The following is a 56185-nucleotide window of genomic DNA, read 5'->3' as shown; positions in this document are numbered from 1 at the left end:
GGCGCGCCGATGCCGTTCGCCCACACCGACGCAAAATGCGCGACGGTCGGCGCGGCCGGCCAGATCCGCAACGGATGATCGAGGCGTTCGAGCGTCGGCATGAAGGCCGCGCCGGCCATCCACAGGCACGGCAGCAGCAACAGCGCGAGCGCGACGACGCGCAGCGCCCACGGCATCGCGTGACCGAATGCAGCGCTCGCTCGTGCGCGCGGGATACCCGCCGATCGCGTCGTCATGCGCGCCGCTTGCGAACCGTCTGCCATACGTACCCCGAGACCAGCAGCGCGGACGCCGCAAGCATCAGCACCGACGCGGCGCTCGCCGGCCCGACGTTAAAGAAGCGGAAGCCCGTGTCGTAGATGTAGGTCGACAGCGTCTGCGTCGCGTTGCCGGGGCCGCCGCCCGTCAGCGCATAGACCTTGTCGAACAGCTTGAACGTGTCGATCGAGCGCAGCAGCAACGCGAGGCCGATCTGCGGCGCCGCGAGCGGCAGCGTGATGTCGCGCAGGCACTGCCATTCGCTCGCGCCGTCGGTGCGCGCGGCTTCGTACAGCTCCTGCGGGATCGACTGCAGCCCGGCCAGCACGATCAGGAACGCCATCGGCGTCCACTGCCACACGTCGACGAGCGCGAGCGACCACAGCGCGAGATGCGGGTCGGACAGCCAGCGCACGCCTTCGACGCCGAACACGGCGAGCAGCGCGTTCAGGAAGCCGTCGAAGTTCAGCCAGTTGCGCCAGATCGCCGAGCACACGAGCGTGGACAGCATCATCGGCAGGATCGCGAGCGGCAGCGCGATGCGCCGGCCAGGGAACGCGCGCACGAACAGCAGCGCGAGGCCGAAGCCGAGCGCCACTTCGGCCAGCGACGCGACGATCGTGAAGCGCAGCGTGTTGCCGAAGCCGGCCGTAAATGCGTCGTCGCCGAGCACCGCGCGATAGTTCGCGAGCCCCACGAACGCGCGGCGGCCGGCCGAGTAATCGACCCGGCAGAACGAGTCGATCAGCACCTGCGCGACCGGATACAGCGCGAGCGCGGCGAGCACCAGCAGCGCGGGCCCGAGCAGCGCGACGAACGGCAGGCCGCGGCCGGACGCTTTCATGCGCGACCTCCGGCCGACGGATTGACGTTGACGCGCGCGGTCACTTGCCAGCCGCGGCCGCAGCCGTCGCCTGCGCGATCTTCTGCTGCGCCTGGCGCAGCGCGGCGTCGGGCGCGGCCTGCCCCGTCAGCGCGAGCTGCAACTGGTCGCCGAGAATGCTCTCCACCTGCTGCCAGTCCGTCACGCGCGGCCGCGCACGGCCGGCCTCGAGCGCCTTCAGTTGATCGGGATACCAGCGGTACTGGCGCACCAGCGCCGGATCGTTGAACACGCTGCGGCGGGTCGGCGGAATGCCGATGCCGGCGAGGCGCGTCTGCGTATCGCGCGCGCTCAGGTAGGCGAGGAAGTCCTGCGCGAGCTTCACGTGCGGCGCGTCCTTCGGAATGCCCATCTGCCAGATGCCGAGCATCGGCGCCGGGCCCGCGGTCTGCCCCGGCGGCGGCTGCAGCGCGATCTGCCCGACCACGCGCGACTGCTTCGGATCGTCGAGGGCCGGCACCCATGCCGGCCATACCTCGATCGACTGCGCGGCCGTGCCGCGCTGCAATGCGTCGCGCACTTCGGCCGCGCCGTACACGTCGACGTCCTTCGGCGCGAATGCCTTCAGCGCGAGGAAAGTCTTCAGCGCGGCCTGCGCTTCGCGGGAATCGATCGTCACGTTGCCGGCCCGGTCGAACACGTCGCCGCCGTACGCCCACAGGATCGGCAGAAAGCCCGTGACGACCGGGTTGCCCTTCGTGCCGCGGAACACGACGCCCGACACGCTCTTGTCCGCGCCGCCGACGGTCTGTGCGATCTTCAGCACGTCGTCCCAGTTGCGCGGCGGTTGCAGCTTGTACTTCGCGAGCAGATCCTTGCGGTACGCGAACATCTCGACGTTGCCGACGATCGGCAGCGCGTACAGCGCGCCCGCCGCGTTGCGGCCGAGCGCGACGGCGGACGGCACGAGATCGGCGTCCGCGAGCGACGCGGGCAGCGGCTTCAGCCAGCCGTTGCCGATGAATTCGGGCGCCCACGTGTCGTCCATCATCACGAGGTCGTACGCGCCGGTGCCTTCGCGCATCGACAGCTTGAGCTTCTGGTACAGGTTCGCGTTCGGTAGCTTGAGCAGCTCGACGTCGGTGCCCGGATGCAGCTTGGTGAAGCCGGCGACGGCATCGGCCAGCCCCTTGCCGTAGATGTCGTCGCGGCCTGCGATGACGAGATCGGCGGCCACGGCGTGCGTGGCGGCGAAGGACAGCGCAAGGGCGGCGGACAGCGCGCGCAGGCGGCTCAGCAAGGTCATGAGGTCTCTCTCGATCGGCGTATGGAGCGGAACGGTCATGCGTTGCACACGTGTGCAACGCCGGCGACACGTCGGGTCGCATGAAGCGTCGCCATTGTTCACGCAGACCGTGAAGGTATTGTGGCAATCCGCAAAGCCGGGCAACCTGACGCCCGCATTCCGTCCAGCCGGGCCCGTTCAGTTAAGCATACGGACGGCTTTTTTCAAGCATCGCTTTCCATCACTCGACCGGCGCAGGACCATACGCGTGGAGGCAGCACGGCGGCATGCGACCGACGTGCCGCCGCCAGCCGCATTCAGCGTCAAAAGTTCACACGAATCCCGGCCATCACCGCCAGTTGCCGGCTCGAATTGCTGTTCGCGAGCACCGGAATCTGCGCATAGTTCGCCGCGTTGCCATCCGCATCGGTGCCGAGCCCCGTGCCGCTCACGATCTGGCCGATCGCGACCGCATACAGCGCGGTGCGCTTCGACAGGCTGTAGTTCGTGCCGACGTTCACCTGGTGGAATCGCGTCGTGCCGCGCCCGTCCGTATGCGCGGCATTGAAAATGTACGCAACGCCGCCTTGCAGCGCCGGCGTGAACATGTACGTGACGTTCAGCTCGCCGATGTCGAACGTGAACGCCTGCGTGCGCGGCTGCGCGGCGGTCGAGAAATAGCGGCTCTCGCCGAGCCGCGTATGCGTATAGGTCAGCGCGAGCGTCGCCGCGCCGAGCGTGACCGACCCGCCCGCGCCGAACGCGCGCATCGAGCCCGCATCCTGCAGCAGGCAATACATCGCGCCCGGGTTGCCGCACGCGAAATCGCCGATATAGCCGCTCGCGCCGCCGAGCGCCGCGTCGAGCGGCTGGTGCAGGTCGAGGTAGCCGACCGAGAAGGCCACCGGCGAGCGCGTGTACGTCGCGGCCACCGCATAGCCACGCTTCGCGGAAAAATCGCCGGCCTGGCCGCCGAAGCTGAACGTGCCGCCGAACGTGAGGCCGTTGAAATCGGCGCTGGTGAACTTCACCGCGTTGTTGAAGTTGAACGCGGCATTCAGGTTGTCGACGTCGCCGAGGTGCGAGCCATACGGCGTCGCCCAGTTGTTGCTCGACACGTACGCGCCGAGCATGTCCGTGTACGAATCGTATTGGCGGCCGAGGCCGAGCGTGCCGATCGAATCGTGGCGCAGCCCGACCCACGCCTGCCGGCTGAACGCGGTGCCGCCCTGCAGCGCCTGCCCGCTCGCCGACAGGAACTGCTGCTCGAGCGTGAACACCGCATTCAGGCCGCCGCCGAGCGGCTCGGCGCCCTGGAAGCCGAAGCGGGACGGCACGAGGTTGCCGCCGCCCATCTGCCATGCATGGCCGCCGCCCGTGCTGCCGTCGGCGCGCGTGAACTGCTGGTTCGTCGAATAGATGATGCCGGTGTCCACGGTGCCGTACAGCGTCACGCTCCCCGAAGTCTGCGCGTGCGCCGCATGCGCGCAACCCAGCATGGCCGCGGCTGCGGCCAGTCGTCGTCCGTTCTTCATGTCCCGCCCCTCCGTGATCATCGATACGCAGTGCGAATCGATGGTGTTGTCGATATGTGTGGCAGGACTTTATCCAGCGAAAATTCCGGACCTCTATCCCAAATCAGCAAATGGTGATGGGGACGAGCGATACACGGCGGCACCGTCGCGGCGCGGGCAGATCATTCGGGGCGCAAGGTTTGCGACGGCAGCTCGCCGAACAGGTCGCGATACTCGCGCGCGAAATAGCCGAGATGCGTGAAGCCCCAGCTCGCGGCGGCTTCGCCGACGCCGAGTTGCCGCACCGACGTCGTGCGCAGCAGGCGACGCACCGCATTCAGCCGGATCGTGCGCAGGTAGCCGACCGGCGTGACGTCGGCCACGCGCTGGAAGCTCGTTTGCAGCGTACGACGGCTGCAACGCAGCGCGCGGCAGAGTTCGAGCACGGTGACGGGTTCCTCGGGCCGGTCGCGCAGATGCTTCTCGCAGCGGCTCACGATGTCGCTGTAGGTGGCGTGCGTGATGTCGCGGCGCTCGACGCCGATCCCCTGTTCGAGCGCGTCGAGGAACATGCCGAGCATCGCGTCGCGAAACATCTTGCGGGTGGCCGCGTATTCGAGGCAGCCCGGATTGCGCTGCGCGTCGTCGATCAGCGACGACAGCCGCACGCCGAGCGCGACGCCCTGCGCGTCGGACAGCCGCGTCACGTGCCGCAGCCGGCGCGCGCCGGCCGCGCCGAATTCGGCCTCGCACAGCTCGTCGACCATGTCGGACGCCGCGCTGATCCCGACGAGCCCCATCCCTTCCGGCGTGTGGAATTCGAAATCCTCGCCGGCGCGCAGCGCGAGCAGCGCATAGCCGTCGACCGGCTGGCCCTGGAACGTGCCCGCGAGCGGCACGGACAACGGCACCGCGAGCGACGTGCGCCCGGCCGGCGCGAGCCCGGTTTGCGCGACGCGCCGGTTGGTCGTTTCCCGGAAGAAGTGGAAATCGTCGTACAGCACCTGCGTGACGGTGCCCTTGAAACGGCCCGGCGTCATCTGACGGTACACCTGATGCCAGCCCGCGATCGCGAGCCCGTGATCGTGCACGTCTTCGTGTGAGCGTGACTGGAACAGCATCGGCACCTCCGGTAAAACCCTGATTTCTCGATGCGACCGCCGGGTTCACGCGGCACGCATCGCCACAGCTTACCCTCGCAAAATCCCGCGCAGTGCGGCTTCGAACGCAAGACAGGCCGCCGACAGCGCGGCGGCCTGCTCGTCGATCAGCCTGACATAGCGGCGAAACGACGGCATCCGGTTCACGACCTCGCTACCGCCGAACGGCACGATCGCGAGCGTCCAGCGGCCATCGCGCGCGGCGATCGCGCAGTCGGTCAGGTGCAGCCCGCGCAGCGCGTCGGCCAGCGACGGCCCGGCAAGCAGCGCGGCCAGCGTGTCGATGAAGACGGGGTCGCATCCGGGCGCGGGCACGGCTTCGATACCCGTACGGCGCAGCCAGCCGGTCTGCCGCACGCATGCGCTGCCCTGCGCGGCCGGGCCGTCGGCGGCGGCCGTCACCGTCACGCTGACCGTATGCATCAGGAACTGGCGCTCGACGCGCTCGTCGATGCCCACGCGCACGCCGTTCGGCAGCCGTGCCGAGACGCCGCCGACGCCACCGACCGCGTCGGCGTCGCGCACGGCCCGCAGGTCGGCGAGCACGCGCGCGGCGATCGCGCCGGGCCGATGGCCGGGCGGCGGCGCATCGAGCGCCGCACGCCGCGAGCCAAGCGCGGCCTTCACGACGCGACGTGCTCGTTGCGCAGCACGTCCTCGACCGGCACCGGCCTGAACGGATGCCGGCGCTGCACGACGAGCGTCCAGAACAGCGCATACAGCGCGGTGAGCCCGAGCATCGCGCCGAACGGCACGTAGATGTCGCGCGGGTTCATGCCGGGCGGCGTGATGTACCAGATCGCGAGCACGATGCCGACGCTCGACACGATCTGCGGCAGCGGGAACAGCGGCGAGCGGTACGGGCGCGGCAAGTCAGGCCGGCGGATGCGCAGCATCACGACCGACGCGGTGACGAGCAGGTACGCGGTGCCCCACGCGCAGGTGGCGGCGAGCACGAGGTGGAGGATGCTGTCGAGGTTGCCGTTGATCAGCCACGCATGAACGATCGGCACGATCGCCGACGCGACGATGCCGACCACCGGCGTCTTGAAGCGCGGATGCAGGTACGCGAAGCAGCGCGGCAGCGCGCCGTCGATCGCCATCCCGTACAGGATGCGCGGCAGCCCGGCCATCAGCGTGTTGATCGTCGCGGCGCCCGCGCACAGGAACGCGATGCCGAACCAGATCCGCCCGAACGGCCCGAGCACCTGCAGCGCGAACGCGGGGATCGCGCCCGGCGTGTCGAGCAGATGCGTGAGGCCGTCGGGGCTCACCGGCACGTTCGCGACCTGGCGGCGGATCGCCGCGCCGTACAGGAACATGCAGATCGCGACGCCGACGAGGCCGAGCGCCATCGCGCGCGGAATCGTGCGCCCCGGCGCCTTCATTTCCGGCGCGAGCGGCGTGACGAACTCGCAGCCGACGAACATGAACATCGCCATCCCGACGAGCGACAGCACGGACGAGATCGACGTACCGACTTCCGAGCCGCCGAACCAGCCGTCCAGATGCACGGCCGGCGCGGCCGCGAGCCCGAGAATCCCGAAGATCATCAGCGACAGCCACATGCCGGCCGTCAGCACGATCTCGAGCTTGCTGAACACCTTGATGCCGATGATGTTGGTGATCGCGAACGTGACCACGAGGCCGACGCCGACGAGCCACGAACTATTGTGCTTCTCGAACGCGGCGTTCAGCGATTCGAAGTTCACGAGCGCCATGATGCCGCTCAGGATCGTCTCCGCGGTGCCGGCGAACACGTGCACGAGGAAATACGCGGAAATCGTGCCGGTGATCGCCCAGAAGCGGCCGAGCCCGCACGACAGGTAATCGTAAACCGAGCCGGCCGTCGGCAGCATCGCGGCGGCTTCGGAGAAGGTCGTGGCCTGCGCCTGCATCATCACGAACGCGACGATCATCGCGACCGCGAACGCCCAGCCGCCCATCCCGAAGCCCGACGTCGCGGTGAGGATCACCGGGCTCGCCATGATGAGGCCGACCACGCTCGCCAGCGCGGTCGGGAAACCGACCGCGCCGGCCTTCAATGCGGCGCCGCCGCCTGCTTCAGCCGGCGAGCCGGCGGACGTATCGCCCGCGGCGCCGGTCATTCCCGACCATCCCGACATCGTTGTCTCCTTCGTGGGTTGGCCCGAACCGGCGCTTCGTCAGCGGCCGGGGCCAGATGCTTTGCGGTCGGCCCCGGGCGGTGCGTCAGCGCGTCGATGCCCCGGGCCCCTGTCGATCACGGCGTGATCCGATGTCGAAAAAATACGCAGGCAAAATAATCCGGTCATAGCGCAAATCGGCAAACCCGCGATGGCGTTTACCCTCCGCCGCGGGTTTGCCGGTCACGCCGTCATGCGAACGGCACGGCCTCGAAGCCGGCCGCGAGCGCGTCGACGATCCGGTCGAGCTGTTCGCGCTGGATCACGAGCGGCGGCGACAGGATGATCTTCGTGCCGACCGGACGCACCAGCACGCCGTTCTCGCGCGCGACTTCCGCGACCGCGTTCGCGTAGCCGGACAGCGGATCGATCGGCTCGCGCGTGTCTTTGTTCGCGACGAGGTCGAGCGCGAGCATCAGCCCCTTGCCGCGCACCTCGCCGACCGCCGCGAAGCGTTCCGCGAACGGCCGCAGCGCCTCGAGCAGATACGCGCCCTGCTTCGCCGCATTCGCCGGCAGATCCTCCTTCACGACGATGTCGAGGCTCGCGATCGCGGCCGCGCACGCGACCGGGTGGCCGGCGTACGTGTAGCCGTGCATGATCGCGCCGCCGAAATCGGCGTTCGCGGCGAACGCGTCCTCGATCCGCGCGTTCACGACCGTCGCGCCGAGCGGCACGTAGCCCGACGAAATCCCCTTCGCGAGACACATGATGTCCGGGCGCACGCCCCACCCGCGGCTGCCGAACATACTGCCGCTGCGGCCGAAGCCCGTCACGACTTCGTCGGCGATCAGCAGCACGCCGTAGCGGTCGCACACCTCGCGCACGAGCGGCCAGTAGTTGGCCGGCGGCACGATCACGCCGCCCGCGCCCTGGATCGGCTCCGCGATGAACGCGGCGATGGTGTCCGGGCTCTGGAACTCGATCTCGCGCGCCAGCATTTCCGCGCAGATCCTGCCGAGTTCCTCCGGGTCCTGCGTAAACGGATTGCGGTACAGCCACGGCGTCTCGACGTGGAAGCAGCCGGGCAAATTCGGCTCGTAGTTGCGGCGGAACACCGTGTTGCCGTTCACCGACGCGCCACCGAAATGCGTGCCGTGATAACCCTGCTTCAGCGAGATGAACTTCGTGCGATCGGCCTGGCCGCGCACCTTCCAGTACTGGCGCGCGATCTTCAGCGCGGTCTCGATCGAATCGGAGCCGCCCGAGCTGTACAGCACGCGGCGCATCCCTTCCGGTTCGAGCATGTCGATCACCTTCTTCGACAGCTCCTCGGCGCGCGGATGCGAGATGCCGTCGAACAGCTGGAAGTATTCGAGCTCGTCGAGCTGGCGCACGATCGCGTCCTTCACTTCCTGGCGGTTGTGGCCGACGTTCACGTTCCACAGACCCGCGACGCCGTCGACGAGCTTGCGCCCCTGTTCGTCGAACACGTAACAGCCGTCGCCGCGCACGATGCGGATCGGCTTGCGCTGTTTCATTTCGTTCGGGTGCAGCATCGGGTGCCAGAACTTCGCTTCGTTGTAGCTCATTGCAGTCTCCACTTTCGGATCGGTTGTTGCGGTTTTTGCGGTTTTTGCGGTGGTCGGATCGGCCCGCGCGTCAGTGCGCGATGCACACGGATTTGGTTTCGGTGAAGCCTTCGATCGCGTACTGCCCGAATTCGCGGCCGATGCCCGATTGCTTGTAGCCGCCGAACGGCATCGACGGATCGAGCGGGATATGGCAGTTCACCCACACGGTGCCGGCCTCGATTCGCGGCACGAGATTCATCACGCGCTTCAGGTCGTTGCTCCAGATGCTCGCGGCGAGGCCGTACGGCGACGCGTTCGCGAGGCGTATCGCGTCGGCCGCGTCGTCGAACGGCACGACGACGATCACCGGGCCGAACACCTCGTCGCGCACGATCGCGCTGTCCGGATGCGGATCGGCGATCACGGCCGGCTTCACGTAGTAGCCGGGCAGATCGTCGGCCGGCGTGCCGCCCGCGAGGAACGTGAGGCCCGCGCGGCGCGCGCCTTCGATGTGCTGGACGACCTTGTCGCGATGGTGAGCGGATACGAGCGGGTTGATCTGTGCGGTGGTGTCAAGGCCAGCGCCGAGCTTCATCGCCTGCGCGACGCCGGCGAGGCCGTCGGCCAGTTGCGCGAACTTGCTGCGATGCACATAGAGGCGCGACGCGGCCGCGCACACTTGCCCCTGGTTGAAGAACGCGCCGGCGGCGACGCCGTCGAGCGCCTGCGCGACGTCGACGTCGTCGAGCATCACGATGGGGTTCTTGCCGCCGAGCTCCAGCGAGAAGCGCGTCATGTTCTGCACGGCCGCCGCGCCGACCAGCTTGCCGGTCGCGGTCGAGCCGGTGAACGAGATCTTCGCGATCGACGGGTGGCTCGCGAGCGCCGCGCCGCAAACGCGCCCGCCCGTGACGACGTTGAACACGCCGGGCGGCACGCCGGCTTCGCGTGCGAGCTCGGCCAAGCGCAGCGCGGTGAGCGGCGTTTCCGGCGACGGCTTCAGCACGATCGTGCAGCCGGCCGCGAGCGCCGGAATCAGCTTCCACACCGCGATCATCAGCGGGAAATTCCACGGCACGATCGCGGCGACCACGCCGACCGGCTCCTTGCGCGTATAGGCCGTATAGCGCGCGCCGGGCGGGAACGGAATCGACACGTCGAGCGTCTGGCCGGTGATCTTGGTCGCCCAGCCGGCCATGTAGCGCACATATTCGACGCTCGCGCCGACCTCGATCGCGCGCGACACGTGAATCGACTTGCCCTGGTTCAGCGTTTCGAGCTGCGCGAGCGTTTCGGCGTCGGCTTCGATCAGGTCCGCGAGTTTCAGCAGGATGCGCTCGCGCTCGGCCGGCCGCAGCCCGCTCCACACGCGCGCGTCGAACGCGTGTTTCGCGCTGGCGACCGCGCGGTCGACGTCGTGTGCGTCGGCGTCCGCGACGGTGGCGAGCCGCTCGCCCGTGGCCGGGTTGTACACGTCGAGGCGTGCCGCCGCATGCGCGGGCTGCATGGCGCCGTCGACGAAGAGGCCGAAATCGCGCGCGACGAAGGTGCGCACGGTGTCGCTGACGGCGACGAAGTTCGTGTTGCTCATGGGCGTCTCGTTGATTGTCGTGGCTGGGCCGCGTGCCGGTAAGGCACGCGGGCGTCGGACCACTGTATCGACGAGGGATCGCGCCCGGTGAGCGCAAATTGGCAGCGCGTCATCGGCAAGACGATCGCGCATCGAATTGCACGATCTCGCGGGCCGGCCGGCAGCGCGATTACAGGAACAATGCGCCGACCAGCTCCGTGCGATTCGACACGCCGAGCTTGCGGTACATGCGCATCAGGTGGGTCTTGATCGTCGGTTGCGCGAGCGCGAGATCGCGCGCGATCTCCTTGTTCGAGCGGCCGTCGCGCACGAGCCGTGCGATCTGCTCCTCGCGGTAGGTCAGCCGTTCCTCGCAACCGATCCGGTGGATTCCGCGCCGCACGCGCAGCAGCGGGCTCAGCGCGGCTTCGGCGACAGGTTGCAGCCGCGCGAGCGCGTCGATCTCGCCGGGTGCGAACCGTCCTGCCGTGCCGTTGCCGTTCGCGTCGCCCATGCCGAAGCGCAGCAGCGAGAACGCGCCGACCGTGCGGCCCGCGTCGCGCAGCCAGATCTCGACGACGTCGGCCACGTCGTGCCGCCGCAGAAACCGGGTCCAGTACGCGGACGCGGCGCGTCTTTCGTCAGGCAGTTGGGATGCGAGCGTGACGACCGCGCATTCGCCCGACGCGCAGCGCGACGGATGCAGCGGATCGAGCATCCGGTAGCGGGCGACATAGGTGCGATGCATCGATTCCGGCATCCCGAACAGCTCGAAATCGGCCGGCTCGCCGCTGTGGTCGAGCCGATAGAACACGATCGCCGACGGGCTCGCGAATGCGTCGAACGCGTCCACGCACGCGCGCAGCGTGCGTCGCCAGTCGGCGGCGGCGTGGTCGGCGGAAACGAATGAGGTCGGCATCGGAAATCGGCTGGCGGATGGACGACAACGAATGTCGACGTCCGGGCCAGCCTACCGGCGCCGAAAAAGCGCCGGTGAGCACAAATCGGCAAATCGTCCCGGGCCGGCCAGCGGCCAGTGGCCGGTTCAGCCGAGACGATATCGGCGCGCGACGGTGCGCGCGCCTTGTTTCAGCGGGCGTTCGCGGCGAACGTGTCGCAGGCGCTCACCTCGCCCGACTCCATCCCGCGCCGCAGCCAGTACACGCGCTGTTCGCTGGTGCCGTGCGTGAAGCTTTCGGGTACGACGTAGCCCTGCCCTTGCTGCTGCAGACGGTCGTCGCCGATCGCGGCAGCGGCCTTCAGCCCCTGCTCGAAATCGCCGGGCTCCATCAGCCGCTGGTTCGCGCGCTGCGCGTTGTTCGCCCACACGCCGGCGAAGCAGTCGGCCTGCAGCTCCATCCGCACCGACAGCGCATTCGCGCGCGCCTGGCTCGAGCGCCGGCGCGCGGCATCGACCTTGTCGGCGATGCCGAGCAGGTTCTGCACGTGATGGCCGACTTCGTGCGCGATCACGTAGGCCTGCGCGAAATCGCCGCCCGCGCCGAAACGCTTGCGCAGCTCGTCGTAGAAGCCGAGATCGATGTACACGTTGCGGTCGCCCGGGCAGTAGAACGGCCCCATCGCGGTCTGGCCGGTGCCGCACGCGGTCGGCGTCGAGTTCGTGAACATCACGAGCTTCGGCGGTTCGTACTGCGCGTGCAGCTGCGTGTTGAACACGCCCGTCCACGTGCGTTCGATATTGCCGAGCACCTTGCGCGTGAACACCGCGCCGGGATCGTTCGCCGGCGCACCCTGGTGCTGAGTCGGCGCGGGTTGCGCCTGCTGCTGGCGGCCCTGCAGCGCCGACGCGCCCTCGAGCACGACGCGCGGGTCGATCCCGAAGAAATACGATGCGGCCAGCGCGACCACGATCGTGCCGATGCCGATCGTCGCGCCGCGCCCGCCGCCGAAACCGCCGGCGCCACGGCGATCCTCGACGTTCATGCTTTCTCTTTCGTCGTCCAGCCTCATTGCCGGCCCCTCCCTGTTCTTGTCGATGGTCCGCCCGCGCCAACGCGCGACCGGGCGATACGCCGTGGCGACACGATCCGTCGGCGGACGCGATGCTTGCGCATCGGATGTCCGCTCGCGCCGATCCCGCCTGCCGCGCATTTGCCGGCCGCGCCTTCGCCGGCCGCGCCCTTGCGGGTCGCACCATTCGTACGACGGAATCGGACGGCCGACGCGCCGCGCGCCGCTGCGCGCCCGCCCACGCTATTTTGCCGGGCTTTCGTGGCTTATCGCAAAAATGTGGAGGATAGAGCGATTCGGCGCCGGACATCGTCAGCCTTTGCAAAATGGGCCCCGGCCGCCGCGCTTGGCCATCCGGACGGCCCGCGTTCATCCTTTCGGCGGATACCGGCGCGCGCCGGCGCCGCCTAAAGTGGCCGGAACACCCCTTTCCGAAGAACGACATGACGCACCCGCCACCCCGCACGATCGCGATCACCGGCGCAGGCACGGGCATCGGCGCTGCGTGCGCGCGCCGCTTCGCCCGTCGCGGCGACCGCGTCGTGCTGATCGGGCGCCGCCCGGCGCCGCTCGCTGCACTCGCGGCCGAAACGGGCGGCCTCGCGCTTGCCGGCGACGCCGCCAGCGCAGCCGACTGGGCCGGCTTCCTGCCGCGCATCGCCGAACGCTTCGGCCGCGTCGACGCGCTCGTCGCCTGCGCGGGCGGCCACGGCGTCGGCCGCGCGGACGAAACCGACGACGCGCAATGGCGCGACGCGATGCACGCGAACCTCGACACCGCATTCGTCAGCGCGCGTGCGTGCCTGCCCGACCTGATCGCGCAGCGCGGCAATATCGTGCTGGTCGCGTCGATCGCCGCGCTCGCGGCCGGGCCCGGCGTATGCGGCTACACGGTCGGCAAGCACGCGCTGCTCGGGCTGGCGCGATCGCTCGCACGCGACTACGGCCCGCACGGCGTGCGGGCGAACGCCGTCTGCCCGGGCTGGGTCCGCACGCCGATGGCCGATGCGGAAATGGCACCGCTGATGGCCGCGCACGGCGATTCGCTCAACGATGCGTACACACGCGTGAGCGCCGACGTGCCGCTGCGGCGCGCGGCCGGTCCCGACGAGATCGCGGCCGTCTGCGCGTTCCTGGTGTCGCCGGACGCCTCGTTCGTGACCGGCGCGACGCTCGTCGCGGACGGCGGCGCGATGGCCGTCGACGTGCCGACGCTCGCGTTCGACCGGCTTTGACGCCCACAAGAAGGCGTCGCGCGTGCCCGCCCGCTGCCGAATCCGCTAACATCGTCCCGATCCGCCGCCCGGGCGCGGCACCGCCTCACCGTTCGGAACGCGATGAACATCCGGTTTCTGGAAACCTTCGTCTGGCTCGCGAAGCTGGAAAACTTCCGGCTCACGGCCGAGAAACTGCACACCACGCAGGCCGCCGTGTCGAGCCGCATCGCATCGCTCGAGGAAGCGTTCGACGTGCGCCTGTTCGACCGCAACACGCGCTCGGCCACGCTCACGCCCGCGGGCCGGCGCATGCTGGCCTACGCGGAGCGGATCGTGCGGCTCGACGGAGAAATGCGGCGCGACATCGACGCGGCGAGCGATGCGGGCCTGATCCGGATCGGCGTGATCGAATCGATCGTGCACAGCTGGTTTCCCGCGCTGATGGCGCAACTGCGCGAACGCTACCCGCGCCTCGACGTCGAGATCACCAGCGACACGACGCTGCATCTGACGCGCCTGCTCAGCACCGACGGCGTCGACCTGATCCTGCAGACCGATCCGGTGCCGGGGCCGGACTTCACGAACCTGCCGCTGTGCGAATTCCCGGTGCGCTGGGCCGCGAGCCCGCGCCTCGGGCTCGGCGGCCAGCCGCTGGACGTCGCGCGCCTGGCCGGGTTTCCGATCATCAGCTTCTCGCGCCATTCGGGGCCGCACGCGACGATCGAGCGGCTGTTCGCCGCCGTCGAACGGCCGGCCAGCATCAACTGCATCACGTCGGTCGCCGCGATGATCCGCCTCGTCGCCGACGGCTTCGGCGTGGCCGCGCTGCCGCCTGCCATCATCGGGCGCGAGCTGCACGAAGGCACGCTCGAACTGCTCGACGTCGAGCCCGAATTCCCGGCGCTGCCGCTCGTCGCGACGTACCGCAGCCAGGGGCTGCCGGTGGCCGCGCGCATCGCGGAACTCGCGAGCGAAGTGGCGCGTGCGACGGGGGCCGCCGATCGCGTCGACGCAACGGCCGCCGACTCAATGCCCACCCGCAACGCGACCGCGACAACGACGCGCCCCCCGGCGAAAGCGAAGCGCACGACGAAAGCCGCGTCGCCTGCCGCGCCCACCGCCAAACGCCGCCCGCGCCGCTCATAAGAAAACCTGTTCACCGCGAATTTGTTTTCTTGTTGGACTGGCGCGGCTGGTCTTCGGGACACTGAGGTTCCTGACATCCCCGTCACGAGGAACCCCGCGATGACCCGCTTTTCCCTTCCGCACGGCCAGCTTTGCGTCTGGACGGATATCGACCCCGCGCACGAGGCCGATTTCAACGCGTGGTACGACCGCGAGCACATGCAGGAGCGTGTCGCGATTCCCGGCTTCACGCATGCGCGGCGGTTTCGCGCGACCGACGGCGGCCCGCGCCGATACCTCGCGCTGTACGTGACGGATTCGCTCGACGTGTTCCGCGGCGACGCGTACCGGCGGGCGTTCACGCAGCAGACCGCATGGTCGCTCGCGAACTTCGCGCGCATGACGGGTACGCAGCGGCGTGTCGGCGAGCTGACGATCGAGGCCGGCGACGGCGAAGGCGCGCATCTCGCGCTGTTCGTGCTGCCGCCCGACCGCATCGATGTGCCCCGCCTGCGCGAGCGCTTCGACACGGCCCTGCAAGAACCGGGCATCCACGCCGCGCGACTCTTCCGCACGTCGCCGGACCTGTCCGCGCCGATCGGCGCCGCCGCGGCCGCCTGCCCGGCCGCCGATGCACTGGTGCTGATCGAAGGCAGCGACGCAGCGGCCACGCGCCGCGTGGCCGCCTCGCTCGCCGGACACGACGACGTGCGCACCTTCGGCCTGCTGTGGCGCGCCGCTTCGCCGCTGCCTGCCCGGCGCCGCGACGCCGAAACGGAACCGGCCGCCGCTGCCGCGCTGTCTGCCTGAAACGCCCGACGCCGACGCCAACACCGGCCCCACGCTTCATCCCGTCACCCGTCACGATCTGCCCAATACCATGAACACGCTCGCCCAGCCCGCCGCCCACGCGCCCCGCCGTGTCCGCAACAGCCGACTCGCGACCGCGAGCATGATCGGCACGTCGCTCGAGTGGTACGACTTCACGATCTACAACACGCTCGCCGCGCTCGTTTTCAACCATCTGTTCTTCCCGTCGGTCGATCCGCTGGCCGGCACGATCCTCGCGTTCTCGACCTATGCGGTCGGCTACGTGTCACGCCCGCTCGGCGGCTTCGTGTTCGGCAACCTCGGCGACCGCATCGGCCGCCGCGCGGTGCTGATGCTTACGCTCGTGCTGATGGGCGTGACGACCGCGTTGATGGGCGCGCTGCCGACCTACGCGCAGGCCGGCATCCTGAGCCCGATCCTGCTCGTCGCGCTGCGTTTCGTGCAAGGCGTCGCGCTCGGCGGCGAATGGGCCGGCGCGGTACTGCTGTCGGTCGAGCATGGCGACCAGAAGCGGCGCGGGCTGTCCGCGTCGTGGACGCAGATCGGCCCGTCGTTCGGCACGCTGCTCGGCACCGGCTGCATCGCGCTCGTCACGCTGTCGACCACCTCGGACAACTTCCTGTCGTGGGGCTGGCGCGTGCCGTTCGCGGCCAGCGCGCTGCTCGTCGTGTTCGGCTTCTGGGTACGGCGCGGCGTCGACGAAACGCCGCAGTTCGAGCAACTCGCCGAATCGCACGCGACCGCCGAAGTGCCCGTCGCCGACGTGCTGAAGTACCACTGGAAGCGCCTGCTGATCGCGGGCGGCTCGCGAATCGGCTCGGACGTGCTGTACGCGCTGATCGTCGTATTCACGCTGACCTACGTGACGACCGTGCTGCACCTGTCGCGCCCCGTCGCGCTGACGGCCGTGATGATCGGCACGGCCTGCAACGCGCTCGCGGTGCCGTTCTTCGGTGCGCTGTCGGACCGTTTCGGCCGTCGGCCCGTGTATCTCGCCGGCGCAATGGCCGGCATCGTATGGGCGTTCGTGTTCTTCGCGCTGCTCGATTCGGCGCGCCCCGCGGCGATCGTCGCGGCCGTCGCGATCGGCCTCGTGATCCATGCGGTGATGTATGGCCCGCAGGGCGCGTTCGTGACCGAGCAATTCCCGACGCGCGTGCGCTATGCGGGCTCGTCGCTTGCGTACACGCTCGCCGGCATCGTCGGCGGCGGCTTCGCGCCGCTCGTGATCGCCGCGTTGTTCCGGCAAACGGGCACGACGACGGCCGTGTCGCTGTACGTCACCGCCGCGCTCGTCGTCACGTCGATCGCGCTCGTCGCCGCGCGCGAGACCGCGCACCGGCCGCTCGAGGGCTAAGCATCGCCGCCGGCCGAATCATTCCTTCGCACTTCAAACGGATAGCCGCATGCCAACCCTGTCGTTCAACGTGATTTCCCTGCAACACGCGCCGGCCGCCGTCGACGTCGACATCGAGCGCGTCGTGATCGCCGGCTGGGCCGGACGCGACCCGGCCGCGATCCACGCGCATATCGACGAACTCGCGGCGCTCGGCGTCGCGCCGCCGTCGACCACGCCGTGCTTCTATCGCGTGTCGGCCGCGCTGCTTACGCAGGCACCGTCGATCGGCGTGCTCGGCGCGCGCTCGGGCGGCGAGATCGAATGCGTGCTGGTCGACAGTCCGGCCGGCACGCTTGTCACGGTCGGCTCCGATCACACCGATCGCGAAGTGGAGGCGTACGGCGTGGCCGTGTCGAAGCAGGTGTGCGCGAAGCCGCTCGGCCGCGACGCGTGGCGTCATGCGGATGTCGCCGATCACTGGGATGCGCTCGAGATGCGCTCGTGGCTGATCGCGCGCGACGGCGAGCGGACGGCGTACCAGCACGGCCCGGTCAGCGGCCTGCTCGCGCCCGACGTGCTGTGGCAGCGGTTCGACGGTCGCCGCACGATGCCCGCGTGCTGCGCGATGTATGGCGGGACGGTCGCCGTACATGGCGCGATCGCGGCAATGGGCGACGGCGATGCGTTCGAAATGGAACTGCACGATCCGGTGCTCGGGCGCAGTCTCACGCATCGCTATGCAGTCGAGGTGTTGCCGGTCGTCGCGTAACGGCAAGCCGTGACGGCAAGCGGAAAACCGCACGGGGCACGGGCACGACGGCATTCAGGCGTCGCGCCTGTTCCTACCTGTACGACTCAAAGCAGTGGTAGTCCGGAAAGTTGAACTGCGAGTTGCCGCAATACAGCACGCCGGCCAGGTTCGTACATCCACTCAATGTGAACATGATTGCTCCCGCAACCGACATTTTCCACCCGAAGTACCCCATCGCGCCCCCGTTTTCGCGTTATCGGCATTGCCCGACATGATGCGCATCGGACGCGCGCGGGTATGTGGAGAATTGTGGCCCCGCGGCTTCTTCGGTTCGGCATGGCGCGTTTCCGTGCGGGGGCGCAGCCTTTACTGCCTGCCGTTGCTCACCCGAGACAACCGAGCCCCGCCAGCGTCGCCTCCACCGCCGTATCGAGCGGCGTCACCGGCTCGCGGCCGAGCACCGCGGTCACGCGCGCGTTGTCCATCCTGATCGGTTCGCGCCACAGGTAGCGCATCTCGAGCAATTCGCGCAGCGTCGTCACGAACGGCGCGGCAACCCACACGAGCCACCACGGAAAATCGCGCAGCGCCGGCCGCATGCCGTGCCGCTGCGCGACGCGTTGCACGGCCCGCGCCATCTGCATGCCGTCCTCATCCCAATGCCCGTCCAGATGGAAACGCGCGAACGGCTCCAGCGTCTCGCGCCGCTCGATCAGCTCGACCATCGTGCGGGCCACGTCGGGCACATACGCCCATTGATGGCCAACGCCGCGGCTCGGCACGCTGATGGCCGCGACGGGCCGCCCCGGCTTGACCAGCCCCTGCGAGAACCAGCTGTTGCCGAGTTGCGGCCCGAAGAAATCGCCGGCGCGCACGACGATCGTCCGCACGCCGTGCGCGCTGGCGTCCTGCAGCCGCCGCTCCAGTTCGACCCGGATCGCGCCCTTGCGGGTCGCCGGATGCTGCGGCGCATCTTCCCGCAGCACCGGAAATGCATCGGCGCCGAAGTTGTAGACCGTGCCCGGCAGCACGACGGTCGCCTGCGCGGCCCGCGCCGCCGCGATCGTGTTGTCGATCATCGGCAGCACCTGCGTGGCCCAGTTCCGGTATCCGGGCGGGTTCACCGCATGCACGATCACGCTGCAGCCGCGGGCGGCGCGCACCACTGCATCGCGATCCAGCGCGTCTCCGCGCACCCAGGCGATGCCGTCGCGCTCCACGCCCTCGGCATCGAGCCCGCGCTTGAGCGCACGCACCTGCCAGCCCGCATCGCGCAACTGCCGCGCGACTTCCCCGCCGATCCCGCCGCTCGCGCCGAGCACGAGCGCCTGCCGTTGCATCCCGCTTGCGTTTGCCGTCATTGCCGCTCTCCTTGAATGAAACCATCACGACACGCATTCTGCGGCGCCGCCTGCTATCAAGGAATTGCCGAACCCAGTCGATCAGCTATACATTTATGCATGACCACCGATCTGAACTGGGAACGCTACCGCACCTTCCTCGCGGTGCTGACGGAAGGCTCGCTGTCCGGCGCGGCCCGCGCGCTCGGCATCACGCAGCCGACGGCCGGCCGCCATGTCGCGGCGCTCGAAGCCGCGTTCGGCCAGACGCTGTTCACGCGGTCGCCGTCGGGCCTGCTGCCGACCGAGGCGGCGCTCGCGCTGCGCGGCCATGCGGAGGCGCTGCGCAGCGCGGCGGCCGCGTTCGAGCGCGCGGCGGCCAGCCACGGCGCCGGCGTGCGCGGCATCGTGCGGATCTCGGCCAGCGACGTGATCGCCGTCGAGGTGCTGCCGCCGATGCTCGCGCAATTGCGGCGCGACCATCCGGGGCTCGTGATCGAACTGGTGCCGACCGACCGCATCCAGGACGTGCTCAAGCGCGAGGCCGACATCGCGGTCCGGATGGCGCGGCCCGCGCAGGACGCGCTCGTCGCGCGGCGTGTCGGCGAAATCGAGGTCGGACTGTATGCGCGCGACGATTACCTGGCGCACCATGGCGCGCCCGCGACGATCGACGCGCTCGCCCATCACGCGCTGATCGGCTTCGATACGGTCACGCCGTTCATCCGCTCGGCGGGGCGAGGCATGCCGCAGTGGCAGCGCGACGCGTTCGCGCTGCGCACCGACAGCAACCTCGCGCAGCTTGCGCTGATCCGCGCCGGCTACGGGATCGGCTTCTGCCAGACGGCGCTCGCGAAACGCGACGCGCGGCTCGTGCGCGTGCTGCCCGACGGGCCCGCGATGCGGCTGGAAACCTGGGTCGTGATGCACGAGGATCTGCGGACGAGCCCGCGCTGCCGGGCCGTGTTCGATGCACTGGCCAACGGGCTGCGTACGTATGCGGACGGTGAGCTCGCCGAGTAGAAAGCGGCGTGGGTGAATCGCGGGGGCCGCGCCATTCGTGGATTTTTCCCGGCGAACAGGATGTCCGCGATGCACGCGGCACGGTTTTACATCAGCAATTGACGCGACAGCACCTCGCGCGCCTGGGTGACGGTCTCGCGCTCGCCCGGCAGCGGCGGTGTCAGCGAAAACACCGCGTCGGGCAGCGGCGGCAGCCGGTATTTCGTGCCGAGCCGCATCAGGCCGTCGCCGATCGCCGACGCGCACAGGCAGCCGACCCCGAGCCCCGCCGCGAGCATAGACTGCAACCCCGCGACGCCCGACGCGCTGTGCACGAGCACGTACGGCGTGTGCCGCTCGTCGAGCGAGCGCACCGCGACCTGATGCATCATGCAGTCGTCCGGCAGCAACACGAGCGGCAGCGGTTCGGGCAACTGCTCGGCGAGCGCGGGCGACGCGACCCACGACAGCGGTTCGCGCCGCAGCACCCAGCGCGTATCGGCCGACACCGGCCGGAACGGCCCGCTCGACATGTTCATCACGACGCCCAGATCGATCTGCCCGCGCGCATGCGCCGCTTCGATATCCGCGCTCTTCATCGCGCTCACGTGCAGGCTCAGCTGCGGATAGCACTCGCGCAGCCGCGCCAGCATGCCCGCCACTTCGTTCGTGCGGTAGTAGTCGGTGATCGCGACGCGCAACTCGCCCTTGATCGCCTGCCCACGCAGTTCGTCGAACGCGGCCTCGTTCAGCGCGACGATGCGCCGCGCGTGCTGCAACAGCCGCGAGCCGGCCGGCGTCGGCTCGACACCGCGCTTGCTGCGCACGAACAACGGCACGCCGGCGCGCGATTCGAGCTTGCGCACCTGCTCGCTGACCGTCGATTGCGACAGGTGCAGCAGCGGCGCGGCGGCCGTCAGGCTGCCGGCGTCCGCGACCGCCGCGAACGTGCGCAACTGGTCCAGATCGAAACCGCGCATCGCCTTCCTCCATCCATCGAATAACCCGATGGATGCTACCACTCTTTCCCGCTTTTCCGAACCATGAGCGATGACCAGAATATGGGGTCAACGGCCTGCTCGCGTCCATCGCTTATCGGGCCCTCTTTTTTTCGGATCTGCTTTCATGACGAACAACACCCTTGCCCCCTGCGCGTCGGCCGGCGCGGCTGCCGCGGCGACGCCCCGCAGCCATCACGGCTGGGCGCTCGTGGTCCTGCTGGTCGGCGCCATTCTGCCGCCGCTCGACTACTTCATCGTGAATCTCGCGCTGCCGGCCATTCGCGACGGCATCGGCGCGCGCCAGGCCGAGTTGCAGCTCGTCGTGTCGGCCTATGCATGCGCGAACGCGGTCGCCCAGATCACCGGCGGGCGGCTCGGCGACCTGTACGGACGCAAACGCATGTTCATGGTCGGCATGGCCGGCTTCGTGCTCGCGTCGACGCTGTGCGGGCTCGCCGACAACGGCACCGTGCTCGTCGGCGGACGCGTGCTGCAAGGCCTGTTCGCCGCGATCCTCGCGCCGCAGGTGCTCGCGACGATCCGCAGCGTGTTCAGCCCGCACGAACAGGTGCGCGTGATGGGCTTCTACGGGTTCGCGTTCGGCCTGGCGGCCGTAATCGGCCAGCTCGGCGGCGGCGCGCTGATCAGCCTGCATCCGTTCGGGCTCGGCTGGCGCGCGATCTTCCTCGTCAATCTGCCGATCGGCATCCTGGCGCTGATCGGCAGCTGGCGCTTCATCCCGGAAAACCGCCCGCCGCGCGGCCAGCGCATCGACGTGTCGGGCACGGTGCTGCTGTCGCTGTTCCTGCTGATGCTCGTGTATCCGCTCACGCACGGCCGCGAAGCCGGCTGGCCGCTATGGATGATCGCGTGCGGCGTCGGCGCGCTGCCGATGCTCGGCGCGCTGCTGACGGTCGAATCGCGCCGGCTCGCGCGCGGCCGCGATCCGCTGCTCGACGTGCGCCTGTTCCGCAACCCGGTCGTCGCGCTCGGGCTCCTGCTCGCGTTCCTGTTCTACATGCTGAGCGCGTTCTTCCTGAGCTACGGGATTTATCTGCAGGGCTGCCTGAACTGGTCGCCGCTCGCGTCCGGGTTCGCGATCCTGCCGCTCGGGCTCGGTTTTCTCGCGAGCCCGCTGCTGATGCCGCGCCTCGTCGCCCGGTTCGGCGCGTATCGCGTGCTCACGCTCGGCTTCGCGATGCTCGCGGCCGGCGTCGCGACCGCCGCCACGCTCGCCCGCGACGGCGCGCCCGGGCCCGGCTTCTATGCGGGCATCGCGGCGATCGGCATCGGACAAGGGCTCGTGCTGCCGTCGGTCGTGCGGATCGTGCTGGCGGAAGTCGACGCGGCCCGCGCGGGCGTGGCGTCGGGAATGGTCAGCGCGATGCTGCAGATCGGCGCGGCGGTCGGCGCCGCGACGATCGGCGGCGTGTTCTTCGCGCGGCTCGGCACGCATCCGGCCGCGCTCGATTACGTGCAGGGGTTCAGGGTGTCGATGTTCACGCTGACGGCCGTGTTGCTCGGCTGCATCGCGCTGTCGATGGCGCTCGAGCCGCTGCATCGGCGGCTGCATGGGGATGCGTGACGCCGGATGCGCGACGGAAATGGCCTCGTCAGTCCAACGCCGGCAACCGATGCGGTGCATGCAACGCATGGCCGCTCGCAGGCATCCGGTTTATTTGCGATGCTCGCGCTGCGCTTGCCGCGCCTCCCATTCGGCCAGCTCGACGCGATAGCGCGCGAGCGCTTCGTCGTACAGGTCGAAGACGCACGGCGAGCAGCCGCGGTTGCAGCAGTCTTCCAGTTCGGGTTGGATAGGCGGGATCGGACGGGGATCGTCGATGGACGGATCTCCGGAAGCTTGGTTCGGCACGGCGTGGTCCGGTAATGTGGAGAAGCGAGTATCGGGCGATCCGGGCCGCCGCCGCTTTCGGCAGGGCGGGCCGGCCGACGATGAACGCGTCCACGTTTATCACGGCGCGATCGCCGAACGCGGCACGCCGCTGCGTTACCCCATTTCCGCCCCCACAGGAGCTGCGCGATGGCCGAAGCCGTGAATCCGCCGGAAGTCTGGGCGCCGTTCGGCGCATTCTCGATGGCCGTGATCCAGGGCGACGGCCGGATCGTGCATCTGAAGGGTCAGGTCGCGCTCGACCGCGCCGGGCAGGTCGTCGGCGCCGGCGACATGCGCGCCCAGGTCCGGCAAACGCTCGACAACATCCGTGACGTGCTGGCCGCACTGGGCGGGCAAATGCGCGACGTGATCTCGCTCGTCCATTACGCCATCGACATCGACGCATTCATGCACGCCGGCGACATCCGCAACGCTTATTTCGCCGAACCCTACCCGGTGACGACGACCGTCCAGGTCGAGCGTCTCTACCGTCCCGACCTGCTGATCGAGATCGCGGCCATCGCCGAGATTCCGCTGGCGCGGTTTCGTCGTCCCGGGACGGCCGCATGAAGGGCGTCCTGCCCGCCTGAAACCGCGCGCCGGTCGCGACATTCGCGACCGGCGCGCACTTGCTCGCACCCGCTCGCCTACTTCGCGGGCGTGCCCGGCTTCACCGCGTCCGGTTTGTCGGCCAGCGGCTGCCACGCGGCGCCGAGCGAATACCAGTCGACGCGGCGCGTGAGCGTCATGATGCCGGCGAGGATCGCGAACAGCAGCAGCGAGCCGAGCATCAGCGCATTGTCTTCCGACAGCAGCAGCCCGTAGAGCGCCGCGTACAGCATCGCGAGCAGCGCCGTGAACGTCGCGCCGCGCTTCACGCTGTGCAGCACGAACGACAGGTAGAAGCCGAGCAGCCCGATGCATGCGCCGCTCGCCACGAGATACGCATAGCCGAACGCAATGTGTTCGGACAGGCTCAGCAGCAGCAGGAAGAACAGCGCGAGCGACAGGCCGACCAGCGTGTACTGGATCGGATGAATGCGCAACCGCTTCACGAGTTCGTACATGAAGAAGCTCGCGAACGTGAGCATCACGAACAGCGCACCGTATTTCGTCGCGCGTTCGGCCTGCAGATAGACGTTCACGGGTTCGATCACCGACACCGACGCCCTCTCGATCCCACCGTCGCCGTTGCCGTTGCCGGACGCCACTTGCTCGCGCGCCTTCGTGTTGAACGACGTCACGCGCCAGTTGCTGACGAAGCCGCGCGCATCGACCGTGCGCTCGGCCGGCAGGAATTCGCCGCCGAAGCTCGGGTGCGGCCACGTCGATTTCAGCGAGAAGTCGTTCTGGTCGCCCACCGGCGCGAACGCGACCGACTCCGCACCGGCCAGCGGCAGCGCGATGCTGAACGGCACGACCGTCGCCCCCGCGTTTGCGTCCGCCAGCGCCGCGAGATCGACGTTCGCATGCACGCCCTGGCGCAGGCTGTCGAGCCGCGTGCCCTGCTCCACGTCGATCCGCTTGCCGCCGATGCGCAGGTCGGGCTGCGCCTTCAGCCCGCGAAGATCGCCGATGCCGAGCGCGACGTACGCGCCGTCGACCTTGAAGCTCACGTGGCCGTCGGCCTGCGGCAGCTTCTTCAGGTCCGGCAGCGGCAGCGTGCCGGTCATCCGGCTGTCGAGCGCGTACACGAGCGCCTTGTGAATGCCGCGATAGCGCGTGCTGACCGACAGCGTGCCGTCGACGTTCAACGTCTTCGGGAATACGAGCAGCCGTTTCGCCTCGCTCTTCAGGCTGGTTTTCGCCTTGCCGCCGGCCCGCACGTCGTCGCTCACGCGCGTGACTTCCGTGTAACGGACGACGAGCACCGGCCCCGTCACCGTCTGCGGCCCCGCATAGCTCGCCCAGATGCTTTCCAGCGCACTTTGCCGATAGTCGGCGCGTTCCCGCACGATGCTCTGGACCATCTGCAGCGGGATCAGGATCGCCAGCGCGAGAAACGCGGTAATCATGGACTTGAACAACAGGACTCGATTCATTGCTGGCAGGTACCGGAGTGGAAGGTACGGTCAGCATGAGCGGCCCCGGTGAAGGGCGATTGAAGCCGATGTGAAGCGAATGTGTGGCGGGCGTGAAGCGCGCGATCAGCCCGCCGACGGCAGCGTGAGCGTCGCGCATGCGCCGCCTTCCGCGCGGTTCGCGAGCGCGACCTGGCCGCGGTGCAGCATCGCGACTTCACGGACGAAACACAGCCCGAGGCCCGTGCTGCGATCCTGCCCGTCGGGCCTCGGCAGCGAATAGAAGCGTTCGAACACGCGCGACAATGCGTAGTCGGGCACGCCGGGGCCGTCGTCCGCGACGCGCACGACCGCGACGTGCGCCCTGCCCGCCGGCTGCCGCTCGAGCGCGATGCGTATCGTGCTGCCCGGCGGCGCGAAATCCAGCGCGTTGTCGAGCAGGTTGCCGAGCGCCTGCCGCAGCAGGAACGGATCGCCGTCGACGACCACCGCATCGGCTCCATCGGCCGCATCCGCCGCACCATTCGCGTCGATCCGCAAGCTCACGCCGCGCTGCCGCGCGCGCGGCTCGATATCGTCGACGAGCTGTTCGAGCACCGGCCGCAGCGCGACCGGTTCGTGCACCGACAGGCGCTGCTTCTGTTCGACCTCGGCCAGCGCGAGCAGCTTGCGGATCATCTGTTCGAGGCGGCCGGCCTGGCGGCGGATGTTCTCGGCGAAGCGCCGGCGGTTCGCGACCGGCATGTCCTCCTGCAACAGCTCGGCCGCGCCGCTGATCGCGGCCAGCGGGCTCTTCATCTCGTGCGTGAGCGTGTGGATGTAGGTTTCGACGTATTGCCGGTCTTCCAGCCGCCGATGCATGCTTTCCACCGCGCGCCCGAGCTCGGCCAGCTCGTTCGCGCCCTGCAGCGGCATCGACGCGCGCTCGCCGGCCGCGATCGCCCGCGCATAGCGCTGGAGGCGCCGCAGCCCGAGCACCAGCCACCCCGTGCACGCGACGCCGATCAGCATCGCGCCGCCCATCAGCAACGCACCGTACAGCATGATCTTGCGCTGGCTGCGGGCGATGAACGGCGCGACCGTCTGGTTCGGTTTCGCGATCGTCAGCACGCCGATGATCTCGTCGCCGCGCCGGATCGGCGCCGCCACGTGCATCACGGTGCTGCCGTCGTCGTTCGGATCGCTGCGCGTGCTGCGCGCGCCGTATTCGCCGCGCAGCGTCCGGTACACGTCGTTCCAGCGCGAGTAGTCCTGCCCGACCGCGCTGCCGGACGAGTCGTAGCGCACGATGCCGTGCGCGTCGGTGATGTAGAGGCGGTAGCCGATCGCGTTCTTCTGGATGCCCCACACGTTCGCGCTGACCGGGCGCTCGTGCAGTTTCCCGAGCTGCCGCGCGAACGCGCCGTCGGCGATATGCCCGTTCGCCATGTCGTCGGCGGCCAGCGTCGCCAGCACCTGCGCGGTGTCGACGAGCGTGTCCTCCATCGCTTCGCGCACGCCGGGCTTCACCTCCTGCACGAACACGCGCAGCGTGATCAGCGCGGCCAGGCCGACGATCAGGAAAAAGCCGAAGAAGATGCGCAGGCCGATATGCATGGGCGGAGCCGGTCGTTACGGTTGCAGCGAATAACCCATCCCGCGATGCGTGCGGATCGGGTCGCGCTCGGGATCGATCGCGCGCAGCTTGGCGCGCAGCGTCTTGACGTGCGTGTCGACCGTGCGGTCGGCCGAATCGAGCGCTTCGTGCCACACGAGATCCATCAGTTGCTCGCGCGAGTAGATGCGCCCCGGATGCCGGACCAGCAGCGCGAGCAGCCCGAATTCGTACCGCGTGAGGTCCAGCGCGTGGCCGAGCCACGACACGCGCGCGCCATCGATGTCGAGCGTGAAGCCGGAGGCAACCGGTGCGCACGCATCGGCCGGCGCGGGCGCGGGCACCGGTTCCGGCGCGGCCGCGCGGTGGAAGCGGCGCAGGATCACGCGCACCCGCGCCGCCAGCTCGCGCGGCGAAAACGGCTTGACGACGTAATCGTCGGCGCCGATCTCGAGCCCGACGATCCGGTCGATCTCGTCGTGCCGCGCGGTCAGGAAAATTACCGGAATATCGGTGAACGTGCGCAGCCGCCGGCATACCTCGAAGCCGCTGAGGTCCGGCAGGCCGACGTCGAGCACCACGAGATCGACACGCGTAGCGCGCAGCTGATCGAGCGCCGCCTGCCCGAGCGTGCAGTGCATGGTCTGCATGCCGTCGGTGCCGAGGGCATAGACGATCGTGTCCGCGATCGCCTGTTCGTCTTCGACGATCAGGATGGTGGGCTGTGTCATGGCCTCGGATTCGGGTCTCGGATTCGGTCTCGGGTTCGGGTCTCGGGTTCGGGTCTCGGGTTCGGGTCTCGGGTTCGGGTCGCGCGATCCGGTGCGACATTGTACGCACGGCCGGACCCGGCGAGCCCTCCCCGGCGCACTACGCGACGCGCCCGCTCACCGGAATCGACGCACCGGTGATCGCCTGCGCGTCGGGCGACAGCAGGAATCCGATCGTCGCCGCGAGCTGTTCCGGGCGGACCCAGCGCGAGAAGTCGGCGTCGGGCATGTCCTTGCGGTTCGGCGGCGTGTCGATGATGCTCGGCAACAGCGCGTTCACGGTCACGCCGCGATCGAGCAGCTCCGCCGCGAGCGCCTCGGTGAGCCGCGCGACACCCGCCTTCGCGGCCGCATACGCGCCCATCCCCGCGCCGGCCTTGAACGCCGCGCCCGCGCCGATGTTGACGATGCGGCCGGCCTGGCTCGCCACCAGGTATGGCAGCGCGGCCTTCGACGCATTCAGCGCCGTCTTCACGTTCAGTTCGTACATGCGGTCCCACGTGGCGGCATCGCCGTCGGCGATCGTCTGCCACACGAATGCGCCGGCGATGTTCAGCAGCGCGTCGACCCGGCCGAATTCGCGATTGACCGTTTCGAGCGCCTGCACGGCGGCCCGCGGATCGACGAGATCGATGCCGCCGATGCGCAACGCATCGGCCGGCACGCCGGGCAGCGCCTGCGCCGCCGGAGCCGTGCCGCGGCCGATCAGCGCGACGCGGGCGCCGCGCTCGCCGAGCCACGCGGCCGTCGCGACGCCCAGATGACCGAAGCCGCCGGTGATCGCGACTGCCTTGCCTTTCAGGTGGTGTTCCATCGATGTGTTCTCCTGGATCGAGGGTGATGGGTTGAAATGCCGACAGCGTAGCGCCGTTCACGCGTTCGTGCGCACGGCGATGAGGGTGCGGCAGCGCGGCGTCCCTGTCGTTTCGCCGCGGTCGCGGGCCCACGCGCGGCCGGCGGCATCGCGAGACGGATCGCGGCTCATGCGTCGCGAGACGGCGCGACGTGGCGGACGTGGCTCGACAAGCGCGCAGTCGAACGGCCGGGCATAATGCGCGATGCCCGCCAGGTGCGGCGCACGGCACGACAACCAAGCCCGCCTGGCCGACGGCACGTACCACCGCCGACTCGCCTCCCAATCTCAACCGTCAATCCCATGCAAGTACTCGTCATCGGAACCGGCAAGCTCGCCAACGAGTTGCTCGGCTCGCACACGCTCGACCCGGCCGCCTGCCGCGTGATGCCGTGGCCGGACAGCGCGCGAACCGACGCCCGACGTAGCGACGCCCGACGTAGCGACGCACGAACGATCGTCGTCCATGCCGGCTCGGGCCGCGAACTCCCCGACGCGATCGCATTCTGCCAGGCCACCGCGTCGCCGCTCGTCGAGTTGTCGACCGGCTCCGACCTCGAAACGGGGACGTACGGCTTTCCGGTCGTGCTGTGCCCGAACACGAACATCCTGATGCTGAAGTTCATGTGCATGCTGGAAGCCAGCGGCCACCTGTTTCGCGACTGCGAGATCGGCGTGACGGAATCGCATCAGGCCGGCAAGACGTCCGTCCCCGGCACGGCCGTCGGTATCGCCCAATCGCTCGGCGTACGGCCGGAAGACATCCGCTCCGTGCGCGACCCGGCCGTGCAGCGCAGCGAACTCGGCATCCCCGACGATCAACTCGGCCGCCATGCGGTTCACCGGATACGCATCGACGACGGCGCATGCAGCCTGCAGTTCGAATCGCGCGTATCCGGCGCGACACCCTATGCGGATGGCGTATCGCGCATCGTCGAAGCCGTCCGGCAGCACGATCTCGAGCATCGCCGCTATTCGATCGTCGAGTTCATCCGCAACGGCTGGCTGTAGTCGCGGCGCGGCGTGCGGCACGTGCCCTCATGGCGCGGGCCGTCCGCAGATGCCCGCACGGCCTCGCCGAAACCGATGCCCGCGCTGGCTCACCGCTACCCGTTGCCCAGCACCGCCCCGCTCTCCGGCAAGGTCGCGCCGCCGTCGACGACGATCGTCTGCCCGGTGATGTACGCCGCGTCGGCCGATGCAAGAAACAGCATCGCGTTCGCGATGTCCTCGGGCTCGCCCATCCGCGCGAGCGGAATGTCGCGCGCGATCTGCGCGGCGACGGACGCGTCGCCGAGATTGCCGGCCGCCGGCGTGCGGATCATCCCCGGTTCGACGCCGTTGACCGTCACGTTGCGGCGCGCCAACTCCAGCGCCGCCGCCCGAATGAAGCCGTTCACGCCGGCCTTCGACGCCGCGTAATGCGCGAGCCCCGGATAGACGACGCGCGGCCCCGTCACCGACGACGTGACGAGCAGCCGCCCGGCCCCCGCGCGCTCGAAGGCCGGCAACGCGGCCTGCGCAAGCCAGAACAGCGCCGACAGGTTGACCGACAGCGTGCGCTCGAGCGTCGGCTCGTCGATCCGCGTGAACGGCGTCAATGGAAAATACGCGGCATTGTGGACGACGACATCGAGCCGGCCGCCGTCGCGCTCGACCGCCGCGACGAGCGCATCCAGTTCGTCCCGGCTCGCGGCATCGACCCGATACGCGCGCGCTTCGCCGCCCGCGCTCGCCAGCGCGCCGGCCTGCACGGCCGCCGCGTCGCCGTTCAGGTCGGCCACGGCGACGAATGCGCCGGATTCCGCGAAACGGCGCGCGATCGCCGCGCCGATTCCTTGCGCGGCGCCCGTGACGAGCACGACGCGCCCGCTGAAATCCGCATGCAGGCGGCCGCTGCCCCGCACGGCAGTCATCGCTGCGCCTCGTCGCCGACCGGATGCACGGTTTCGTTCAGTACCTGCGCGTAAGCACCGACCGGGAAATTCGACAGCGTGCCGAAATCGCCGCCCTGATAGCCGAAGATCTTGCCGTCGGTCTTGCGTTGCGCGAGGTCGATCAGCACGACGCCGAGCGTCGGCACCACCTTTTCGCGCCACACGAACAGATACAGCGCGTCCGCAATCTTGAAGTAATGACAGCGGTCGACATCGGCCAGCCCGCCTTCGACGCCCTGCAGGCACTGCCATGCGTAGAAATTCTCGTTCAGGTAGATGTGCTCGTAGCATTCGGTCGGGCTGTAGCGATACATCGTCCGTTTGCCGATCAGTTCGCGCGTGGGCGCGTGAAGCGGGCCCGGCTCGGCGTGGCCGCCGAGCGTGCCGTGCCGGAATTGCGCGTCGACGGCCGTCAGCGGCAGCCCGCGCGCGACGCGCGTGAACGCATCGATGCGCGTGTCGGCTTCCGTCGGCAACGTACCGACGACCGACGTCCACACGCCGTTGTCGAGATCGATCACGAGGCTGACCGATGTCGCCCGAGCGGTGGCATCGATGTAGTCGACGAAGTACAGCCCGTCGCGCAGCCGCGTCACGCGGCATGGCGCGCGGCCGCCCGTATCGGCGACCGCGTCGCGCCACTGCAGCGCACCCGGCTCGAACGTATGGACGCGCCATGCGCACGATGCGTCGACGAGCGTCAGCGTCCGCCCGACGAGCGCGTCGACGGATGCAAGGATGTTCGCCTCGGGCGCGAAGCCGTCCGCGAGCGCACCCACCTGAATGAATACCGGATCCTGTCGTTCCACCTGCCGCCTCCCGTGCAGCCTCAGGCCCGGCGGGCCGTGTACGCTGCTCATGCGCACATGGTGCGGGCTGCGCGCGCCGCGCGGTATCGGCCAAAAGGATGAAGGGCGCGCGGCGCCGGAACACGCTAAAGTGCACGTGATCCGCGCCGCCCCCGGCACGAGGAGCGCACATGCACCGTGTCATCCATTACCGACGCACCGGCGAAGGCATCGAGGCAATCAGCCTCGAGTCCGACCGCGCGTTTCCGCGCCACGCGCACGACGAATTCGGGGTCGGCGTGATCGTCAGCGGTGCGCACCGGTCGTGGAGCGGCCGCGGTCAGGTCGACGCGCTCGCAGGCGACGCGATCATGGTCAACCCGGGCGAGGTGCACGACGGCTCGCCGCTCGAAGCCGGCACCGGGCGGCGCTGGCGGATGCTCTATCTCGCCCCCGCGCTGGTCGCGAGCGTCGCGGCGGAAGAAGGCCTCGGCGGCGTCGAGCTTGCGCATCCGGCCGTGCGTGACACGCGGCTTGCGGCCGCCGTCGGCAGGCTGCATGCGCGCATCGTGGCAGGCGAAACCCAGCCGCTGGCCCGCGACGAAGCGCTCGTCATGCTCGTCGCCGGGTTGCTCGCCCGGCACGCAAGCCGCACGCTGCCGGCGGCCGGCGTCGCGCCGGCGGTCCGCGTCGCGCGGGAGCGGCTCGACGCGGCGCCGGCCGCACCCGTGTCGCTCGCCGAGCTGGCCGACCTGAGCGGCGTCAGCCGCTTCCAGTTGCTGCGCGGCTTTGCGCGCGAGCTCGGCATCACGCCGCATGCATACCTGGTTCAGTCGCGCACGCGGCTGGCGCGCGCGCTGCTGGCCAGCGGCCTGCCGATCGCCGATGCCGCGGCCGAAGCCGGCTTCGCCGATCAGAGCCACCTGACCCGCGCATTCGCGCGCCAGTTCGGCATCACGCCGGGGCGGTTCACGCAGGCGGGTTGAGTAACGCCGTCGGCCGCGCAGCGCCGCAGGCGCCGGGCGCACTGCGTTCGAAAGCGACTACCCCCTCGAAGGCCGCCGCGACCTGTTGCGTCAGCGCAAGCCGACGGTTCACCACCTTCAGTCCCGTCCCTGGCTGCAATTTCGTTCAAGACGCACGCTGCCGCCATACACGACGATGCAGCGCATGAAGACACGACTGATCGGCTATCTCTATCTCGCCGCCGCGATGGCGGGCGTCGGCAGCACCGTCATCGCGAGCCGTCTCGCGGCCGGCGGCCTGCCGCCGTTCGCGGCCACCGCGCTGCGCTTCCTGATCGCGACCCCGTTGCTGTTCGCGATGATGCGCGCACAGCGCATGCGCTGGCCGCGCATCTCCGCACGCGATGCCGTGCTGCTCGTCATTCAGGCGGCGGCGGGCGGCGTCGGATATACGGTGCTGCTGATCAGCGGCACGAAGCTGTCGTCGCCGCTCGATGCCGGCGTGATGCTCGGCACGTTGCCGGCCATGTCGACGCTGATCGCGGCCGTCGTGCTGCGCGAGCGGCAGACGCCGCGCGACTGGCTGGCCGCCGCGCTGGCCACGGCCGGCGTGCTGTTCGTCACGTTCGCGCCGGGCCATGCGATGCCGTCGCTGCAAACACTTGCCGGCGATGCGCTGGTGCTGGCGGCCGTCGCATGCGAAGCGGTCTTCATCCTGCTCAACCGTCGGCTTGCCGCGCCGTTGCCGCCGCTTGCGCTATCCACCGCGATGTCGGGCCTCGGCTTCGTGCTCGCACTCGTGCCGGCCGCGTTCGAATGGCATGCGGTGGCGAGCAGCTGGACCGTCGGCGCCGTGTCGGCGATCGTCTACTACGCATTGATTCCGACCGTGCTGGGTTACCTGTGCTGGTATGCGGGCTCGGCACGCACGAGCGGCACCGAGGCGGCCCTGTTCACCGCGGTCGCGCCGGTTTCGGCCGTGCTGTTCGCGGTCGCGCTGTTCGGCGAAACGCTGACCGGCACACGTGTCGCCGGCATCGCGCTCGTCGTCGCCGGCATGCTCGTCGGCGCGACGCGACGGCGCGAGCCGCCCGTCGAGCCGCGCGCCGCGCTCGCCGCGCAGGCCGCCGCCGACTGACTCGCGTTCGTCGCGTCCCCGCGGAGACGGCGGCGCCTCCGTCGACGTCGCAGCGCTCGTCGATCCAGCCTTTCCGACACACGGTCGACCGACTGTAGGAATGTGTCCGCGCACCGCAAAACCGTTGCGCACGACTGCGCAAGATGCAATATTCGCGTGGCCGATCCCTTTGACCATCATCGAACAACACTCCGCCACGCAATGAACAGGAAGGAAGCCAAAACAAGAATCGCGGTGCTGCTGTCCGCGGGAACGAGGAAGGCCGACGCGCTGGCCGAGCTATCCGGGCAAGGGCTCAAGGATCGCGTGCTCGCGCACCTGATCGCGTCGCGCCCCGACCCTGAACGCTGCCGCAAGAACAAGATACACATCCGGATCCTGATCGCGCTCGGCATCGCGCAGTTGGTCATCAGCCTGATGCTTGCGTACTACTTCCTCGCGTCCGGCGCCGGCGGCGTCCTGGTCACCGCCTTCCTGGCGTTGACCGTGCCGCTGTCGCTGCTGTTCATCTGGGGCTTCGCGACCCATCGTGTCGGCGCATATCACGCGTTCATCCTGCTGTCGCTGCTGCAGATGCCGAAGACCGTCGCCGATCTCGGGCGGGATCCGTCCGCCGCGCTGCCGAGCCTCGCGATCACGGTCGCGCTGGTCGGTTATGTCTGGTTCGTCCGCAACCGGTTGTTCCCCGACTACGGCTGGTTCACGCCGCGCAAGGTCGAGGGCCGCTACGCGTTCGTGGAACGCGCCTGACGCCGCGGCATCGATTCGTACGCAAAAAAGGCGCCGGGCCGCCCCGCCATCGCGGGAAGGCCCGGCGCCTTCTGCATGCCGGAACCGGTCGGCTTACTTGGCCTTTTCAGCCGAATCGCTGATCGCCTGGCCGCCCTTCGAAATGTCCTGGCCCACGCCGGCGACGGTATTGCAACCGGCGAGCGCGGCGGTCACCACCAGCAGCATTGCAGCAATCGTACGCGTCATTCTCATTCTCCTTCGAATCAACAAGCCCGACCGGGCGAATCGTGTGCGGCGCGGCGCCCGGCACGCTGCCGGACACGGGGCCTGACCTGATTATACGGAGACGCGCGCCGCGCGCCAGTACGGCCCCGCGAGTGTCATACGCGCCACCCCTGCGCGCACAGATTTTTCTTGACTTCATCGCGGCAGAAATTAATATACGCACCGCGTATATTTTCCGCCCAGGAGCCGCCGATGACCGTTCCCCAGCAAGCCTTCCTCCGCGACGCGATGCGCCGCCTCAACATGACCCGCGAGGCATTCGCGAATCGCATCGGCGTCAGCCGCCGCGCGCTGGATACGTGGCTGCTTCCGGACGATTCGCAGGAATCGCGCGGGATGCCCGAAATCGTTGAGCGCTTCGTGTCGGAAATCGTCGAGCGTTCGGCGCCGGATGGCGAGAACTATACGCAAAGCGTAGACAAGCAAGGGCTCGCGAAGCAATTCCTGTTCGAAGGCAAGCCGCAGTTGATCTCGGTCGACCAGTTTTCGCGGGATTCGGTCGAGGCGCTGTTCCGCGTGGCCGACGTCATGCAGCCGATCGCGCGGCGTCACAAGATTTCACGCGTGCTCGAAGGCGCCGTGCTCGGCAACCTGTTCTTCGAGGCCAGCACGCGCACGCGCGTGTCGTTCGGCGCGGCCTTCTGCCGGCTCGGCGGCTCGGTGTGCGACACGACGGGCTTCACGTTCTCGTCGATGGCGAAGGGCGAATCGATCTACGACACGAGCCGCGTGATGGCCGGCTACGTCGACGCGCTCGTGATCCGCCATCCGGAAAAAGGCTCGGTGGCCGAATTCGCACGGGCGACCAACCTGCCGGTGATCAACGGCGGCGACGGCCCCGGCGAGCACCCGAGCCAGGCGCTGCTCGACCTCTACACGATCCAGCGCGAGTTTTCGCGGCTCGGCAAGATCGTCGACGGCGCGCACATCGCGCTGGTCGGCGACCTGAAGTACGGCCGCACCGTGCACTCGCTCGTCAAGCTGCTCGCGCTGTACCGCGGGCTGAAGTTCACGCTCGTGTCGCCGCCGACGCTCGAGATGCCGGCGTACATCGTCGACCAGATCTCGACGAACGGCCACGCGGTCGAGCAGACGAACGATCTCGCGGCGGGCTTGCGCGGCGCGGACGTGGTCTACGCGACGCGGATCCAGAAGGAGCGCTTCACCGACGAGTCGTTCGAAGGCTATACGCCGGATTTCCAGATCAACCAGGCGCTCGTCGACTCGGTGTGCAAGCCCGACACGCTGATCATGCACCCGCTGCCGCGCGACAGCCGGCCCGGCGCGAACGACCTGTCGGTCGACCTGAACCGCGACCCGCGTCTCGCGATCTTCCGGCAGACCGACAACGGCATTCCGGTGCGGATGGCGATCTTCGCGGTGCTGCTGGGCGTCGAGAATCTCGTCCAGCATTCGATGCGCGACGCGACGTGGCGCCCGCCGGCATACCTGGGGCCGGAGGATGCGGTGTTTCACGGAATCGACTGATCTGCGGCCGGTCGCGCGCGCCCGAACGGGAATTCGCTGCAGTTCAAGGGCCGCGCGCAGACGTAACGCATTCAACGCGCCGACTTGCACGGCGCGTTGTCATTTTCGGCGCCGGTGACGTGACGGCCGCCGACCCGGCGCCGGCGGAACCAAGAGTCGATCACACGCAGGCCTGCTGCTTCGAACGGCGCGACGTCGCGCGTGGCCGCGATCGAACCGTTCGAGGCGGCGATTGCAGCGACGAAGCCATCGGCAGACGCCATTGCGTTGCCTGTCGCTCCCCGGCCACGAGCCTTCGCCCCCTCCGCAACATTCGTCAACAATTCCCCGACAAATGAGAACAAGAACGCTTCTCATTCGTAAAGAAATTACATAGAATGCCGCCTGAAAACAAATCGTAATAATCCCCGCTGGCATGCACATTTCCGTAGCGCACTGCCCCGGGAGCCACACCGCGAGGTCGAAGCGCACCATGAAGTCCCGTCCCGACGAGCTGAAGCTCGGCAAGTTCACCACCCTCTGCAGCGTGCTGGCCGCGAGCCCCGCGTTCGCCGACGGCACGCCGCCCGCGGCGACCGCCGGCACCGAAGGCCATCTCGCGCCGATCGAGATCCAGGGCAAGACCGAGCACAGCTACAAGGCCGACTTTTCCGCTTCCGCGAAATTCACCGCGCCGCTCGTCGACACGCCGAAATCCGTCACCGTGATCCCGCAGGAACTGATCCAGAACAGCGGCGCGACCACGCTGACCGAAGCGCTGCGTACCGTGCCCGGCATCACGTTCGGCGCCGGCGAGGGCGGCAACCCGCTCGGCGACCGTCCGTTCATCCGCGGCTACGACACGCAGGGCAGCATGTTCGTCGACGGCATGCGCGACACGGGCGCCACCACGCGCGAGATCTTCAACACCGAGCGCGTCGAGATCACCAAGGGTTCCGACGGCGCGTACGGCGGCCGCGGCGGCGCGGGCGGCAGCATCAACCTGATCACGAAGGCCCCGCACCTCGGCACGACGGCCGCCGCGAGCGCGGGCCTCGGCACCGACCGCTATCGCCGCTTCACCGCCGACGGCAACTGGCAGTTCGCCGATCACGCCGCGTTCCGCCTGAACCTGATGAGCCACAACAACGACGTGGCCGGCCGCGACGCCGTCAACAACGAGCGCTGGGGCGTCGCGCCGTCGATCGCGTTCGGTCTCGGCACGCCGACGCGCGTGACCGCGAGCTACTACCACCTGCAGACGGACGACATGCCCGACGGCGGCATCCCGTACTTCTATACGACGTCGAACAAGCCCGCGAACGTCGGCACGATCTATCCGGCGCCCGTCGATCGCCACAACTTCTACGGCCTGATCGACCGCGACTTCCGCAAGACCACGTCGGACATCAGCACGATCAGGATCGAGCACGACATCACGCCGAACCTCACGGTGCGCAACACCGCGCGCTACACGGAATCGACGCAGGACTACATCTGGACGCAGCCGGACGACAGCCAGGGCAACGTGGTGAACGGCAAGGTCTGGCGCCGCAACAACAACCGCAACAGCGCGATCAACAGCCTCGCGAACCTGACCGAGCTGTTCGGCGAATTCCGCACGGGCCCGTTCAAGCACAGCTTCAACACCGGCATCGAGCTGTCGCGCGAATGGGGCAAGCGCGACTCGTACACGGTCGCGACCGACACCGGCAAGATCTGCCAGAAAGGCATCGGCGCCGCGTCCGGCTACAACTGCACGAGCCTGTGGTCGCCGAACCCGAGCGATCCGTGGGCCGGCTCGATCTCGCGCAACAACGACTACGCGCATGCGCGCACCACCACGAAATCGATCTACGGCTTCGACACGATCGAGATCACGCCGCGCTGGCAGGTCAACGCCGGCGTGCGCGTCGACGACTACTCGACCCGCTTCACCGATACCAAGGCGAATGGCGGCAAGACCTACACGCGCGACGACACGCTGTTCAACTGGCAGGCCGGCCTCGTGTTCAAGCCCGCGCGGAACGGCAGCATCTATGCGTCGTATGCGACGTCGTCGACGCCCGCCGGCATGCTGCTCGGCGAAGGCAGCGAAACGCAGTCGCTCACGCCGGGCCGCGGCGGCGTCGGCCCGAATGCCGATCAGCTTTCTCCGGAAAAGAACCGCAGCATCGAACTCGGCACGAAATGGAACGTGCTGAACGACAAGCTGTCGCTGACGGCCGCGCTGTTCCAGATCGACACGACGAACGCGCGCGTGACGCTGCCGAACAACCAGTACGCGATGGTCGGCAACAAGCGCGTGCAAGGCCTCGAGCTCGGCGTCGCGGGCCAGATCACGAAGCAGTGGCAGGTGTTCGGCGGCTACACGTACATGAAGAGTGAACTACGCGACAACGGCAAGGACACCGCGAACAACGGCAACCGCTTCCCGAACACGCCGAAGCACAGCCTCACGATGTGGTCGAACTACGACATCACGCCGAAGTTCACGGTCGGCGGCGGCGCGTTCTACATGTCGGAAGTGTTCGGCGATCCCGCGAACCTGCGCGCCGTGCCGTCGTACTGGCGCTTCGACGCGATGGCGCAGTACCGGATCAACAAGAAGCTCGATCTGCAACTGAACGTGAACAACCTGTTCAACCGCACCTACTTCGATCAGGCGTATCCGGCGCACTATGCGTCGATCGCGCCGGGCCGCTCGGCGTTCGTCACGCTGAACGCGCGCTACTGATCGATGGAGGCCGTGTCGCTGAAGGCGCTCGCGTCGGTCTCGCCGCGCGAGTTCGCCGACATCCTGGCCGGGCCGCCCGAGCGCGCCGCCGCGTGGGTCGCGGCGGCGGCCGAGCACGGCATCGTCGATGCGCAGGCCGTGTACGGGCAATACCTGCTCGACGGCCACGGCGTGCCGCGCGATCCCGCGGCCGCGCTCACGTGGTTCCGGCATGCCGCGCAGGCGAATCATCCGATGGCGATGAACATGCTCGGACGCTGCTACGAGTTCGGCTGGGGCACGGCCGCGTGCGCGCCGGTCGCCGTGTACTGGTACCGGCTCGCCGCGCAGGCGGGCCTCGACTGGGGCATGTACAACTACGCGACCGCACTCGCCCTCGGCAACGGCGTCGACGAGAACCGCGCCGACGCGCTCGAGTGGTTTCGTCGCGCGGCCGCGCTCGGCCATGCGAAATCGATCAACCTGATCGGCGGCTTCTACGAGGACGGCTGGGTCGTACCGGTCGATATCGATGCCGCGTTCGACCACTATCGCCGTGCCGCCGTTGCCGGCGATTTTCGCGGCCAGTTCAACTACGCGCGGCTGCTCGCCGAGCGCGGGCGCGTCGACGAAGCGCTCGTGTGGCTCGCGCGGGTGCCGGCCACCGCGACACCCGCGTTCATCGCGAAGATGCGCGCGTATCTCGTGTCGTCGCCGCTCGACGCGTTTCGGTCGGCGGCGATGCAACTGGCGCCGCACGCAATGGAATCCGTATCATGATGCTTCACATCCCCGGCGTACTGACGAAAGCGCAGGTCGCGCAATGCCGCGAACTTCTCGATCGCGCCGAATGGATCGACGGCAACGCGACGTCCGGCGCGCAGTCGGCGCTCGCGAAACGCAACCGGCAATTACCGGAAGGCTCGCAGGCCGCACGCGCGGTGGGCGACGCGATCCAGGATGCGCTCGCGCGCCATCCGCTGTTCTTTTCCGCGGCGCTGCCGCTCAAGGTGTTTCCGCCGCTGTTCAATCGCTATGCAGGCGGCGAGACGTTCGGCACGCACGTCGACAACGCGATCCGGCTGCTGCGCGGCACGGATTTCCGCGTGCGCAGCGACCTGTCGGCGACGTTGTTTCTCGAAGAACCCGATGCGTACGAGGGCGGCGAGCTGTGCGTCGAGGATACGTACGGCGTGCATCGCGCGAAGCTGCCGGCGGGCGACCTCGTGCTGTATCCGGCATCGAGCCTGCATCACGTGACGCCTGTGACGCGCGGCGAGCGCGTCGCGTCGTTCTTCTGGATCCAGAGCATGGTGCGCGACGACGGCGACCGCACGCTGCTGTTTCAGCTCGATACGCAGATTCAGGCGCTTTCCGCGGAAAAGAGCGCGAAGGATCCGATGGTCATTTCGCTGACGGGGATTTATCACAACCTGTTGAGGAAGTGGGCGGATGCGTAGCCCGAGCCGGTCACGCCGCACGGCGCTTGCGCCGCATCGAAATGCGAGGCTAAAATGACCATAGTCTGATGACCATGACCATATCATGATGCCGCACGCTCCCGTATCGAAATCCGAATTCAAGGCTCGCGCGCTCGAATACTTCCGGCTCGTCGAGGCGTCGGGCGAAAGCCTGATCGTCACCGACCACGGCAAACCGACGCTCGAGATCCGCCCGTATCGCTCGCGCGAAGCCCAGCCGTTGGACATATTGCGCGGGTCGGTCATGCGCTACGACAATCCTGTCGATCCGATTGCGGAAGATGATTGGGAGGCGTCGCGGTGATCGTGCTGGATACGCATGCATTGGTGTGGTGGGTAGCGGGCGACCCCGCGCTCAGCAAGAAGGCGCGGAGCGCGATCGATCGCGCGCGGAGCGAAGGTGCGCTCGCCGCATCCGCGATCTCCGCGTGGGAAATCGCGATGCTGGTGCGCAACGATCGCCTCGCATTGACGATGGATGTCGACGCGTGGCTCGCCACCGTCGCGCAGATCGACGGCATGCGTTTCGTGCCGGTCGATGCCGACATCGCCGCGAAATCCACCGACCTGCCCGGCACGTTCCACAAGGATCCGGCCGATCGCATGATCGTCGCGACCGCGCGGCGTCTCGGCGCGCCGCTCGTCACGCGCGACGAAAAAATCCGCGCGTACGCGCACGTCAAGACGCTCTGGTAAGCGTCGCCCGCGCTCGGGTCATATCGCGGCGCGTTCTGCACGAGACTCTGGCATATTGGCGATTCGTCTGACCAAAACGACCGCGGCCACCCTGCTCGACATCGGCCGACGGCCTGCAACCGGCCTCGCCATCATGAACGCCACCGACCAGGAATCGTCGGGCGCGTGCTACACGCACAACCCGTTCCTCAGTCGCGCGGCCGCGCGAAACCGCCAGATCCTGATCGACGCGCTGACGCACGCCGGCTTCACGAATTACCCGTCCGAATGGTGGCACTGGTCGTTCGGCGATCGCTATTGGGCCGTGATACAGAACGAATCGCACGCAATTTACGGTCCTGTCGACGAAAGCATGCTCGACGAAGCGGCGCGATGACAGTTTTCCCGATCCGGCAGGCGTGATTCGGTAACATCCTCACTTGCCGATCCCCGTGTGCTCCCGCACAATCGCAGCACCTGCCTCACTCCCCTCGCGCCGATGTCCTATGCGTCACTCGCCACCGGCGTCCTGCTCGCCGGCGGCCTTGGTCAACGCTTCGACCCGAGCGGCCTGCACAGCAAGCTGCTCGCCCGGCTCCCCGACGGCACGCCGGTTGCGGTGGCCGCCGCCCGCCGTCTCGCGGCAGCCACCGCCGACGTGATCGCCGTCGTGCGTCCCGGCGCCGAAACGCTTGCGATTCTGCTGAACGAAGCCGGCTGCCAGGTCGTCTATGCACCCGACGCGTTGCGGGGCATGGGCGCGAGCCTCGCGGCCGGCGTCCGCACGACGCCCGATGCGAGCGGCTGGCTCGTCGCGCTCGGCGACATGCCGTGGATCGCCGCTTCCACCTACGAAACGGTCGCACGCGCGCTCGAAGCCGACAACGCATCGATCGTCGCGCCCGCGCATCGCGGCGTGCGCGGGCATCCAGTCGGTTTCGCCGCGCACCACTTCGAAGCACTGGCCGCCCTCGACGGCGACACGGGCGCCCGCGCGCTGTTCGCCAGCGCACCGGTGCAACTGCTCGATATCGACGATCCCGGCATCCTGCGCGACGTCGATACACCGGCGGACTTGCGCTGACTTCGATTGCGCGACCTCGCGAGATTCCGCACGAACACCGTCAATAGGCGGATTTCGCCGACGATCGGGAGCCTGCCGCAAGAACCCGCTGCAAACGCGCGCCCGATTGGCTATAACCAAGACGAGGCGCGTCCACCGCGCCACCGCCGTCACGCACCGCACGAGTTCTCCATGAGCGACCACACGACCCCGACGCCCGAGCCACCGGCCGACCCGAACCGCGACCCGGAAGACGACCCGTTCTCGTCGCCGCCCGGCCATCACGACAACCCGCAGCAGCCGGACGGACCGCCGAGCAAGGACCCGGTCTAGCCGCGCGCCGGCCGCGCCGCGAACTCGACCGCGACTTACGTGACGGGCTCTAGCGCGCGGTATATCCCCCGTCGATCGGCAACGACACACCGCTGATCATCGACGCCGCATCGCTCAGCAAAAACAGGATCGGCTCGACGACTTCGTCCGGCTGCGCGAACCGGCCGAGCGGAATCGCGGCGAGCATCGGTTCGCGCTTGTCCGGTTCGCTCCACGCGAACTGCGCCATCGGCGTGAGCGTGACGGTGGGATTCACGCTGTTCACACGAATGCCGTGCGGGCCGAGCTCAATGCACAGCACGCGCGTGATCGCGTCCATCGCCGCCTTCGACGCGCAATAGCTCAGATGCGCGGGCAGCCCGACGAGCGACGCCTGGCTCGACACGTTGACGATGCTGCCCCGCGCGTGCGCGTCACCGCGTCCGTCGCGCTCGATCATCCTTCGCGCCACGGCCCGCGCGACGAGCGCCGCACCGCGCGCATTGACGGCCATCACGCGATCGAAATGCGCGGCTTCGACGTCGAGCGCAGGCTCGAGCGACGCGATCCCCGCGCAATTGACGAGGCCGTCGAACGCATCGTACGCGGCGAGTGCGGCATCGATCGCGTGTTCGTCGCCGCCGACATCCATGCGCAACGTATCGCACGCAATCTCCGCGGCGAGCGTGTCGAGCGCGGCCATGTCGCGCGCCGCCGCGACGACGCGCGCGCCTGCATGCGCCAGCGCGACCGCGCACGCACGGCCGATTCCGCTCGAGGCACCCGTGACGAGCACCGTCGACCCACTGAAATCGAATCGTGTGTTCATGATGATGTCCCGAGCCTGTGCATGATCGGCTTGAGTGCCGGATACAGCGCCGTATAGAGCGAAAAACGCGCGTCGTACGTTTTCGCGCGGTCGGCGTCGGGCCGTGCGCGCTCGACGAGCGTGACCCAGCCGCCCTGCGCGTCGTCGCGCGACACGAGCCCTGCGCCGACGCCCGCGAGCAGCGCGGCGCCCATTGCGGCTTCGACGTCCTGCTCGATCGTCCACACCGGAAAACCCGTCACGTCGGCGATGATCTGCATCCACAGCGCCGAATGCGCGGCGCCGCCGACGACGATCAATCGATCGTCCAGCGCCGCCGCGCCACGGCGGCCGGCCTCGATGTTGTGGCGCAACGCGAACGCGACGCCTTCGAGTACCGCACGATAAAGATGCGCACGCGTATGCGCGAGACTCAGCCCGACGAACGCGCCGCTCGCCTTCGCATCCCACACCGGGCTGCGCTCGCCCATCAGGTACGGCAGAAACAGCACGCCGTCGGCGCCGGCCGGCACGCGCTCGGCCGCCTCCTCGAGCAACATGTGCGGATCGCCGTGCGGCAGCAGGCGCGCCGCGTCGATTTCCGCGTGACAGAACTGGTCGCGAAACCATGCGACCGATGCGCCGGCCGTGATCGCTCCGCCGAACACGTACAGGTCGCGCTGCCCGTCGAACACGTGCGGCATGCTGACGAGGCCGTGGCGCGCATCGACGTGCCGGTTCACGTAGCCCCAGCACATGCTCGTGCCGATCATCGCGACGTGCTGCCCGGTGCGCGCGGCACCGGCCGCGAAGGTCGCCACCGCCGCATCGACGCCGCCTGCCACGACGGGCGTGCCGGCCGGCAGGCCGAGTTGGGCGGTCCATTGTGACAGCAGGCCGCCGACGACGTCCGTCGAATCAACCAGCCGCTCGGGCATCATCGTCGCCGGAATGCCGAGCATGTCGAGCGCGTCGTCCGACCACTCGCGGCGCGCGACGTCGTACACGCCGCCGATATTGCCGGCCGAACTGTGGTCGACCGCGACTTCGCCGGTCAGTAAATAGATCACGTACGCGTTCGGCGGCAGGAAATAGCGCACGTTCGCCCACACGTCCGGCCGCTGGTCGCGCAGCCACAGCATCTTGGTGAACCCGTAGTAGCTGTCGACGCCGTTGCCGGTGATCACGCGCAGCCGCTCGACGTTCACGTGCTCGTTGACCCAGTCGACTTGCGCGGTCGCACGCCGGTCCATCCAGATCAGGCATGGATGCAGCGGCCGCATGTCGATGTCGACCGGGATGCCCGAGCCGCCGTACAGGCTGCTCACGCATACCGCGCGAATCGCATCGGCCGGCACGCCCTGCGCGCGCGCGTCGCTCACGCAGCCCGCGATGCAGTCGAGCACCGCGTCGAACCACACCTTCGGCCACTGCTCGGCCCACAGCGGGCGCGGCGTATCGGGCTGGTAGCCGGCCGAGCGCCGCGCGACGATCGTGCCGTGCCGGTCGACGAGCAGCGCCTTGGTGCTCTGCGTGCCGATGTCGACGCCTATGACGTATTCCATGATGTCTCCGGTGAGGCGCGCGCCGGCCGTCAGCGGGCCGGCTTCAGCAGCACCTTGATCGATTCGGGCGATTTCGCGACGCGGATCGCGTCGTCCCATTCCTCGAGCGCGAAACCGTGCGTGACGATGCCCTTCGACGTGACGAGCCCGCGCGCGAGCAGGTCGATCGCGACCGGATAGCAGTATGGCCCGAGGTGCGCGCCGCGTACGTCGAGCTCCTTGCGGTCGCCGATGATCGACCAGTCGACGGTCGCGTCCTCGCCGAACACGCTGAATTCGACGAAGCGGCCGAGCTTGCGGATCAGGTCGAGCCCCTGGTTCACGCCGACCGGCGCACCGGTCGTCTCGATGTACACGTCACAGCCATAGCCGTCGGTGAGCGCACGGACGATTTCGCGCGCGTCGTCGCGCTTCGGGTTGATCGTCACGTCGGCGCCGTACTGCCGCGCGAGTTCGAGCCGTTCGTCGATCAGGTCGATCACGACGAGTTTCTTCGGCGTCTTCAGGTGCGCGACCTGCGTCATCATCAGCCCGAGCGGGCCCGCGCCCGCGATCACGACGACGTCGTCGAGCTGGACGTCGCCGCGGTTCACCGTGTGGATCGCGCACGACAGCGGCTCGATGATCGCGGCATCCTCGAGCGATATGCCGAGCGGGATCTTGTGGACGATCGCGGTCGGCGGAATGCGCATGTATTCGGCCATCCCGCCGTCGGCGACCTCGCGCTGGAAGCCGAAAATGTTGTGCACCTCGCACATCCAGTACTGGCCCGACCTGCAATAGCGGCACTTCCCGCACGGCACGATCTGCTCGGCGATCACGCGCTCGCCCAGCGCGACGCCGAAATGCTCGGCCGCGCCGTCGCCGAGCGCTTCGACATAGCCGAAGAATTCGTGGCCGGGAATCACCGGCGCCTTCACCCACGGGCTCGGGCCGCCCCAGAACATCTTGGCGCCGGTGTAGCACTTGCAGTCGCTCGCGCAGATGCCACACGCGGCGATGCGGATCACGAGCTCGTTCGTACCGGGGCGCGGCATCGCGACCTGTTCGACGCGATAGTCCTCGGGGCCGTGGCAGACGACCGCGGTCATGCGCGGTTTGGCTTCGGGTGTCGTCATGAGTTGTCTCTTTTCTGAATGATTCGGATAACCGATATCTCCGTCGTTACCGCGATCGCTCGCGGCTGATGTAGATCGCGAGCAGGATGATTCCGCCCTTGATCACGTTCTGCACATACGGGTTCACGCCGATCATGTTGAGCCCGTTGTTGAGCACGCCGAGCAACAGTGCGCCCACCAGCGTGCCGAGAATCGCGCCGCGCCCGCCGGAGATCGACGTGCCGCCCATCACGACGGCCGCGATCGCGTCGAGCTCGAAGCCCACGCCCGCGTTCGGCTGCCCGCTCATCAGGCGCCCGGTCAGCACGATCGCGGCGAGCGCGGACGTGAGCCCGGCCAGCGTGTACACGATCAGCTTCACGCGCGCGACGCGCACGCCGGTGAGCCGCGTCGCCTGCTCGTTGCCGCCGATCGCATACACGTAGCGGCCGAATGGCATCCGGTCGAGCAGCAGCCACGCGATCGCATAGACCACCAGCATGATCAGCACCGGCGCCTGGATGCCGAGCACCTTGCCGCTGCCGAAGAACGCGACCCAGTCGGGCAGCCCGTCGATCGGATAGCCGCCCGTGTAGATCAGCGCGAGACCGCGCGCGATGCCCATCGTCGCGAGCGTGACGATGATCGGCGGCATTCCCGCGAACGCGACGAACACACCGTTCAGGACACCGAAGCCGAGGCCGACCGCGATGCCGATCGCCAGCGCGGCGACCGCGTTGACGCCCGCGACCATCAGCCCGGCCGCGAGCGTGCCCGACAGCGCCATCACCGAGCCGACCGACAGGTCGATTCCGCCCGTCAGGATCACGCAGGTCATGCCGACCGCGATGATCGCGTTGATCGACACCTGGCGCAGCACGTTCTCGAGGTTCGCGGCGGACAGGAAGCTCGGGCTCGCGATCATCATCGCGATGCAGACCACGACGAGGCCGACGAGCGGATAGAACAGCGTCGAGCGGCGCAGTTGCGCCCACATCGCGCGCGGCGGCGGCGCGTCGCCGTTTCCGGCCGTGGCCGCGAGCGTCGTCGAACGCGTGGAAGAAGAATCAGGCAGGTTCATGGGTCGCTCCTCGCGTGCCGGCCGTGGCATAGGTCATGACCGTGTCGGGATCGATCTCGTCGCCGGCGAGCGTCGCCTCGATGCGGCCTTGCCGGAACACGGCGACGCGATCGCACATGCCGACGATTTCCGGCAATTCGGACGAGATCATGATGATGGCGTAGCCGCGCGCGGTGAGTTCGCGCATCAGCCCGTAGATTTCGGCTTTCGCGCCGACGTCGATGCCGCGCGTCGGCTCGTCGAAGATCAGCACCGACGTGTGATGGTTCAGCCAGCGCGCGATCACGACCTTCTGCTGGTTGCCGCCGGACAGCGTCGCGACCTCGGTGTGGATCGACGGCGCCTTGACACCGACGCGCCGCATCACGTCGTGCGTGGTGCGCGCCTCGCTTCGCCGGTCGATCAGCCAGCGCATCGACCGGTACTTGCCGAGGTTGTTCAGCGAGATGTTGTCGCGAATCGAGAACGACGTGACGAGCCCTTCCGTCTTGCGGCTTTCCGGCAGGATGCCGATGCCCGCGCGCAGCGCGTCGGCCGGATCGGCGAGCTTCGCCGCCGCGCCGCGCACGCGCAGCGCCTTGCGATGAGCACGCGTCGCGCCGATCACCGCGAGCGCGGTCTCGGTACGCCCCGAGCCGACCAGCCCCGCGAAACCGAGGATCTCGCCTTCATGCAGCGCAAAGCGGTTCACCGGGCCGTCGCGCTCGATCTGCAGCGCATCGACCTCGAGCACGGCCGGCGCGTCGGCCGGCCGCGCCGGCTTCGGCGGAAAGCTGCTTTCGATCCGGCGGCCGACCATCATGCGCACCAGTTGCTCGACGTCGGTGCGCGCGACCTCGGTCGTCGCGACGTACTGGCCGTCGCGCAGCACCGTGATGCGGTCGCACACCGCGAAGATCTCGTCGAGGTGATGCGAGATGAAGATCATCGCGACGCCCTGCCGCTTCAACTCGCGCATGATCGCGAACAGGTGCTCGGCCTCGGCCGGCGTGAGCGTGGCGGTCGGCTCGTCCAGGATCAGGATGCGCGCGTCGAGCGACAGCGCCTTGCCGATCTCGACGAACTGCTGCTGCGCGACCGACAGCGCGCGGATCGGCGCATCGAGATCGATCGCCACGCCCAGGCGCGCGAAGATGGCGGCCGCCGCGGCGCGCATCCGCTTGCGGTCGCGCGCGCCCCAGCGGTTGCGCAGCTCACGGCCGAGGAACAGGTTGTCGACGGCATCGAGGTGCGGAATCAGGCTGAATTCCTGGAACACGATGCCGACGCCGGCCGCGACCGCGTCGTGATAGTCGGCGAAATGGCGTGCGCTGCCGTCGATCTCGATCGTGCCCGCATCCGGCTGGTGGATGCCGCACAGGATCTTCATCAGCGTCGACTTGCCCGCGCCGTTCTCGCCGAGCAGCGCATGAATCTCGCCGCGCGCGATCTCCAGATGAATGTCGGACAGCGCCTTCACGCCGGGAAAGCTTTTCGTGATGTGGCTGAGCCTGAGTATCGTGTCCATCGGCTTCTCCGTGCGAAGGGCGTCGGCCGCGCCGCCGCCCTTCGCGTCGCGTCGCACGTCGTTCACCAGCTGAAACCCTTCGCGTTGCCGCGATCGACGACCTTCACGTCGACGGGAATCGCCTTGGGCACCGTCGCGCCCCACTTGCGCGCGATCGCGATGCCGAGCGCAATGCGCACCTGGTCGGCCGGGAACTGCGCGGTCGTCTCGATGAACTTCGAGTTCGGCTTCTGGATCGCGGCGATCGCCTCGGGCGCGCCGTCGACGCTCGTCAGCTTGATGTCCTTGCCGGAACCCTCGATCGCGGCGAGCGCGCCCATCGAGCCGCCGTCGTTCACGCTGAAGATGCCCTTCAGGTTCGGATGCGCGGAGATCATGTTCTCGGTGACCGACAGCGCGGCGGCGCGCTCCTGCTTGCCGTTCTGCGTATCGACGAGCTTCACGTTCGGGAATTTCGCGAGCCCGGCCTTGCAGCCGCGCACGCGTTCGAGAATCGGTACGACCGGAATGCCGTCGAGGATCGCGACCTCGCCGCTGCCGCCGATCGCCTTCGCGAGGTATTCGCACGACATCACGCCCGCGTCGTAATTCTTCGAGCCGACGAACGAATCGACCGGCCCGTTCGCGTTCGCATCGACGGCCACGACCACCGCGCCGGCCTTCTTCGCCTGCGTGATCGCCGACTGGATGCCGGTCGAATCGGTCGGGTTCACGAGCAGGATGTCGATCTTCTTCTGCAGCATGTCCTCGACGTCGCTCACCTGCTTGCTGACGTCGTGATGCGCGTCGGTGACGACGACCTGCGCGCCGATCGACGCGGCCGCTTCGTTCAGCGCCTTCTGCATCGTCACGAAGTACGGGTTGTTCAGTTCCTGGAACGTCATGCCGATCCGCAGCGGCGCGGCGTGCGCGGCGGCGGCGGGCAACAGGGCCGCGGCGGCGAGCGCGGCAACGGCCGCCAGGCGGGCGGCGCGACGGGAAGAAGAAGCGGGCGATGCGTGCGTCATGACGGTGTCTCCAGATTGTGTGCGGCTTTTTCGTGGGTGAATGCGCCCCTCGCGGCGCAAGCGACGCGATTCGGCTGGGTAAAACGGTTGGGAAAACTCGGGCGGGCAACGGCCCGGCGATCATCCGGGCTGCGGCATGAGTTCAGGCGCACCGGGCGTCAGCACGCGCGGCGGCAGCGGATTGCCGGTCGGCGCCGCATGCAGCGCCAGCTCGCGGCTGCGTGCGTTCAGGCGCTGCAGCGCGCGGAATTCGGACGGCGCCATCCCCTTCACCGCGCGGAACTGGCGGTTGAAGTTCGACACGTTGTTGAAGCCGGCCTGAAAGCAGATGTCGGTGATGCTCGCGTCGTCGGCGAGCAGCATCTGGCACGCGGATTCGATCCGCAGACGATTCACGTACTGGACGAACGGCATGCCCGTATGGCGATGGAACGCGCGCGAGAACGCGCTGACGCTCTGCCCGGTCAGTTGCGCGAGATCGGATTCGCGCAGCTCGGACGCGAGGTTCTTGCCGATATACGACAGCGCGTGGCTGAGCCGCGTCGGCGTGACGTCGGCCTGATCGTAGGCGGGGCTCGCGAGCAGCATGCGTTCGGCCGCGCCGCACAGCCGTTCGAGAATCGTCATGAACAGCGCGATGCGGCGCATCCCGCGCGCGGTCAGCAGCTCGTCGAACAACGGCGCGATCGCGGCGCTCGTCGCGGCGTCGAAGCCGACCCCGCGCCGCGCATCGTCGAGCAGCGCCTGCGCGTCGCGGCATTCGGGGAATGCGTCCATGCAGCGCCGCACGAACGACGGATCGAACTGGATCACGAGATTGCGGCGCTCGACGGTTTCGCCTGCGGCCATGTCGCTGACCCAGTTGTGCGGCAGGTTCGGCCCGAGCAGCACGAGATGGCCGGGGCCGAACGAGCCGATGTGATCGCCGACGAAATACTTGCCGTGCGTCGCGACGATCAGGTGCAGCTCGAATTCGGGATGGAAATGCCAGCGGATCGTGCGATACGGATAGCCGTGCGACCAGACCTTGAACGACTCGTCGCGTCGCACGTCGACCACTTCGAGATCGGGGTGCATCATGTTGGCGTCTCCATTCCCTTGGTTCGCTGGCCGGCCTGTTCGGCTGTGCGCGTGCGCCGCGTGTCTCGCGCGGCGCCGCGACCGGTCGCATGGGAAGCAATGTAGGTCGATCGCGCGCGCGGCTCCACCAACTTTACGCCTGATTTTCGATACTTTTTTGCCGCCTGCGGGCGGAAATGGCGCCAGAAGGCAAATTTGTTGCGGTGCGGAACGGTGCGGCGGCCGTCCGCGCCCGTCGCCCGCGCCGGCTTACGCCGCCGCTTGCTCGCGCGCCGTGCGCGCCTCGTACGCCTTCAGGTGGTTGTACGCGATCCGCAGCAGCGACAGCGTATCGGCCGCCTGCGGGTCGCGCCGCGCGAGCAGGTCGCCGATCACGTGATCGGCCTCGACGCGCGCATGGTTCTCGACGTCGCGCAGCATCGACGCGGTCAGCGGCGACGGCGTCAGCACCATCCGCTGCATCCGCTCGCTGGCCGCCGGGTCGGGCCGATGGCCGTTGTATTCGGCGATCGCGCTGCATTCGGCGAGCATCGTCTCGAGCAGGCGGCGGCCGTCCGGCGCGGCGAGAATGTCGCCGATCGACCCGCGAAACAGCGACGTGCTCGCGGCGAGCGTTGCCAGAAACACCCACTTGTCCCACATCCGCGCGGCGATGTCGTCGCTGAGCGTCGCGTCGAAGCCCGCGCCGCCGAGCACGTCGGCCACCGCGCGCACGCGCGGCGATTCGCCGCCGGCCAGCTCGCCGAACGACACGCCGTGCGTGTCGTTCAGATGCACGATGCGCTGCTCGCGATCGAGCGTCGCCGCGATCACGCACAGGCCGCCGAGCACCTGCGCGGCGCCGAAGCGCTCGCGCAGCACGTCGAGATGGCGCATCCCGTTGAGCATCGGCAGGATCAGCGTCCGCGGCCCGACGAACGGTGCGAACGACGCAATCGCGTCGTCGAGGCTGTACGCCTTGCAGCTCAGCAGCACGAGATCGAACGGCGCGACGCCGGCGCCCGCCTCGCCCGCGCGCACGGTCTGCACGTTCGCGAGCGTCAGGTCGCCGCGCGGGCTGCGGATCAGCAGCCCGTCGCGCGCGAGCGCGGCGGCGCGGCCCTCGCGCACCAGGAACGTCACGTCGCGCCCCGCCGCGGCCAGCCGGCCGCCGAAGTATCCGCCGACCGCGCCGGCCCCTACCACCAGAATCCGCATCGTTGCCTCCTTTCTGTTTCGTTCGGTGCCCGCGCGCTGCCCGTGCGTGCGCGACGCAGACCGTCGCCCGACAGTATAGCGGCCGCTGTTATGCATATGCATAGATGCCCGCGCCCGCGTCGCGGACATCGGGAAATGACCGCTTCTAAGGGATTTCCCGTCTACGGCGACACGCATGGCGCGCCGTCAAGAGACTTATCCCGTCACGCCGTTCCGGCAAGCGTTCTCGACTGACCAACCTCACACCATGCGCAATCTTTCCCTGAATCAAAAACTCGCGTCGATGATCGTCATCCTGTGGCTCGGCCTGCTCGTGATCGCCGGGCTCGGCGCATGGCAGACCCGCGCGTCGATGATCGCGGACCGCCGCGACCAGCTTGCATCGCTGGTCGCGCAGGCCGCGAGCGTGACCGATCACTACTACAAGCTGTCGCAGCAGAACGCGCTGCCGGAAGCCGATGCGAAGCAGAAGGCGCTCGAGGCGATCGCTGCGATGCGCCATGGCGTCGACGGCTATATCTCGGTCAACGATTCGAAGCCGGTGATCGTGATGCATCCGATCAAGGCCGAGCTCAACGGCAAGGACGTGTCGAATTTCACCGATCCGAACGGCCAGCACCTGTTCGTCGAGATCGTGAAGGCCGGCAACGCGGACGGCGGCAAGGGCTTCGTCGAATATCTGTGGCCGAAGCCGGGCGCGGACAAGCCGCAGGAGAAGACCAGCGCCGTGCAGCGCTTCGCGCCGTGGGACTGGTATCTGGTGACCGGCATGTACATGGACGACGTGCGCACGGCGGTGCTCGCAAGCGTCGGCCGCTGGTTCGCGATGACGGCCGTGCTCGGCGCGATCGCGACCGCCGTGATGGTGATGGTGCTGAAAAGCGTGCGCGCGAACCTGGGCGGCGAGCTCGAAGTGGCGCTCGACGCCGCGCAACGCATCGCGCAGGGCGACCTGACCGCGCGCGTGGCCGTGAAGCAGGACGATCGCGGCAGCCTGCTGCATGCGCTGCACACGATGCAGGGCGGGCTGATCGACATGGTGTCGCGCGTCCGCACCGGCACCGAGAACATCAACGTCGGCGCGAGCGAGATCGCCTCCGGCAACACGGACCTGTCGCAGCGCACCGAGGAACAGGCGGCCGCGCTCGTGCAGACCGCGTCGAGCATGGACCAGATGACCGCGAACGTGAAGCAGAACGCGGACAGCGCCGCGCAGGCCGCGTCGCTTGCCGGCCAGGCCGCGCAGGTCGCGACGCGCGGCAGCGCGGTGGTCGACGACGTCGTGCGCACGATGAACGAGATCACCGACCGTTCGCACAAGATCGGCGACATCATCGGCGTGATCGACGGGATCGCGTTCCAGACCAACATCCTCGCGCTGAACGCGGCCGTCGAAGCGGCGCGGGCGGGCGAACAGGGCCGCGGCTTCGCGGTGGTCGCGGCCGAAGTGCGCTCGCTCGCGCAACGCTCGGCGACGGCGGCCAAGGAAATCAAGTCGCTGATCGTGTCGTCGAACGAGACGGTCCAGCACGGCGCGACGCTCGTCACGCACGCGGGCGAGACGATGGCCGAGATCGTGCAATCGGTGCGGCGCGTGAACGAGATCCTCGACGAAATCAGCCACGCATCGCGCGAGCAGAGCGCCGGGATCGAGCAGGTCAACCGCGCGGTGGGCGAGATGGATCAGGTCACGCAGCAGAACGCGGCGCTCGTCGAGCAGGCCGCGGCGGCCGCGCATTCGCTGCGCGATCAGGCCGAGGCGCTGCGCGACGCGGTGACGCGGTTCGCGTTGCCAGCCTGACGGCGCCCCGCCCTGCGCTCACGCCGCGCTGCCCGCCCGCCGCGCGGCCTCGGCGCTGCCGAGCCCCAGCCCCGCCGCCCGCTGGATCAGCTCGACGTCGTTGTTCGCGCCGAGCTTCTTCATCGCGCTGATCTTCTGCGCACTGACCGTCTGCTTGCCCTTGCTCAGGCGCTGCGCGATCGTCTTGATCGGTACGCCCGCCAGATACAGGCGAATGACCTCGATCTCGCGCGCCGACAGCTTCACGGGCGCGTCGCCGCGCGTGCCGAGCGCATCGACCGCGCGCCGCACGGACGGCGACAGGTAGGCGCCGCCGCTGTAGCTCGAATGGATCGCCGTGACGATGTGGCCGACCTCGTCGAGCTTGCTGACGATGCTCACGCCGCCGTTCGCGAGGATCGACCGGAAGATCAGCGGGTTCTCGTTCGCGACCAGCGCGACGATGCCGACGTTCGGCCGCGTGCGGCGCAGCCAGTCGAACAGCGCGAGGCCGTCCATCTGCTCGTCGCCGCGAATCGCATAGTCGACCAGCACGATGTCGCAATCGACGCCGCCGAGCGACGCGACCAGTTCGGCCGCGCTCCGGTAGACCGCGACGAGCTCGATCGCGCAGCTGCTGTCTGCGATCTGCTCGATACCGGCCAGCGTCAGCGGCCAGTCGTATGCGACGACGATGCGAACGTTGAATTTCCTCATGCGCAGTTCCTGGTGGTTCACCGGCCCCGCCACGCGAAGCGCACGCGACCGGTTGGGCGTTGAAATGACGTTCAGGCTATTTTTAGCCTGAACGCCGATTCTATGAATGTCCGCCCGGGCGCGATATCGGACGGCGTACGAATTGGCCGCCGAAAACGTAATACAGGTTTGATATTTGCGGCGTTCGACGCGCGACGACCGGCAGATGGGCCGCCGCGGCATCGGCCGGATGGCCGGCCGCACGCACCGCGCGGCCGGCCAGCGGGTAAAATTGCGCGTTTGCATGCCACCCCGGCCCGCCGGCGGCGAGCGACGCGCCCTCACCGGCCGCGCGCGCCCGCGCCTTCGCCGGCTTGCCCGTACTGCCCGCTTTCCTCATGACCGATTCCGACCTGCAATCCGACGACACCTCCATCCACGAAGACGGCCTCTGGCGCGACAACGGCTGGACGGCCCGCATCATCAAGAACGAAGACGACGACGGCTGGGCCGTCGAAATGGTCAAGGACGGCGAGTCCGAGCCCGCGCTCGTCGGGCCGTGGACCATGGGCCGCGACAAGAAGAACCCGAAACCGATGGACGCGAACGCGTTCCGCACGCTCGTGAAGACCGCGACCGAAGTGCTGATGCGCCACGAACAGCAGCGGCGCGCGATGCTGCACAAGGAAGTGACGGTGCAGGACGAAGCCGGGCAGGATGTGTCGGTGACGCTCGACATCGTGCCGGACGAGTTCGAACCGTATGCGCAGCTCAAGGCATGCGATCCGTATGGCGAACTGCTGGCCGAAGCGAAGGTGTCGGCCGGGTTCAAGCTCAACAAGGCCAGCGCCGAACGCTGGGTCGCATCGGGTTTCGACCGGCCGGCCTGAGCGCGCACGGCGCGCCGAAGCGCGCGGTCAGGCGCCGGCGCCCCGCTGCGCGCGTGCGAGCCGGCGGGCGGCCAGCTTGCGCCGCACCAGTTCCTCGAATTGCGGCGTCGCGGCCTCCGGGTCGCGCGCGGCCAGGCCGAGCACGTTGCGTGCGAGCTGGATCGGCGTCAGCACGATGCCCCACGGCAGCCCCCACCAGCCGAGCACGGCCGACGCGAGCAGCGCGAGCGCCTGCTTCCTGCGGCCGCAGCGGCGGCAGCACACGTGGCGCCGCGTCGCCCAGCGCGTCACGAACACGAGCGACACGACGCGATGCGACGCGTGAATATCGACCGGCTGCCCTTCGCGCAGGCAGATCGGGCATGGCCCGTAGCGCCAGTCGTCCACATACTGCCGAACCTTCGCGTCGGGCACCCGTTCGGCCTCGACGACGACCGGATGCGCCTGCGCGCATGCCGGGCCGCAATAGCGGCGGCCGTCGATCGACTGCCCGCCGACCAGGAACGTCCTGCCGCACTGACTGCACTCTGCCACGATGACCTCGGATAAGCGTGATGCGCCGCGTGCCGGTTGCGCGCCCATCGATGCGCGTTCCGGCCGGGCCGTTTCATGTTTTAACGGCTGCCGCCGCGCGGTCTTGAGCGGCGCCGCCGCAGCGCGTCAGCCATGCAGCCCGTGCGCGGTCATCAGACGGTACAGCGTCGCCCGCGAGATCCCCAGCTCCGACGCGGCGTTCGCATGCTGCTGGCGGTGACGCAGCAGCGTTTCCTCGATCGCGTGCCGCTCGGCCTGCCGGCGCGCCTGCGCGAGCGTCGGCGGGCGCAGCGACGTGTACGCGTGCAGTTCGAGATCGGCGGCGGAGATCAGCGGGCCGTTCGTCATCACGACCGCGAAGCGGATCCGGTTGATCAGCTCGCGCACGTTGCCGGGCCACGGATAGTTGTGGATCGCCTCGATCGCGCACGGCGTGAAGCCGCGAATCCGGTACGAGCCGTCGCCGCGATAGCGCCGCAGCACGTCGTCGGCCAGCAGCATGATGTCGCGGCCGCGCATGCGCAGCGGCGGCTCGTCGATCCGCAGCACGCACAGGCGGTAGTACAGGTCGGCGCGGAACCGCCCGGCCCGCATCGCGGCTTCGAGATCGACGTGGGTCGCCGACACGATCCGCACGTCGACCGGAATCGACGCATGCCCGCCGAGCCGCTCGATCTTCCCTTCCTGCAGGAACCGCAGCAGGCTCGCCTGGCTCTCGAACGGCATGTCGCCGATTTCGTCGAGAAACAGCGTGCCGCCGTGCGCGGCCTCGATGCGGCCGATCTTGCGCTGGTGCGCGCCCGTGAACGCGCCGCGCTCATGCCCGAACAGTTCGGCCTGCAGCAGCGACGTCGGAATGGCCGCGCAGTTCACGGCGACGAACGGTGCGTCGGCGCGCGACGACTGCCGGTGGATCGCCGCGGCCGTCAGCTCCTTGCCGGTGCCGGATTCGCCGGCGATGAACACGGTCGCGTCGGTGTTCGCGACCTTGCGGATCGTCGCGAACAGCCGGCGCATCGCGCCGCACGCGCCGATCATCGCGCCGCCGGGCAGCGGCGCCTCCGCGGCCGGGTCGCCGTCCGCGAGCTTCAGCATCCCGTATGCATGGCCGACGAGATAGCCGATCGTCGTGTAGGCCGCCGGGTTGCGCACGTAGTCGAAGCAGCAGCGGCGGATCAGGCGCGCGATCGCGAGGTTGCGCAACCGCTCGCCGCCGGCGAACGCGAGCCAGCCGACACGCGGGTCGCGCAGCAGCGCCTCGAACGACGCGACGTCCGGCGACGCGAAACTGTCGAAATCGACGATGCCCGCATGCGGACGGTTCGCCCTGACGAGATTCAGCGCATCGGCCACGGTTTTGGCGCGCCGCACGTCCCAGCCGCGCGA

General features: G+C 68.7%; 55 protein-coding genes and 1 pseudogene (2 of these 56 running past the window's edge). 23 read left to right on the top strand and 33 right to left on the bottom strand.

All coding sequences use genetic code 11. The annotated features are described in order from the left end of the window. From C5F75_RS19970 to ypfJ, 11 genes are all read right to left on the bottom strand, one after another. Window positions 1-236 carry the 5' end (the start) of a carbohydrate ABC transporter permease gene (locus tag C5F75_RS19970; RefSeq protein WP_099317638.1) on the bottom strand. It extends 625 nt beyond the left edge of the window, so the window shows 236 of its 861 coding nt (coding positions 1-236); its start codon is at window positions 234-236; its stop codon lies beyond the left edge, outside the window. Next, on the bottom strand, window positions 233-1102 hold the full coding sequence (locus C5F75_RS19965) for a carbohydrate ABC transporter permease (protein WP_099317639.1): 870 nt from the start codon (window positions 1100-1102) through the stop codon (window positions 233-235). Before C5F75_RS19965 ends, C5F75_RS19970 begins: the two co-directional genes overlap by 4 nt. Before the next feature lie 40 nt (window positions 1103-1142). Further along, window positions 1143-2387: an ABC transporter substrate-binding protein gene (locus C5F75_RS19960; protein ID WP_099317640.1), complete on the bottom strand. Its 1245-nt coding sequence runs from the start codon at window positions 2385-2387 to the stop codon at window positions 1143-1145. A 302-nt stretch (window positions 2388-2689) separates the two neighbouring features. Then, complete coding sequence (locus C5F75_RS19955; RefSeq protein ID WP_099317924.1) at window positions 2690-3901, bottom strand: porin; 1212 nt, start codon at window positions 3899-3901, stop codon at window positions 2690-2692. Between the two features lie 161 nt (window positions 3902-4062). Next, a complete protein-coding gene (locus C5F75_RS19950; protein WP_059584816.1) occupies window positions 4063-5001 on the bottom strand; it encodes a helix-turn-helix domain-containing protein in 939 nt (312 codons plus the stop codon). A gap of 69 nt (window positions 5002-5070) precedes the next feature. Continuing rightward, a complete protein-coding gene (locus C5F75_RS19945; RefSeq protein WP_059584815.1) occupies window positions 5071-5667 on the bottom strand; it encodes a DUF3156 family protein in 597 nt (198 codons plus the stop codon). After that, window positions 5664-7166, bottom strand: coding sequence for an APC family permease (locus C5F75_RS19940; RefSeq protein ID WP_104012645.1), 1503 nt, complete (start codon window positions 7164-7166; stop codon window positions 5664-5666). The genes C5F75_RS19945 and C5F75_RS19940 overlap by 4 nt, the downstream gene beginning before the upstream one ends. A gap of 230 nt (window positions 7167-7396) precedes the next feature. Continuing rightward, entirely contained in the window at window positions 7397-8737 is a 1341-nt protein-coding gene (locus C5F75_RS19935; RefSeq protein WP_059584811.1) for an aspartate aminotransferase family protein, read from the bottom strand. Window positions 8738-8807: 70 nt separating this feature from the next. Continuing rightward, on the bottom strand, window positions 8808-10310 hold the full coding sequence (locus C5F75_RS19930) for an aldehyde dehydrogenase family protein (protein WP_104012644.1): 1503 nt from the start codon (window positions 10308-10310) through the stop codon (window positions 8808-8810). Window positions 10311-10479: 169 nt separating this feature from the next. Continuing rightward, entirely contained in the window at window positions 10480-11208 is a 729-nt protein-coding gene (locus tag C5F75_RS19925; RefSeq protein ID WP_104012643.1) for a helix-turn-helix transcriptional regulator, read from the bottom strand. 170 nt (window positions 11209-11378) lie between these two features. Next, window positions 11379-12260 (bottom strand): KPN_02809 family neutral zinc metallopeptidase, encoded by an 882-nt coding sequence (gene ypfJ, locus C5F75_RS19920; protein WP_104012642.1) that lies wholly within the window; start codon window positions 12258-12260, stop codon window positions 11379-11381. Window positions 12261-12703: 443 nt separating this feature from the next. Here ypfJ and C5F75_RS19915 point away from each other — a divergent pair, with 443 nt between their 5' ends. The 5 genes from C5F75_RS19915 (at window position 12704) to C5F75_RS19895 (ending at window position 17541) form a co-directional block, all read left to right on the top strand. Then, window positions 12704-13495, top strand: coding sequence for an SDR family NAD(P)-dependent oxidoreductase (locus C5F75_RS19915; protein ID WP_104012641.1), 792 nt, complete (start codon window positions 12704-12706; stop codon window positions 13493-13495). A 102-nt stretch (window positions 13496-13597) separates the two neighbouring features. Next, window positions 13598-14623, top strand: coding sequence for a LysR family transcriptional regulator (locus C5F75_RS19910; RefSeq protein WP_060310686.1), 1026 nt, complete (start codon window positions 13598-13600; stop codon window positions 14621-14623). Between the two features lie 99 nt (window positions 14624-14722). Next, window positions 14723-15412 (top strand): DUF4286 family protein, encoded by a 690-nt coding sequence (locus tag C5F75_RS19905; protein ID WP_099317643.1) that lies wholly within the window; start codon window positions 14723-14725, stop codon window positions 15410-15412. Between the two features lie 58 nt (window positions 15413-15470). Continuing rightward, complete coding sequence (locus tag C5F75_RS19900) at window positions 15471-16790, top strand: MFS transporter (RefSeq protein ID WP_104012640.1); 1320 nt, start codon at window positions 15471-15473, stop codon at window positions 16788-16790. Between the two features lie 49 nt (window positions 16791-16839). Next, the gene (locus C5F75_RS19895) at window positions 16840-17541 is read left to right on the top strand and encodes a DUF2848 domain-containing protein (protein WP_059584797.1); all 702 of its coding nucleotides are present in this window, start codon (window positions 16840-16842) and stop codon (window positions 17539-17541) included. A gap of 365 nt (window positions 17542-17906) precedes the next feature. Here the strand turns inward: C5F75_RS19895 and C5F75_RS19890 are convergent, their stop codons facing one another. Beyond that, window positions 17907-18884 carry an NAD-dependent epimerase/dehydratase family protein gene (locus C5F75_RS19890; RefSeq protein WP_059584795.1) on the bottom strand — a complete coding sequence of 326 codons (978 nt, stop codon included), beginning with the start codon at window positions 18882-18884 and terminating at the stop codon, window positions 17907-17909. A gap of 99 nt (window positions 18885-18983) precedes the next feature. On the opposite strand from C5F75_RS19890, the gene C5F75_RS19885 reads away from it, so the two are divergent. Next, window positions 18984-19886 carry a LysR family transcriptional regulator gene (locus C5F75_RS19885; RefSeq protein WP_059584793.1) on the top strand — a complete coding sequence of 301 codons (903 nt, stop codon included), beginning with the start codon at window positions 18984-18986 and terminating at the stop codon, window positions 19884-19886. 86 nt (window positions 19887-19972) lie between these two features. On the opposite strand, the gene C5F75_RS19880 is transcribed toward C5F75_RS19885, so the two are convergent. Then, on the bottom strand, window positions 19973-20845 hold the full coding sequence (locus C5F75_RS19880; protein ID WP_059584791.1) for a LysR family transcriptional regulator: 873 nt from the start codon (window positions 20843-20845) through the stop codon (window positions 19973-19975). Between the two features lie 145 nt (window positions 20846-20990). Here C5F75_RS19880 and C5F75_RS19875 point away from each other — a divergent pair, with 145 nt between their 5' ends. After that, complete coding sequence (locus C5F75_RS19875) at window positions 20991-22451, top strand: MFS transporter (protein ID WP_059584790.1); 1461 nt, start codon at window positions 20991-20993, stop codon at window positions 22449-22451. A gap of 90 nt (window positions 22452-22541) precedes the next feature. Here C5F75_RS19875 and C5F75_RS19870 read toward each other — a convergent pair whose 3' ends face one another. Continuing rightward, complete coding sequence (locus C5F75_RS19870) at window positions 22542-22739, bottom strand: oxidoreductase-like domain-containing protein (RefSeq protein ID WP_059584788.1); 198 nt, start codon at window positions 22737-22739, stop codon at window positions 22542-22544. Between the two features lie 168 nt (window positions 22740-22907). Between C5F75_RS19870 and C5F75_RS19865 the strand changes: the two genes are divergently transcribed. After that, window positions 22908-23330 carry a RidA family protein gene (locus C5F75_RS19865; protein WP_059584786.1) on the top strand — a complete coding sequence of 141 codons (423 nt, stop codon included), beginning with the start codon at window positions 22908-22910 and terminating at the stop codon, window positions 23328-23330. Window positions 23331-23407: 77 nt separating this feature from the next. Here the strand turns inward: C5F75_RS19865 and creD are convergent, their stop codons facing one another. The 4 genes from creD to C5F75_RS19845 form a co-directional block, all read right to left on the bottom strand. Continuing rightward, window positions 23408-24802, bottom strand: coding sequence for a cell envelope integrity protein CreD (creD, locus tag C5F75_RS19860; protein WP_059584784.1), 1395 nt, complete (start codon window positions 24800-24802; stop codon window positions 23408-23410). A gap of 105 nt (window positions 24803-24907) precedes the next feature. Further along, the gene (creC, locus tag C5F75_RS19855) at window positions 24908-26377 is read right to left on the bottom strand and encodes a two-component system sensor histidine kinase CreC (protein ID WP_060009283.1); all 1470 of its coding nucleotides are present in this window, start codon (window positions 26375-26377) and stop codon (window positions 24908-24910) included. Between the two features lie 15 nt (window positions 26378-26392). Then, window positions 26393-27106: a two-component system response regulator CreB gene (creB, locus tag C5F75_RS19850; protein WP_059584780.1), complete on the bottom strand. Its 714-nt coding sequence runs from the start codon at window positions 27104-27106 to the stop codon at window positions 26393-26395. A 139-nt stretch (window positions 27107-27245) separates the two neighbouring features. Continuing rightward, window positions 27246-27959, bottom strand: coding sequence for an SDR family NAD(P)-dependent oxidoreductase (locus C5F75_RS19845; protein WP_059584778.1), 714 nt, complete (start codon window positions 27957-27959; stop codon window positions 27246-27248). Between the two features lie 342 nt (window positions 27960-28301). On the opposite strand from C5F75_RS19845, the gene C5F75_RS19840 reads away from it, so the two are divergent. After that, window positions 28302-29009, top strand: a complete 708-nt coding sequence (locus tag C5F75_RS19840) for a hypothetical protein (RefSeq protein ID WP_059584776.1) — start codon at window positions 28302-28304, stop codon at window positions 29007-29009. Window positions 29010-29104: 95 nt separating this feature from the next. On the opposite strand, the gene C5F75_RS19835 is transcribed toward C5F75_RS19840, so the two are convergent. Both C5F75_RS19835 and C5F75_RS19830 read right to left on the bottom strand, forming a co-directional pair. Further along, window positions 29105-29914 (bottom strand): SDR family oxidoreductase, encoded by an 810-nt coding sequence (locus tag C5F75_RS19835; protein ID WP_059584775.1) that lies wholly within the window; start codon window positions 29912-29914, stop codon window positions 29105-29107. Beyond that, entirely contained in the window at window positions 29911-30744 is an 834-nt protein-coding gene (locus tag C5F75_RS19830; RefSeq protein WP_059584773.1) for a molybdenum cofactor biosynthesis F family protein, read from the bottom strand. Before C5F75_RS19830 ends, C5F75_RS19835 begins: the two co-directional genes overlap by 4 nt. Window positions 30745-30914: 170 nt before the next feature. Between C5F75_RS19830 and C5F75_RS19825 the strand changes: the two genes are divergently transcribed. From C5F75_RS19825 to C5F75_RS19815, 3 genes are all read left to right on the top strand, one after another. Next, window positions 30915-31709 carry an AraC family transcriptional regulator gene (locus C5F75_RS19825; RefSeq protein WP_059584772.1) on the top strand — a complete coding sequence of 265 codons (795 nt, stop codon included), beginning with the start codon at window positions 30915-30917 and terminating at the stop codon, window positions 31707-31709. Window positions 31710-31893: 184 nt separating this feature from the next. Next, window positions 31894-32826 (top strand): DMT family transporter, encoded by a 933-nt coding sequence (locus C5F75_RS19820; RefSeq protein WP_059585116.1) that lies wholly within the window; start codon window positions 31894-31896, stop codon window positions 32824-32826. A 201-nt stretch (window positions 32827-33027) separates the two neighbouring features. Then, complete coding sequence (locus C5F75_RS19815; RefSeq protein ID WP_059584770.1) at window positions 33028-33576, top strand: hypothetical protein; 549 nt, start codon at window positions 33028-33030, stop codon at window positions 33574-33576. Window positions 33577-33669: 93 nt separating this feature from the next. Here the strand turns inward: C5F75_RS19815 and C5F75_RS19810 are convergent, their stop codons facing one another. Continuing rightward, on the bottom strand, window positions 33670-33804 hold the full coding sequence (locus C5F75_RS19810) for an entericidin A/B family lipoprotein (RefSeq protein WP_006485835.1): 135 nt from the start codon (window positions 33802-33804) through the stop codon (window positions 33670-33672). Between the two features lie 231 nt (window positions 33805-34035). Here C5F75_RS19810 and C5F75_RS19805 point away from each other — a divergent pair, with 231 nt between their 5' ends. Continuing rightward, window positions 34036-35331 (top strand): aspartate carbamoyltransferase, encoded by a 1296-nt coding sequence (locus tag C5F75_RS19805; protein ID WP_059584768.1) that lies wholly within the window; start codon window positions 34036-34038, stop codon window positions 35329-35331. Between the two features lie 43 nt (window positions 35332-35374). On the opposite strand, the pseudogene C5F75_RS37270 reads toward C5F75_RS19805, so the two are convergent. Continuing rightward, a pseudogene (locus C5F75_RS37270) lies at window positions 35375-35609 on the bottom strand (hypothetical protein); the annotation flags it as partial. A gap of 194 nt (window positions 35610-35803) precedes the next feature. Between C5F75_RS37270 and C5F75_RS19795 the strand changes: the two are divergent. The 8 genes from C5F75_RS19795 (at window position 35804) to C5F75_RS36845 (ending at window position 41578) form a co-directional block, all read left to right on the top strand. Further along, on the top strand, window positions 35804-38047 hold the full coding sequence (locus tag C5F75_RS19795) for a TonB-dependent receptor (RefSeq protein ID WP_059584766.1): 2244 nt from the start codon (window positions 35804-35806) through the stop codon (window positions 38045-38047). A 3-nt stretch (window positions 38048-38050) separates the two neighbouring features. Next, a complete protein-coding gene (locus C5F75_RS19790; protein ID WP_089465665.1) occupies window positions 38051-38806 on the top strand; it encodes a tetratricopeptide repeat protein in 756 nt (251 codons plus the stop codon). Next, the gene (locus C5F75_RS19785; protein WP_104012639.1) at window positions 38803-39486 is read left to right on the top strand and encodes a Fe2+-dependent dioxygenase; all 684 of its coding nucleotides are present in this window, start codon (window positions 38803-38805) and stop codon (window positions 39484-39486) included. Before C5F75_RS19790 ends, C5F75_RS19785 begins: the two co-directional genes overlap by 4 nt. Window positions 39487-39571: 85 nt before the next feature. After that, the gene (locus tag C5F75_RS19780; protein ID WP_059584760.1) at window positions 39572-39811 is read left to right on the top strand and encodes a type II toxin-antitoxin system Phd/YefM family antitoxin; all 240 of its coding nucleotides are present in this window, start codon (window positions 39572-39574) and stop codon (window positions 39809-39811) included. Next, entirely contained in the window at window positions 39808-40203 is a 396-nt protein-coding gene (locus C5F75_RS19775) for a type II toxin-antitoxin system VapC family toxin (RefSeq protein ID WP_059585115.1), read from the top strand. The genes C5F75_RS19780 and C5F75_RS19775 overlap by 4 nt, the downstream gene beginning before the upstream one ends. Before the next feature lie 133 nt (window positions 40204-40336). Next, complete coding sequence (locus C5F75_RS19770; protein WP_059585114.1) at window positions 40337-40579, top strand: M15 family metallopeptidase; 243 nt, start codon at window positions 40337-40339, stop codon at window positions 40577-40579. 102 nt (window positions 40580-40681) lie between these two features. Continuing rightward, window positions 40682-41266, top strand: coding sequence for a nucleotidyltransferase family protein (locus tag C5F75_RS19765; protein WP_059584758.1), 585 nt, complete (start codon window positions 40682-40684; stop codon window positions 41264-41266). Between the two features lie 171 nt (window positions 41267-41437). Continuing rightward, the gene (locus tag C5F75_RS36845) at window positions 41438-41578 is read left to right on the top strand and encodes a hypothetical protein (protein WP_012339712.1); all 141 of its coding nucleotides are present in this window, start codon (window positions 41438-41440) and stop codon (window positions 41576-41578) included. Between the two features lie 49 nt (window positions 41579-41627). On the opposite strand, the gene C5F75_RS19760 is transcribed toward C5F75_RS36845, so the two are convergent. From C5F75_RS19760 to panE, 8 genes are all read right to left on the bottom strand, one after another. Then, window positions 41628-42386, bottom strand: a complete 759-nt coding sequence (locus C5F75_RS19760; RefSeq protein WP_059584755.1) for an SDR family oxidoreductase — start codon at window positions 42384-42386, stop codon at window positions 41628-41630. Then, window positions 42383-43930: an FGGY-family carbohydrate kinase gene (locus tag C5F75_RS19755; RefSeq protein ID WP_059585113.1), complete on the bottom strand. Its 1548-nt coding sequence runs from the start codon at window positions 43928-43930 to the stop codon at window positions 42383-42385. The genes C5F75_RS19760 and C5F75_RS19755 overlap by 4 nt, the downstream gene beginning before the upstream one ends. 29 nt (window positions 43931-43959) lie before the next feature. Next, entirely contained in the window at window positions 43960-45048 is a 1089-nt protein-coding gene (locus tag C5F75_RS19750; protein WP_059584753.1) for an alcohol dehydrogenase catalytic domain-containing protein, read from the bottom strand. Between the two features lie 46 nt (window positions 45049-45094). Further along, the gene (locus C5F75_RS19745) at window positions 45095-46108 is read right to left on the bottom strand and encodes an ABC transporter permease (RefSeq protein ID WP_059584751.1); all 1014 of its coding nucleotides are present in this window, start codon (window positions 46106-46108) and stop codon (window positions 45095-45097) included. Next, complete coding sequence (locus C5F75_RS19740; RefSeq protein ID WP_407641354.1) at window positions 46095-47759, bottom strand: sugar ABC transporter ATP-binding protein; 1665 nt, start codon at window positions 47757-47759, stop codon at window positions 46095-46097. The genes C5F75_RS19745 and C5F75_RS19740 overlap by 14 nt, the downstream gene beginning before the upstream one ends. Beyond that, on the bottom strand, window positions 47678-48622 hold the full coding sequence (locus C5F75_RS19735; RefSeq protein ID WP_059584750.1) for a substrate-binding domain-containing protein: 945 nt from the start codon (window positions 48620-48622) through the stop codon (window positions 47678-47680). Before C5F75_RS19735 ends, C5F75_RS19740 begins: the two co-directional genes overlap by 82 nt. A gap of 120 nt (window positions 48623-48742) precedes the next feature. Then, on the bottom strand, window positions 48743-49702 hold the full coding sequence (locus C5F75_RS19730) for an AraC family transcriptional regulator (protein WP_059584748.1): 960 nt from the start codon (window positions 49700-49702) through the stop codon (window positions 48743-48745). Window positions 49703-49951: 249 nt separating this feature from the next. Continuing rightward, a complete protein-coding gene (panE, locus tag C5F75_RS19725) occupies window positions 49952-50899 on the bottom strand; it encodes a 2-dehydropantoate 2-reductase (RefSeq protein ID WP_059584746.1) in 948 nt (315 codons plus the stop codon). Between the two features lie 247 nt (window positions 50900-51146). On the opposite strand from panE, the gene C5F75_RS19720 reads away from it, so the two are divergent. Next, window positions 51147-52700, top strand: a complete 1554-nt coding sequence (locus tag C5F75_RS19720) for a methyl-accepting chemotaxis protein (protein WP_059584745.1) — start codon at window positions 51147-51149, stop codon at window positions 52698-52700. Between the two features lie 18 nt (window positions 52701-52718). Here C5F75_RS19720 and C5F75_RS19715 read toward each other — a convergent pair whose 3' ends face one another. Beyond that, complete coding sequence (locus tag C5F75_RS19715; protein ID WP_059585111.1) at window positions 52719-53396, bottom strand: response regulator transcription factor; 678 nt, start codon at window positions 53394-53396, stop codon at window positions 52719-52721. A 377-nt stretch (window positions 53397-53773) separates the two neighbouring features. Between C5F75_RS19715 and C5F75_RS19705 the strand changes: the two genes are divergently transcribed. Further along, entirely contained in the window at window positions 53774-54265 is a 492-nt protein-coding gene (locus C5F75_RS19705; protein WP_059584743.1) for a hypothetical protein, read from the top strand. A gap of 27 nt (window positions 54266-54292) precedes the next feature. Here the strand turns inward: C5F75_RS19705 and C5F75_RS19700 are convergent, their stop codons facing one another. Both C5F75_RS19700 and C5F75_RS19695 read right to left on the bottom strand, forming a co-directional pair. Further along, window positions 54293-54799: a hypothetical protein gene (locus C5F75_RS19700; RefSeq protein WP_059584741.1), complete on the bottom strand. Its 507-nt coding sequence runs from the start codon at window positions 54797-54799 to the stop codon at window positions 54293-54295. A 126-nt stretch (window positions 54800-54925) separates the two neighbouring features. Beyond that, on the bottom strand, window positions 54926-56185 hold the 3' portion of the coding sequence (locus C5F75_RS19695; RefSeq protein ID WP_407641353.1) for a sigma-54 dependent transcriptional regulator. The gene runs 108 nt beyond the window's last position; the window shows 1260 of its 1368 coding nt (coding positions 109-1368); its start codon lies beyond the right edge, outside the window; the stop codon is at window positions 54926-54928.

The organism is Burkholderia anthinoferrum (assembly GCF_002925705.1).
GTDB classification, from domain to species: domain Bacteria; phylum Pseudomonadota; class Gammaproteobacteria; order Burkholderiales; family Burkholderiaceae; genus Burkholderia; species Burkholderia semiarida.
The sequence above is the reverse complement of the archived record's forward strand: the minus strand, read 5'-3'. Positions and strand labels throughout refer to the sequence as shown.

Coding starts and splice junctions, on each gene's coding strand:
- panE (WP_059584746.1), bottom strand. CDS start 50,899: ATGCGGATTCTGGTGGTAGGGGCCGGCGCGGTCGGCGGATACTTCGGC.
- C5F75_RS19965 (WP_099317639.1), bottom strand. CDS start 1,102: ATGAAAGCGTCCGGCCGCGGCCTGCCGTTCGTCGCGCTGCTCGGGCCC.
- C5F75_RS19840 (WP_059584776.1), top strand. CDS start 28,302: ATGCAAGTACTCGTCATCGGAACCGGCAAGCTCGCCAACGAGTTGCTC.
- C5F75_RS19875 (WP_059584790.1), top strand. CDS start 20,991: ATGACGAACAACACCCTTGCCCCCTGCGCGTCGGCCGGCGCGGCTGCC.
- C5F75_RS19825 (WP_059584772.1), top strand. CDS start 30,915: ATGCACCGTGTCATCCATTACCGACGCACCGGCGAAGGCATCGAGGCA.
- C5F75_RS19760 (WP_059584755.1), bottom strand. CDS start 42,386: ATGAACACACGATTCGATTTCAGTGGGTCGACGGTGCTCGTCACGGGT.
- C5F75_RS19890 (WP_059584795.1), bottom strand. CDS start 18,884: ATGACGGCAAACGCAAGCGGGATGCAACGGCAGGCGCTCGTGCTCGGC.
- C5F75_RS19790 (WP_089465665.1), top strand. CDS start 38,051: ATGGAGGCCGTGTCGCTGAAGGCGCTCGCGTCGGTCTCGCCGCGCGAG.
- C5F75_RS19715 (WP_059585111.1), bottom strand. CDS start 53,396: ATGAGGAAATTCAACGTTCGCATCGTCGTCGCATACGACTGGCCGCTG.
- C5F75_RS19755 (WP_059585113.1), bottom strand. CDS start 43,930: ATGGAATACGTCATAGGCGTCGACATCGGCACGCAGAGCACCAAGGCG.
- C5F75_RS19895 (WP_059584797.1), top strand. CDS start 16,840: ATGCCAACCCTGTCGTTCAACGTGATTTCCCTGCAACACGCGCCGGCC.
- C5F75_RS19915 (WP_104012641.1), top strand. CDS start 12,704: ATGACGCACCCGCCACCCCGCACGATCGCGATCACCGGCGCAGGCACG.
- C5F75_RS19930 (WP_104012644.1), bottom strand. CDS start 10,310: ATGAGCAACACGAACTTCGTCGCCGTCAGCGACACCGTGCGCACCTTC.
- C5F75_RS19745 (WP_059584751.1), bottom strand. CDS start 46,108: ATGAACCTGCCTGATTCTTCTTCCACGCGTTCGACGACGCTCGCGGCC.
- C5F75_RS19925 (WP_104012643.1), bottom strand. CDS start 11,208: ATGCCGACCTCATTCGTTTCCGCCGACCACGCCGCCGCCGACTGGCGA.
- C5F75_RS19835 (WP_059584775.1), bottom strand. CDS start 29,914: ATGACTGCCGTGCGGGGCAGCGGCCGCCTGCATGCGGATTTCAGCGGG.
- C5F75_RS19940 (WP_104012645.1), bottom strand. CDS start 7,166: ATGTCGGGATGGTCGGGAATGACCGGCGCCGCGGGCGATACGTCCGCC.
- C5F75_RS19815 (WP_059584770.1), top strand. CDS start 33,028: ATGAACAGGAAGGAAGCCAAAACAAGAATCGCGGTGCTGCTGTCCGCG.
- C5F75_RS19905 (WP_099317643.1), top strand. CDS start 14,723: ATGACCCGCTTTTCCCTTCCGCACGGCCAGCTTTGCGTCTGGACGGAT.
- C5F75_RS19770 (WP_059585114.1), top strand. CDS start 40,337: ATGAACGCCACCGACCAGGAATCGTCGGGCGCGTGCTACACGCACAAC.
- C5F75_RS19765 (WP_059584758.1), top strand. CDS start 40,682: ATGTCCTATGCGTCACTCGCCACCGGCGTCCTGCTCGCCGGCGGCCTT.
- C5F75_RS19805 (WP_059584768.1), top strand. CDS start 34,036: ATGACCGTTCCCCAGCAAGCCTTCCTCCGCGACGCGATGCGCCGCCTC.
- C5F75_RS19795 (WP_059584766.1), top strand. CDS start 35,804: ATGAAGTCCCGTCCCGACGAGCTGAAGCTCGGCAAGTTCACCACCCTC.
- creD (WP_059584784.1), bottom strand. CDS start 24,802: ATGAATCGAGTCCTGTTGTTCAAGTCCATGATTACCGCGTTTCTCGCG.
- C5F75_RS19865 (WP_059584786.1), top strand. CDS start 22,908: ATGGCCGAAGCCGTGAATCCGCCGGAAGTCTGGGCGCCGTTCGGCGCA.
- C5F75_RS19780 (WP_059584760.1), top strand. CDS start 39,572: ATGATGCCGCACGCTCCCGTATCGAAATCCGAATTCAAGGCTCGCGCG.
- C5F75_RS19750 (WP_059584753.1), bottom strand. CDS start 45,048: ATGACGACACCCGAAGCCAAACCGCGCATGACCGCGGTCGTCTGCCAC.
- C5F75_RS19845 (WP_059584778.1), bottom strand. CDS start 27,959: ATGGAACACCACCTGAAAGGCAAGGCAGTCGCGATCACCGGCGGCTTC.
- C5F75_RS19950 (WP_059584816.1), bottom strand. CDS start 5,001: ATGCTGTTCCAGTCACGCTCACACGAAGACGTGCACGATCACGGGCTC.
- ypfJ (WP_104012642.1), bottom strand. CDS start 12,260: ATGAGGCTGGACGACGAAAGAGAAAGCATGAACGTCGAGGATCGCCGT.
- C5F75_RS19910 (WP_060310686.1), top strand. CDS start 13,598: ATGAACATCCGGTTTCTGGAAACCTTCGTCTGGCTCGCGAAGCTGGAA.
- C5F75_RS19735 (WP_059584750.1), bottom strand. CDS start 48,622: ATGACGCACGCATCGCCCGCTTCTTCTTCCCGTCGCGCCGCCCGCCTG.
- C5F75_RS19960 (WP_099317640.1), bottom strand. CDS start 2,387: ATGACCTTGCTGAGCCGCCTGCGCGCGCTGTCCGCCGCCCTTGCGCTG.
- creC (WP_060009283.1), bottom strand. CDS start 26,377: ATGCATATCGGCCTGCGCATCTTCTTCGGCTTTTTCCTGATCGTCGGC.
- C5F75_RS19730 (WP_059584748.1), bottom strand. CDS start 49,702: ATGATGCACCCCGATCTCGAAGTGGTCGACGTGCGACGCGACGAGTCG.
- C5F75_RS36845 (WP_012339712.1), top strand. CDS start 41,438: ATGAGCGACCACACGACCCCGACGCCCGAGCCACCGGCCGACCCGAAC.
- C5F75_RS19955 (WP_099317924.1), bottom strand. CDS start 3,901: ATGAAGAACGGACGACGACTGGCCGCAGCCGCGGCCATGCTGGGTTGC.
- C5F75_RS19720 (WP_059584745.1), top strand. CDS start 51,147: ATGCGCAATCTTTCCCTGAATCAAAAACTCGCGTCGATGATCGTCATC.
- C5F75_RS19820 (WP_059585116.1), top strand. CDS start 31,894: ATGAAGACACGACTGATCGGCTATCTCTATCTCGCCGCCGCGATGGCG.
- C5F75_RS19880 (WP_059584791.1), bottom strand. CDS start 20,845: ATGCGCGGTTTCGATCTGGACCAGTTGCGCACGTTCGCGGCGGTCGCG.
- C5F75_RS19705 (WP_059584743.1), top strand. CDS start 53,774: ATGACCGATTCCGACCTGCAATCCGACGACACCTCCATCCACGAAGAC.
- C5F75_RS19810 (WP_006485835.1), bottom strand. CDS start 33,804: ATGACGCGTACGATTGCTGCAATGCTGCTGGTGGTGACCGCCGCGCTC.
- C5F75_RS19785 (WP_104012639.1), top strand. CDS start 38,803: ATGATGCTTCACATCCCCGGCGTACTGACGAAAGCGCAGGTCGCGCAA.
- C5F75_RS19935 (WP_059584811.1), bottom strand. CDS start 8,737: ATGAGCTACAACGAAGCGAAGTTCTGGCACCCGATGCTGCACCCGAAC.
- C5F75_RS19885 (WP_059584793.1), top strand. CDS start 18,984: ATGACCACCGATCTGAACTGGGAACGCTACCGCACCTTCCTCGCGGTG.
- creB (WP_059584780.1), bottom strand. CDS start 27,106: ATGACACAGCCCACCATCCTGATCGTCGAAGACGAACAGGCGATCGCG.